At 73.2% G+C, this 53,628-nt stretch carries 63 protein-coding genes and 2 riboswitches (2 of these 65 cut by a window edge); of the genes, 37 read left to right on the top strand and 26 right to left on the bottom strand.

Annotated elements, in window-relative coordinates; translation table 11 throughout:
* Positions 1–853, bottom strand: partial view of a DegT/DnrJ/EryC1/StrS family aminotransferase gene (locus HNR61_RS37305; RefSeq protein ID WP_312898291.1) — the 5' portion only. The gene continues 293 nt to the left of window position 1, outside the view; only the first 853 of its 1,146 coding nucleotides appear in the window; its start codon is at positions 851–853; the stop codon falls past the left edge of the window.
* Positions 854–1,048: 195 nt separating this feature from the next.
* Between HNR61_RS37305 and HNR61_RS37300 the strand changes: the two genes are divergently transcribed.
* The 4 genes from HNR61_RS37300 (at position 1,049) to HNR61_RS37285 (ending at position 5,008) form a co-directional block, all read left to right on the top strand.
* Entirely contained in the window at positions 1,049–2,275 is a 1,227-nt protein-coding gene (locus HNR61_RS37300; RefSeq protein WP_182847838.1) for a hypothetical protein, read from the top strand.
* Positions 2,276–2,467: 192 nt separating this feature from the next.
* On the top strand, positions 2,468–3,106 hold the full coding sequence (locus HNR61_RS37295) for a hypothetical protein (protein WP_182847837.1): 639 nt from the start codon (positions 2,468–2,470) through the stop codon (positions 3,104–3,106).
* A 49-nt stretch (positions 3,107–3,155) separates the two neighbouring features.
* Positions 3,156–3,755 (top strand): DUF6891 domain-containing protein, encoded by a 600-nt coding sequence (locus tag HNR61_RS37290; RefSeq protein ID WP_182847836.1) that lies wholly within the window; start codon positions 3,156–3,158, stop codon positions 3,753–3,755.
* 125 nt (positions 3,756–3,880) lie between these two features.
* Complete coding sequence (locus HNR61_RS37285; RefSeq protein WP_246444621.1) at positions 3,881–5,008, top strand: epoxide hydrolase family protein; 1,128 nt, start codon at positions 3,881–3,883, stop codon at positions 5,006–5,008.
* Positions 5,009–5,174: 166 nt separating this feature from the next.
* Here HNR61_RS37285 and HNR61_RS37280 read toward each other — a convergent pair whose 3' ends face one another.
* Positions 5,175–6,119, bottom strand: a complete 945-nt coding sequence (locus tag HNR61_RS37280) for an AraC-like ligand-binding domain-containing protein (protein ID WP_182847834.1) — start codon at positions 6,117–6,119, stop codon at positions 5,175–5,177.
* Between the two features lie 213 nt (positions 6,120–6,332).
* Here HNR61_RS37280 and HNR61_RS37275 point away from each other — a divergent pair, with 213 nt between their 5' ends.
* Entirely contained in the window at positions 6,333–7,022 is a 690-nt protein-coding gene (locus HNR61_RS37275; protein WP_182847833.1) for a dioxygenase family protein, read from the top strand.
* Positions 7,023–7,092: 70 nt separating this feature from the next.
* Here HNR61_RS37275 and HNR61_RS37270 read toward each other — a convergent pair whose 3' ends face one another.
* Positions 7,093–8,046 (bottom strand): helix-turn-helix transcriptional regulator, encoded by a 954-nt coding sequence (locus tag HNR61_RS37270; RefSeq protein ID WP_376770298.1) that lies wholly within the window; start codon positions 8,044–8,046, stop codon positions 7,093–7,095.
* A gap of 67 nt (positions 8,047–8,113) precedes the next feature.
* On the opposite strand from HNR61_RS37270, the gene HNR61_RS37265 reads away from it, so the two are divergent.
* The 5 genes from HNR61_RS37265 to HNR61_RS49585 all read left to right on the top strand — a co-directional run bounded on the left by HNR61_RS37265 (position 8,114) and on the right by HNR61_RS49585 (position 10,320).
* Positions 8,114–8,698: a DinB family protein gene (locus HNR61_RS37265; RefSeq protein ID WP_182847831.1), complete on the top strand. Its 585-nt coding sequence runs from the start codon at positions 8,114–8,116 to the stop codon at positions 8,696–8,698.
* 1 nt (position 8,699) lies between these two features.
* The gene (locus tag HNR61_RS37260; RefSeq protein WP_182847830.1) at positions 8,700–9,137 is read left to right on the top strand and encodes a VOC family protein; all 438 of its coding nucleotides are present in this window, start codon (positions 8,700–8,702) and stop codon (positions 9,135–9,137) included.
* 201 nt (positions 9,138–9,338) lie between these two features.
* Positions 9,339–9,602: a hypothetical protein gene (locus HNR61_RS37255; protein ID WP_182847829.1), complete on the top strand. Its 264-nt coding sequence runs from the start codon at positions 9,339–9,341 to the stop codon at positions 9,600–9,602.
* Positions 9,603–9,625: 23 nt separating this feature from the next.
* Complete coding sequence (locus HNR61_RS49590; RefSeq protein WP_220510254.1) at positions 9,626–9,943, top strand: hypothetical protein; 318 nt, start codon at positions 9,626–9,628, stop codon at positions 9,941–9,943.
* Complete coding sequence (locus HNR61_RS49585; protein WP_312898290.1) at positions 9,877–10,320, top strand: HAMP domain-containing protein; 444 nt, start codon at positions 9,877–9,879, stop codon at positions 10,318–10,320. Before HNR61_RS49590 ends, HNR61_RS49585 begins: the two co-directional genes overlap by 67 nt.
* Before the next feature lie 367 nt (positions 10,321–10,687).
* Here the strand turns inward: HNR61_RS49585 and HNR61_RS37245 are convergent, their stop codons facing one another.
* Complete coding sequence (locus HNR61_RS37245) at positions 10,688–11,335, bottom strand: winged helix-turn-helix transcriptional regulator (RefSeq protein WP_182847828.1); 648 nt, start codon at positions 11,333–11,335, stop codon at positions 10,688–10,690.
* Between the two features lie 91 nt (positions 11,336–11,426).
* On the opposite strand from HNR61_RS37245, the gene HNR61_RS37240 reads away from it, so the two are divergent.
* From HNR61_RS37240 to HNR61_RS37230, 3 genes are all read left to right on the top strand, one after another.
* A complete protein-coding gene (locus tag HNR61_RS37240) occupies positions 11,427–11,807 on the top strand; it encodes a nuclear transport factor 2 family protein (RefSeq protein ID WP_182847827.1) in 381 nt (126 codons plus the stop codon).
* 115 nt (positions 11,808–11,922) lie between these two features.
* Positions 11,923–13,488 carry an SMI1/KNR4 family protein gene (locus HNR61_RS37235; protein ID WP_182847826.1) on the top strand — a complete coding sequence of 522 codons (1,566 nt, stop codon included), beginning with the start codon at positions 11,923–11,925 and terminating at the stop codon, positions 13,486–13,488.
* 274 nt (positions 13,489–13,762) lie between these two features.
* The gene (locus tag HNR61_RS37230; RefSeq protein WP_182847825.1) at positions 13,763–14,296 is read left to right on the top strand and encodes a hypothetical protein; all 534 of its coding nucleotides are present in this window, start codon (positions 13,763–13,765) and stop codon (positions 14,294–14,296) included.
* A gap of 46 nt (positions 14,297–14,342) precedes the next feature.
* Here HNR61_RS37230 and HNR61_RS37225 read toward each other — a convergent pair whose 3' ends face one another.
* Together HNR61_RS37225 and HNR61_RS37220 are read right to left on the bottom strand one after the other, a co-directional pair.
* Positions 14,343–15,059, bottom strand: a complete 717-nt coding sequence (locus HNR61_RS37225) for a dienelactone hydrolase family protein (protein ID WP_182847824.1) — start codon at positions 15,057–15,059, stop codon at positions 14,343–14,345.
* Positions 15,060–15,193: 134 nt separating this feature from the next.
* Entirely contained in the window at positions 15,194–15,907 is a 714-nt protein-coding gene (locus HNR61_RS37220) for a helix-turn-helix transcriptional regulator (protein ID WP_220510253.1), read from the bottom strand.
* Between the two features lie 116 nt (positions 15,908–16,023).
* On the opposite strand from HNR61_RS37220, the gene HNR61_RS37215 reads away from it, so the two are divergent.
* From HNR61_RS37215 to HNR61_RS37195, 5 genes are all read left to right on the top strand, one after another.
* Complete coding sequence (locus tag HNR61_RS37215; protein WP_182847823.1) at positions 16,024–16,524, top strand: DUF2231 domain-containing protein; 501 nt, start codon at positions 16,024–16,026, stop codon at positions 16,522–16,524.
* A gap of 90 nt (positions 16,525–16,614) precedes the next feature.
* Positions 16,615–17,022, top strand: a complete 408-nt coding sequence (locus HNR61_RS37210; RefSeq protein ID WP_182847822.1) for a hypothetical protein — start codon at positions 16,615–16,617, stop codon at positions 17,020–17,022.
* A 136-nt stretch (positions 17,023–17,158) separates the two neighbouring features.
* Positions 17,159–17,701 carry a GTP cyclohydrolase I FolE gene (folE, locus tag HNR61_RS37205; protein ID WP_182847935.1) on the top strand — a complete coding sequence of 181 codons (543 nt, stop codon included), beginning with the start codon at positions 17,159–17,161 and terminating at the stop codon, positions 17,699–17,701.
* A 12-nt stretch (positions 17,702–17,713) separates the two neighbouring features.
* Positions 17,714–18,085, top strand: a complete 372-nt coding sequence (locus HNR61_RS37200) for an ArsC/Spx/MgsR family protein (protein ID WP_182847821.1) — start codon at positions 17,714–17,716, stop codon at positions 18,083–18,085.
* A gap of 74 nt (positions 18,086–18,159) precedes the next feature.
* Complete coding sequence (locus HNR61_RS37195) at positions 18,160–18,525, top strand: helix-turn-helix domain-containing protein (RefSeq protein ID WP_182847820.1); 366 nt, start codon at positions 18,160–18,162, stop codon at positions 18,523–18,525.
* Positions 18,526–18,528: 3 nt separating this feature from the next.
* Here HNR61_RS37195 and HNR61_RS37190 read toward each other — a convergent pair whose 3' ends face one another.
* The 3 genes from HNR61_RS37190 to HNR61_RS37180 all read right to left on the bottom strand — a co-directional run bounded on the left by HNR61_RS37190 (position 18,529) and on the right by HNR61_RS37180 (position 20,388).
* On the bottom strand, positions 18,529–19,131 hold the full coding sequence (locus HNR61_RS37190; protein WP_182847819.1) for a ClpP family protease: 603 nt from the start codon (positions 19,129–19,131) through the stop codon (positions 18,529–18,531).
* Positions 19,128–19,757, bottom strand: a complete 630-nt coding sequence (locus HNR61_RS37185; RefSeq protein ID WP_182847818.1) for a ClpP family protease — start codon at positions 19,755–19,757, stop codon at positions 19,128–19,130. Before HNR61_RS37185 ends, HNR61_RS37190 begins: the two co-directional genes overlap by 4 nt.
* A gap of 82 nt (positions 19,758–19,839) precedes the next feature.
* Positions 19,840–20,388 carry a GNAT family N-acetyltransferase gene (locus HNR61_RS37180; RefSeq protein WP_182847817.1) on the bottom strand — a complete coding sequence of 183 codons (549 nt, stop codon included), beginning with the start codon at positions 20,386–20,388 and terminating at the stop codon, positions 19,840–19,842.
* A 195-nt stretch (positions 20,389–20,583) separates the two neighbouring features.
* Between HNR61_RS37180 and HNR61_RS37175 the strand changes: the two genes are divergently transcribed.
* Positions 20,584–20,982, top strand: coding sequence for a DUF3592 domain-containing protein (locus HNR61_RS37175; RefSeq protein ID WP_182847816.1), 399 nt, complete (start codon positions 20,584–20,586; stop codon positions 20,980–20,982).
* Between the two features lie 27 nt (positions 20,983–21,009).
* Here HNR61_RS37175 and HNR61_RS37170 read toward each other — a convergent pair whose 3' ends face one another.
* Together HNR61_RS37170 and HNR61_RS37165 are read right to left on the bottom strand one after the other, a co-directional pair.
* Positions 21,010–21,399 carry a hypothetical protein gene (locus tag HNR61_RS37170; protein WP_182847815.1) on the bottom strand — a complete coding sequence of 130 codons (390 nt, stop codon included), beginning with the start codon at positions 21,397–21,399 and terminating at the stop codon, positions 21,010–21,012.
* Positions 21,400–21,407: 8 nt separating this feature from the next.
* Complete coding sequence (locus HNR61_RS37165) at positions 21,408–21,797, bottom strand: hypothetical protein (protein WP_182847814.1); 390 nt, start codon at positions 21,795–21,797, stop codon at positions 21,408–21,410.
* Between the two features lie 110 nt (positions 21,798–21,907).
* Between HNR61_RS37165 and HNR61_RS37160 the strand changes: the two genes are divergently transcribed.
* Positions 21,908–22,324, top strand: coding sequence for an NUDIX hydrolase (locus HNR61_RS37160; protein ID WP_182847813.1), 417 nt, complete (start codon positions 21,908–21,910; stop codon positions 22,322–22,324).
* Between the two features lie 4 nt (positions 22,325–22,328).
* On the opposite strand, the gene HNR61_RS37155 is transcribed toward HNR61_RS37160, so the two are convergent.
* Positions 22,329–22,754, bottom strand: a complete 426-nt coding sequence (locus HNR61_RS37155) for an ATP-binding protein (protein WP_182847812.1) — start codon at positions 22,752–22,754, stop codon at positions 22,329–22,331.
* 128 nt (positions 22,755–22,882) lie between these two features.
* Here HNR61_RS37155 and HNR61_RS37150 point away from each other — a divergent pair, with 128 nt between their 5' ends.
* Both HNR61_RS37150 and HNR61_RS37145 read left to right on the top strand, forming a co-directional pair.
* The gene (locus HNR61_RS37150; RefSeq protein ID WP_182847811.1) at positions 22,883–23,698 is read left to right on the top strand and encodes a helix-turn-helix domain-containing protein; all 816 of its coding nucleotides are present in this window, start codon (positions 22,883–22,885) and stop codon (positions 23,696–23,698) included.
* Complete coding sequence (locus tag HNR61_RS37145) at positions 23,698–23,889, top strand: DUF397 domain-containing protein (protein WP_182847810.1); 192 nt, start codon at positions 23,698–23,700, stop codon at positions 23,887–23,889. The genes HNR61_RS37150 and HNR61_RS37145 overlap by 1 nt, the downstream gene beginning before the upstream one ends.
* Positions 23,890–24,560: 671 nt before the next feature.
* Here the strand turns inward: HNR61_RS37145 and HNR61_RS37140 are convergent.
* The 3 genes from HNR61_RS37140 to HNR61_RS37130 all read right to left on the bottom strand — a co-directional run bounded on the left by HNR61_RS37140 (position 24,561) and on the right by HNR61_RS37130 (position 27,615).
* Positions 24,561–24,848 (bottom strand): Lrp/AsnC family transcriptional regulator, encoded by a 288-nt coding sequence (locus HNR61_RS37140; protein WP_067833912.1) that lies wholly within the window; start codon positions 24,846–24,848, stop codon positions 24,561–24,563.
* Between the two features lie 125 nt (positions 24,849–24,973).
* Entirely contained in the window at positions 24,974–25,723 is a 750-nt protein-coding gene (locus tag HNR61_RS37135; protein ID WP_067833915.1) for a rhomboid family intramembrane serine protease, read from the bottom strand.
* A 110-nt stretch (positions 25,724–25,833) separates the two neighbouring features.
* Positions 25,834–27,615 (bottom strand): DEDD exonuclease domain-containing protein, encoded by a 1,782-nt coding sequence (locus HNR61_RS37130; protein ID WP_182847809.1) that lies wholly within the window; start codon positions 27,613–27,615, stop codon positions 25,834–25,836.
* A 265-nt stretch (positions 27,616–27,880) separates the two neighbouring features.
* On the opposite strand from HNR61_RS37130, the gene HNR61_RS37125 reads away from it, so the two are divergent.
* From HNR61_RS37125 to HNR61_RS37100, 6 genes are all read left to right on the top strand, one after another.
* Positions 27,881–29,182: an NYN domain-containing protein gene (locus HNR61_RS37125; RefSeq protein WP_182847808.1), complete on the top strand. Its 1,302-nt coding sequence runs from the start codon at positions 27,881–27,883 to the stop codon at positions 29,180–29,182.
* 218 nt (positions 29,183–29,400) lie between these two features.
* Complete coding sequence (locus tag HNR61_RS37120) at positions 29,401–30,396, top strand: C40 family peptidase (RefSeq protein WP_312898288.1); 996 nt, start codon at positions 29,401–29,403, stop codon at positions 30,394–30,396.
* A 450-nt stretch (positions 30,397–30,846) separates the two neighbouring features.
* Positions 30,847–31,046: riboswitch (cyclic di-AMP (ydaO/yuaA leader) on the top strand.
* Positions 31,047–31,092: 46 nt separating this feature from the next.
* Positions 31,093–31,599, top strand: coding sequence for a C40 family peptidase (locus HNR61_RS37115; RefSeq protein ID WP_182847807.1), 507 nt, complete (start codon positions 31,093–31,095; stop codon positions 31,597–31,599).
* Positions 31,600–31,733: 134 nt separating this feature from the next.
* Positions 31,734–31,874: riboswitch (cyclic di-AMP (ydaO/yuaA leader) on the top strand.
* Between the two features lie 10 nt (positions 31,875–31,884).
* Complete coding sequence (locus tag HNR61_RS37110; protein WP_312898287.1) at positions 31,885–32,679, top strand: CHAP domain-containing protein; 795 nt, start codon at positions 31,885–31,887, stop codon at positions 32,677–32,679.
* 103 nt (positions 32,680–32,782) lie between these two features.
* The gene (locus HNR61_RS37105; RefSeq protein ID WP_182847806.1) at positions 32,783–34,054 is read left to right on the top strand and encodes a gluzincin family metallopeptidase; all 1,272 of its coding nucleotides are present in this window, start codon (positions 32,783–32,785) and stop codon (positions 34,052–34,054) included.
* The gene (locus HNR61_RS37100; protein WP_182847805.1) at positions 34,051–35,400 is read left to right on the top strand and encodes a M48 family metallopeptidase; all 1,350 of its coding nucleotides are present in this window, start codon (positions 34,051–34,053) and stop codon (positions 35,398–35,400) included. The genes HNR61_RS37105 and HNR61_RS37100 overlap by 4 nt, the downstream gene beginning before the upstream one ends.
* Before the next feature lie 34 nt (positions 35,401–35,434).
* Here the strand turns inward: HNR61_RS37100 and HNR61_RS37095 are convergent, their stop codons facing one another.
* The 4 genes from HNR61_RS37095 to ctaC form a co-directional block, all read right to left on the bottom strand.
* On the bottom strand, positions 35,435–36,667 hold the full coding sequence (locus HNR61_RS37095; protein ID WP_312898286.1) for a L,D-transpeptidase: 1,233 nt from the start codon (positions 36,665–36,667) through the stop codon (positions 35,435–35,437).
* A 134-nt stretch (positions 36,668–36,801) separates the two neighbouring features.
* Positions 36,802–37,212 carry a cytochrome c oxidase subunit 4 gene (locus tag HNR61_RS37090; RefSeq protein ID WP_182847804.1) on the bottom strand — a complete coding sequence of 137 codons (411 nt, stop codon included), beginning with the start codon at positions 37,210–37,212 and terminating at the stop codon, positions 36,802–36,804.
* A 3-nt stretch (positions 37,213–37,215) separates the two neighbouring features.
* Positions 37,216–38,934, bottom strand: a complete 1,719-nt coding sequence (ctaD, locus tag HNR61_RS37085; RefSeq protein WP_446678442.1) for an aa3-type cytochrome oxidase subunit I — start codon at positions 38,932–38,934, stop codon at positions 37,216–37,218.
* Entirely contained in the window at positions 38,931–39,722 is a 792-nt protein-coding gene (gene ctaC, locus HNR61_RS37080) for an aa3-type cytochrome oxidase subunit II (protein ID WP_312898285.1), read from the bottom strand. Before ctaC ends, ctaD begins: the two co-directional genes overlap by 4 nt.
* 166 nt (positions 39,723–39,888) lie before the next feature.
* Here ctaC and HNR61_RS37075 point away from each other — a divergent pair, with 166 nt between their 5' ends.
* A complete protein-coding gene (locus HNR61_RS37075) occupies positions 39,889–41,046 on the top strand; it encodes a cysteine desulfurase family protein (protein WP_182847803.1) in 1,158 nt (385 codons plus the stop codon).
* 70 nt (positions 41,047–41,116) lie between these two features.
* The gene (locus tag HNR61_RS37070; RefSeq protein WP_182847802.1) at positions 41,117–41,428 is read left to right on the top strand and encodes a sulfurtransferase TusA family protein; all 312 of its coding nucleotides are present in this window, start codon (positions 41,117–41,119) and stop codon (positions 41,426–41,428) included.
* Positions 41,429–41,494: 66 nt separating this feature from the next.
* On the opposite strand, the gene HNR61_RS37065 is transcribed toward HNR61_RS37070, so the two are convergent.
* Entirely contained in the window at positions 41,495–42,481 is a 987-nt protein-coding gene (locus tag HNR61_RS37065; RefSeq protein WP_182847801.1) for a carbohydrate kinase family protein, read from the bottom strand.
* Positions 42,482–42,700: 219 nt separating this feature from the next.
* Positions 42,701–43,063 (bottom strand): HesB/IscA family protein, encoded by a 363-nt coding sequence (locus HNR61_RS37060; protein ID WP_067830654.1) that lies wholly within the window; start codon positions 43,061–43,063, stop codon positions 42,701–42,703.
* A 229-nt stretch (positions 43,064–43,292) separates the two neighbouring features.
* Here HNR61_RS37060 and nadA point away from each other — a divergent pair, with 229 nt between their 5' ends.
* Positions 43,293–44,483 (top strand): quinolinate synthase NadA, encoded by a 1,191-nt coding sequence (gene nadA, locus HNR61_RS37055; protein WP_182847800.1) that lies wholly within the window; start codon positions 43,293–43,295, stop codon positions 44,481–44,483.
* Between the two features lie 32 nt (positions 44,484–44,515).
* On the opposite strand, the gene pspAB is transcribed toward nadA, so the two are convergent.
* From pspAB to HNR61_RS37035, 4 genes are all read right to left on the bottom strand, one after another.
* The gene (gene pspAB / locus HNR61_RS37050; RefSeq protein WP_182847799.1) at positions 44,516–45,121 is read right to left on the bottom strand and encodes a PspA-associated protein PspAB; all 606 of its coding nucleotides are present in this window, start codon (positions 45,119–45,121) and stop codon (positions 44,516–44,518) included.
* Between the two features lie 5 nt (positions 45,122–45,126).
* Positions 45,127–46,059: a M48 family metalloprotease gene (locus tag HNR61_RS37045; protein ID WP_182847798.1), complete on the bottom strand. Its 933-nt coding sequence runs from the start codon at positions 46,057–46,059 to the stop codon at positions 45,127–45,129.
* Positions 46,060–46,140: 81 nt separating this feature from the next.
* Positions 46,141–46,419, bottom strand: a complete 279-nt coding sequence (pspAA, locus tag HNR61_RS37040) for a PspA-associated protein PspAA (RefSeq protein ID WP_182847797.1) — start codon at positions 46,417–46,419, stop codon at positions 46,141–46,143.
* Positions 46,416–47,240, bottom strand: a complete 825-nt coding sequence (locus tag HNR61_RS37035; RefSeq protein ID WP_182847796.1) for a PspA/IM30 family protein — start codon at positions 47,238–47,240, stop codon at positions 46,416–46,418. The genes pspAA and HNR61_RS37035 overlap by 4 nt, the downstream gene beginning before the upstream one ends.
* 149 nt (positions 47,241–47,389) lie before the next feature.
* Between HNR61_RS37035 and HNR61_RS37030 the strand changes: the two genes are divergently transcribed.
* Entirely contained in the window at positions 47,390–47,965 is a 576-nt protein-coding gene (locus HNR61_RS37030) for a DUF3043 domain-containing protein (protein WP_312898284.1), read from the top strand.
* 61 nt (positions 47,966–48,026) lie between these two features.
* Complete coding sequence (locus HNR61_RS37025; protein WP_182847794.1) at positions 48,027–49,028, top strand: aldo/keto reductase family protein; 1,002 nt, start codon at positions 48,027–48,029, stop codon at positions 49,026–49,028.
* Positions 49,029–49,101: 73 nt separating this feature from the next.
* Here HNR61_RS37025 and HNR61_RS37020 read toward each other — a convergent pair whose 3' ends face one another.
* Positions 49,102–49,299 (bottom strand): YegP family protein, encoded by a 198-nt coding sequence (locus HNR61_RS37020; RefSeq protein WP_067830635.1) that lies wholly within the window; start codon positions 49,297–49,299, stop codon positions 49,102–49,104.
* An 80-nt stretch (positions 49,300–49,379) separates the two neighbouring features.
* Here HNR61_RS37020 and HNR61_RS37015 point away from each other — a divergent pair, with 80 nt between their 5' ends.
* The 4 genes from HNR61_RS37015 to lpdA all read left to right on the top strand — a co-directional run.
* Positions 49,380–50,294 (top strand): bifunctional adenosylcobinamide kinase/adenosylcobinamide-phosphate guanylyltransferase, encoded by a 915-nt coding sequence (locus tag HNR61_RS37015; RefSeq protein WP_312898283.1) that lies wholly within the window; start codon positions 49,380–49,382, stop codon positions 50,292–50,294.
* A complete protein-coding gene (locus HNR61_RS37010) occupies positions 50,291–51,028 on the top strand; it encodes an adenosylcobinamide-GDP ribazoletransferase (protein WP_312898282.1) in 738 nt (245 codons plus the stop codon). Before HNR61_RS37015 ends, HNR61_RS37010 begins: the two co-directional genes overlap by 4 nt.
* A gap of 328 nt (positions 51,029–51,356) precedes the next feature.
* Positions 51,357–52,892: a leucyl aminopeptidase gene (locus tag HNR61_RS37005; RefSeq protein ID WP_182847792.1), complete on the top strand. Its 1,536-nt coding sequence runs from the start codon at positions 51,357–51,359 to the stop codon at positions 52,890–52,892.
* 161 nt (positions 52,893–53,053) lie between these two features.
* On the top strand, positions 53,054–53,628 hold the start of the coding sequence (lpdA, locus tag HNR61_RS37000; protein ID WP_182847791.1) for a dihydrolipoyl dehydrogenase. Its footprint extends 814 nt past the window's final position; 575 of the gene's 1,389 nt are visible here — the first part of the coding sequence; its start codon is at positions 53,054–53,056; its stop codon lies beyond the right edge, outside the window.

Below are 53,628 nucleotides of genomic sequence, written 5' to 3'. Positions count from 1 at the left end.
GGACGGTGAGGGGGAACATCCACCACGCGTGCCCGCGGGGGTCGGGCAGGCCGAGGCCCGGCAGGCCGGCGAGCGCCGCGAGGAGCCGCGCGGCGCGTTCCCTCCGGCGGGCCACCACACCGGCGACCTTCCCGACCTGGGCGCGGGCCACCGCCGCCGCCAGCTCGGTCATCCGGTAGTTGAGGCCGAACGCCAGGTGGACGCGGCCGAGGGCGCGGTCCCAGCCCTTGTCCATGAACAGCCGCATGCGCCGGGCCAGTTCGGGGTCGGCGGTCATCGCCAGCCCGCCGTCCCCGGCGGTGATGTGCTTGTACTGCTGGAGGCTGAGGCAGGCGACGTCGCCGTGGCGTCCCAGCGGCCCGCCGTCCGGGGCGGTGCCCAGCCAGGCCTGCGCGCAGTCCTCGACCAGCGCCAGGCCGTGCCGGTCGGCGACCGCGCGCAGCGCCGCCGTGTCGGCCGGGGCGCCGAACAGGTGCACCGCGATGATCGCCCTGGTGCGCGGGGTGATCGCCGCCTCCACCGCGGCCGGGTCCAGGTTGCCGGTGGCGGGATCCACGTCCGCGAAGACAGGGACGGCGTTTTGCGCGAGGATCGGCGCGACGGTTCCGAAGTCGGAGATGGGAGTGGTGATGACCTCGTCGCCGGGCTCGGGCCCGACGGCGGCGACCGCCAGGTGCAGCGCGGCGGTGCCGGAGGAGCACGCCACGACCTCGCGGCCGTACAGCGCGCCCACCTCGGCCTCCAGGGCGCGCGTCTCGGTGCCGAAGGTGCCGCACAGCACGGCCGAGTCGAGCACGCGCAGCACCGCCGCGCGTTCTTCGGCGCCGATCGTGCGGCCCCGGGGTTCGAGCACTCCGGGCAGCGGATCCCGGCGAACCGGCGGTCGGGACACGGGCCACCCCCACGATCACAAATTAAGGTCTTGACCGAAATCTAGAATCCTGACGTCTTCACGTCAAGGGTGTCCTCCCCGTTCGTCACGCGCCAGCAAGACTTGGGTAGGATCACCGATTGAGGGCCTGACCCAAACTGGAAAGAGCGAGGTGCCGTGTCCGTCACCATCGGGATCGTGGGGCCGGAGGACCTGGTCCACCGGGTCGTCGCGGTCGGGAGCGAGAGCGGGTCCGCCGTGCTCGCGGCGCTGCCCTACCAGCACGAGAGCGAGACGGTCGCGATCGTCGAGGAGGCCCAGGAACGCGTCGACGCGTTCCTGTTCACCGGCGTCGTCCCCTACACCGCCGCCACGGCGGCCGGCGTGCTCGCCCGGCCCGCCATGTACATCTCCTACGACGGCGCCACCCTGCTGCGCGCCCTGGTCGAGCTGCTGCGGCTGGGACACGACGTCACCCGCACCTCGATCGACACGCTGCGGCGCGCCGAGGTCATGGAGACCCTCACCGAGGCCAAGCTGCCCACCGACCACGTGCACGTGCTGCCCTACCGGCCCGGCCTGACCTCCGACGACATCGTGGCCTTCCACCGCTCGGCCCGGGAGAGGCACGACACCCGGGTGGCGATCACCTGCCTGGGCTCGGCGTTCCACACGCTGGAGACCGAGATGCAGGCGGTGCGGCTGGCGCCGTCGCGCTACTCGATCCGTTCGGCCCTCCAGACGCTGGTGCTGACCACCAGCGGCCGACACGCCGGCGACGCCCAGGTCGCGCTGGGGCTGATCGAGCTGCCCGAGCCCGACGACCGGCTCGCCGACGACCTGGTCACCCTCGGCGGGAGCCTGGCGTCCCTGCCCGACGGGCGCCACCTGCTGGTCACCACCCGGGGGCTGCTCGAACAGGCCACCGAGCGGTTCACCCGCATGCCGCTGCTGGACCTGCTGGCGGCCCGCCACCCGACCGCGCACATCGGCTTCGGGCTGGGCCGCACCGCCGCCGAGGCCGAGTCGCTCGCCCGCCGCGCCATCAACCGCGCGGCCTCCGTCGGAGCGGTGGCCGGCGTGGTCTCCATGGCCGACGACGTCGACATCGTGATCGAGCCCGACGGCGAGGGGCGGCCCGCCGAGCGCGGCCCGGAGAGCCTGCCGCTCCTCGCCCGCCGGGTCGGCCTCAACCCGCAGACGCTGCTGCGCCTGCGGGAGCTGGTCGCCGCGCTGCCCGACGGCATGACCACCCACGACGTCGCCGAGCATCTGGTGGTCCAGCAGCGCACCGCCCGCCGCGTCCTCAAACGCCTCGAACGCGCGGGCGTGGCCGCCCCCATCGGCAGCCAGCAGCAGGGCCGCACCGGCCGCCCGCCCACCATCTACCGCCTCCACCTGTAGGGCGGCCGCCCCCCTGGCCCGATCGTGGCCGCCTTCACCAGGTGACCCCAGGCGTGCCGCCGACGGTCGACCCGCGGGTCCCGTCGACGCCGGCCCGACAGGCGCTCCCCCTTCGCCGGCTCTCGCGGCGCGGTCGACAGACGGCCCCGGAGCACGCTGTGATGGCCCCGTCCACCACGGGAAGGAACCACCATGCGCCCCGGACCCGAACCCCCTCCCGAGTGGCGGGGGCTGGTCAACGCCGTGCTGTACACGCTGCTCTTCGCCGACCTGCGCGACCGCGGGCTCGCCGACCGCTGCGTCCGGGGCCTGCTGACCGAACCGCTGCTGGACCTCTCCCCCGAGCAGGAGTACGCGCTGCTCAGCGACGCCCTCGCCTCCGGCGGGAGGCTGACCGATCCCGAGACGTCGATCCCGCAGCCGCACTCCGAGGAAGAGATCCGCGCGTTCCTGGGGGACGTCCTGCGCCGCATGGACGAGGCGCGCCCGTGGCCGGTCCCGCCGTTCCGGAGCGTCCCGCCGTGGCCCCCGGAGCAGATCGCGGCCGCCGCGCGCATCGGACGCGTCCCCATGAGCGAATTCGACGTGACGGACCGGATCCGCAGGTCGTTCCAGCGGAGGACACTCGACGGCCGCGAGCGCTCCACCCTCACCCTGGCGCTCTCCTCGGGCACGGAGGTCACCCTCATCACCCCCTGGCGAAGGAGCGGGGACGTCACCGTCCTGGTGCGCGACGGCGAGCAGATCCCCGAAGCCCGCCACGAGTTCCAGGAGGCGACGGGCCTCCCCCTCGACCGCCCGCCCCGCGGCCGGGGCTTCCGCTTCCGATGACCGCGCGTGCCGCGGGGCGTGTCGGGGGGGGCGTGGCAGGATCTGCGGCGTGATCGATGAGGACATGCTCGAAGAAGTGCAGGAAGTCGTCTGGACCGAGGTCGCGCGGGGTGAGGCCGACTTCGATGAGGTGGTGGAGGCCGCCGTCGACTATCTCGCCGGGCAGGCCGACGAGGAGACGTTGCGCGCCGTCGCCCGCGAGGCGGCGATGGCCGGGTTCGCCGCCCATGCCGAGGCGCAGCGGTCCTGGGGTGACGGGCCGCTGGACACCGACCGCCTCGACGCCGCCTTCCGGGAGCTGGACGCGGCGGGCATCGTCGCCCGTGCCGGCTTCACCTGCTGCCAGACCTGCGGCTTCGCCGAGATCGGCGGGGAGGCCCCCGAGGGGGAGAGCCCGCGCGGCTTCACCTTCTGCCATCAGCAGGACGTCGAGTCCGCCCTGCACGGCGGGGGCCTCTATCTCGCGTTCGGCTCTTTCAGCAAGGACATCGCTCCCGAGGAGATCGCCACCGAGGTCGTGCGGGTCCTTGTTCGCCACGGTTTCGCGCCCGAGTGGAACGGCGAGGTCGGCCGGCGCGTCTTCCTTCCGATGACCTGGCGCGTCCGCCGGGACGACCACCCTGGTCGCGAGGAACCGGCGGACGCCTAGGCGCATCACCCGTCGCGACCGGAATCCATGATCCCCATTAGTGGAATGGATCGTTCTGTTCCGCTATGATGGAGGAAGGGCGACGGGGACCTTCCGGACCCCACTGCCGACCGAGGGGAAACACCATGACCGCTGACGCCGTCCGGCCGTTCCGCATCGACGTCTCCGCCGCCGACCTGGACGACCTGCGCGACCGGCTGCGCCGGACCCGATGGGGCACCCAGATCGGCGGGCAGGGCTGGAGCCGGGGCGTCCCGGTGGACTACCTGAGGGAGCTGGCCGCCTACTGGGCCGACGGCTACGACTGGCGCAAGGCCGAGGCCGAGCTGAACGCCCTGCCGCAGTTCGTCACCGAGGTCGACGGCCAGCCGATCCACTTCGCGCACGTCCGCTCGGACAACCCCGACGCCACGCCGCTGCTGCTGATCCACGACTGGCCCGCCTCGTTCGCGGCCTTCGCCCAGGTGGTCGAGCCGCTGACCGGCGACTTCCACCTGGTGATCACCGACACCCCCGGCGTCGCCTTCTCCGGGCCGCTGACCTCCCCGGGCTGGAACACCGGCAGGATCGCCGGCGCGTTCGTCGAGCTGATGACCCGGCTCGGCTACGACCGCTACGGCGTCCAGGGCAACGGCGGCGGCGCCTGGATCGCCGCCGAGATGGGCCGCCAGGCCCCCGACCGGACCATCGGCGTCCACCTCAACGGCCTGATCACCTTCCCCTCCGACGACCCGGCCGACTTCGCCGGCCTCACCGAGGTCGAGCAGGGACGGCTGGCCCGGCTCCAGGAGTTCCGCGACGACAAGATGGGCTTCAACCACATCCAGTCCACGCGTCCCGACACCCTGGCGCACGGGCTGCACGACTCCCCCGCCGGGCAGCTCGCCTGGATCGTGGAGAAGTTCAAGGAGTGGACCGACCAGGCCGCCGAGCTGCCCGAGGACGCCGTGGACCGCGACCGGTTGCTGACCAACGTCAGCCTCTACTGGTTCACCGGGACCGCCGGTTCCTCGGCCCAGCTCTACTACGAGATGGCCCACGACCCCACCGCCTACGCCCCCAAGCCGCGCGGGACCGTTCCCACCGGCGTGATCGCGACCGCCACCACCGACGTCGCCATCCGCCGCTTCGCCGACCGCGACCACAACGTCGTGCACTGGACCGAGACCGAGCGGGGCGGCAACTTCCTGGCCATGGAGCAGCCCCAGGTCTTCGCCGACGACGTGCGCGCCTTCTTCGGCTCCCTCCGCTGACCCCCGGGCCGGGGGGGGGGGGGGGGGGGGGCCGGCGGGCCCCCCCCCCCCCCCCCCCCCCCCCCCGGGGGGCCCCCCCGCGGGGGCCGCCGTACTGCGGCCCCCCCCGCGCCCCCCGGGGGGGGGGGGCCGGGGGGGGGGGCCCCCCCACGGCCCCGGCGGCGCCTCAGCGCAGGAGGTCCCGGTAGGCGCTGGGGCTCACTCCGTACGCGGCGCGGAACGCGCGGCTGAAGGAGGAGGCGTCGGCGAACCCCCAGCGCGCCGCGATCGCGCCGATCCGCCGGTCGGCGGCGCGCGGGTCGCGCAGCTCGCGGCGGCACCGCTCCAGGCGCCGGGTCCGCACGTACCGCGCCACGGTGTCGCCGCGCACCTGGAAGATCCGGTAGAGCTGGCGCACCGACAGGTGGTGGGCGCGGGCGATCGTCTCGGGTGACAGCGCGGGATCGGCCAGCCGCCGCTCGATCCACTCCTGGATGTCGCGCAGCAGGGCGGCCTCGACGGGCGGCGGGGGCGCGGCGCGGCCGAGCCGTTCGCACAGCGCGCCGGTCAGCAGCTCGGCGATCGCCTCGCCCAGGTGGTGGGCGTGCGGGCCGTCGGCGGCGTCCCCGTCGGCGGCCAGCGCCGACAGCAGCGACGCCACCAGCCGCCCGCTGCGGGTCTGGTCGGTCAGCAGCGTGCCCGCCATCTCCCAGACCCGGTGCGGGGGCAGCGCGACCGCCCCGTGCGGGACGAGGGCGGTGAAGATGTGGTGCGCCCGGAAGTCGATCTCGACGGGCCGGGTCAGGTCGTACAGCACCAGGTCGCCGGGCCCGGCCAGGGCCTCGCGGCCGTTCTGCCGCAGCAGGCAGGAGCCGCGCAGCACCAGGCCGAGCTTGTAGCACTCGCGGGTGTCGCGGTCGACCTGCCGCGCGCTGCGCCGCACCCGGTGCGCCGGGGCGCGCACGTCCCCGGTCAGGACCGGGCCCAGCTCGCGGGCGGCCAGCAGGGCGGCGAACCCGGGCCGGTCGGGCGGGTCCAGCCGCAGCGGCCCGAACGCCGCCGAGACCGTCCGCCGCCAGTGGTCGGCCTGGTCGTCGAGGGGATGGTGGACGGTGGTGACGAGCGTGGCCATCGCGCTCCTTCGCGCAGCGGGGACAGGACGGGCCGGACGCATCCCCGCCAGGCTGACGGGCGCGGCGGGGCGGGTCAATGAGCGAGTCGGAACGACAGACCGCGCCGCTTTCGGCAGGGGATGCCAACCCGTCGGCAGCCAGCGCCAAGACCCGGCCCCGGGCCCCGGGATACACATGTCGCGACGCTCTCCCCCCGCCAAGAAGGAGCCCCCATGTCGGACGACCCCCAGAAGGACGACCCCCGGAAGGACGACTCCCGGAAGGACGACCCCCAGAAGGACGACTCCCGGAAGGACGGGCGCGGCCTCAGCCGCAAGGACTTCATCGTGGGCGCCGGTCTCGGCGCGCTGGCCGTGCCGGCCGTGCTGGGCGCCGCCGCGCCCTCCGGGGCGCGGCAGCGCACGCTGACGCCGACCCCCAGCTGCGACGACGGCGACGACCCCACGCCGCCGCAGACCGAAGGCCCCTACTTCAAGCGCAACTCCCCGCAGCGGGCCTCGCTGCTGGAGCCGGGGATGACCGGCACCCGCCTGACGGTGACGGGCCTGGTGTACTCGATGTCGTGCCGCCCGGTGGCCCGCGCGCTGCTGGACTTCTGGCAGGCCGACACCTACGGCCGCTACGACAACACCGGCTACCGGCTGCGCGGCCACCAGTACACCGACGCGGCGGGCCGCTTCACGCTGACGACCATCGTGCCGGGCCTGTACCCGGGCCGGACCCGGCACATCCACGTCAAGGTGCAGGCGCCCTACCAGCCGGTGCTGACCACGCAGCTGTACTTCCCGAACGAGCCCCGCAACCAGACCGACCCGATCTTCCACCCGGACCTGGTCATGAACGTCCAGAACGGCCCCACCGGCCGGTCCGCCACGTTCGACTTCATCCTGCGCCTCCCCTGACCCCGCCCCGGCGCGGGCCCGCGCCGCTCCTCCTTCGGCCCGGGCCCGCGCCGTTCTCCGGGGCGGGGGTTCAGCCGGTCCCGGTCATCGCCGCGAGGCGGAGGGCGAGCCCGGCGGCGGCCTCCCGCAGCTCCGGCGGCTCCAGCACCTGCGCCTCGAAGCCCAGCCGGGCCACGCGCACGGCGAGCCAGTCCAGATCGTCCCCGCCGACGACGAGCACGCACCAGCCGTCGCGGTCGTCCTCGACGCGCCCCACCTGGGGCGGCACCAGCTCCCGCACCCGTTCGGGCGGGGCGTGCAGCCGGATCCGGGCGAGGTGGCGGTAGGGCGCCTCGGTCACCGACCGCCGCACGTAGGCGACCGGGTCCGGATGCTCCCTGGCCCGGAAGCGCCAGGTGGTGGCGGTCGCCTCGCGCATCCGGTCCAGCCGGAAGGTGCGCCAGTCGTCGCGGTCGACGTCCCAGGCCATCAGGTACCAGCGGCGCCCGGTGGCGACCATCCGCACCGGCTCGACGGTGCGCTCGCGTTCCGCGCCGTCGCGGCCGGTGTACCGGAACCGCACCCGCACCGCGTCGCGGCAGGCCCGCGCGAGCGTCGTCAGCAGCTCCGCGTCGACCTGGACGCCGGGGTCGACGAGGATCTCGGTGGCGCCGTGCACCGCCCGCACCTCGGCGCGCAGCCGGGGCGGCATCACCTGGTCGAGCTTGGCCAGCGCCCGCAGCGCCGCCTGGCCCGCGCCGACGACCGTACCGCCCGCCGCCAGCCGCAGGGACACCGCCGTCGCGGTCGCCTCCTCGTCGTCCAGGAGCAGCGGCGGCAGCCGGGTGCCCGCGCCCAGCCGGTAGCCGCCGCCGACGCCCGCCGTCGCGTGGACGGGGTACCCGAGCGCGCGCAGCCGCTCCACGTCGCGGCGCACCGAACGGTCGGTGACGCCCAGCTCGGCGGCGAGCTCGGCGGCGGTCCAGGACGGCCGCCGCTGTAGCAGCGACAGCAGCCGCAGCACCCGCTCGGTCGTCGCCTCCACGGTCACGCGCCCATCGTCGCACAGATCACGGAACGTTCCTGTCCGTTACAGGCGGCAGGCTGGGGCCATGACCGACCAGACCTGGAACGCCCTGCTCCGGGACCAGCTGACCTGGCACTGGACCGGGCAACTGCGCGACCGCCTCGACGGGCTCACCGACGAGGAGTACTTCTGGGAGCCGGCGCCCGGCTGCTGGAGCGTGCGTCCGCGCGGCGCCGGCACCGCGCCGGTGCGGGCCGGGTCCGGCGCGATGACCATCGACTTCGCGCTGCCGGTGCCCGACCCGCCGCCGCTCACGACGATCGCCTGGCGGCTCGGGCACGTGATCGTCGGCGTGCTCGCGGTGCGCAACGCCGCGCACTTCGGCCGCGAGCCCACCGACTACGGGGCGTTCGGGTACGCCGCGACCGCCGCCGGGGCGCTGGCCCAGCTCGACGAGGAGTACGCCACGTGGCTGGCCGGGGTCGAAGCCCTCGGCGAGGCGGGCCTCGCCCGCCCGTGCGGGGAGGCGGAGGGACCGTACGCCGATCGCCCGCTGGCCGCGTTGGTGCTTCACATCAACCGCGAACTGATCCACCATCTGGCGGAGGTGTGCCTGCTTCGCGACCTCTACCTGCACACCCACCGGCGGACCCGACGGGAGACGAGCTGAGATGGCCCGTGACGTACAGATCACTTTCGACTGCGCCGACCCGGCCAAGCTGGCGGCGTTCTGGGCCGAGGCCCTCGGCTACCGGCTCCAGGACCCGCCCGGGGACTTCGCGTCGTGGGAGGAGGCGCTGGAGGCGGCGGGGGTGCCGCCCGAGCGCCGCAACGACGCCTCGGCGCTGAGGGATCCCGACGGATCCGGGCCGCGGCTGTTCTTCCAGCGGGTGCCCGAGGGCAAGCGGGCCAAGAACCGCGTGCACCTCGACGTGCGGGCCGCTCCCGACCTTGAGGGGGAGGCGCGGATGAAGGCGCTGGAGGAGGAGGCCGAGCGGCTCGTCTCCCACGGCGCCACCCGGATCGAACGCCACGAGCCCGATCCCCCGCTCGGCGCCGGCCACATCGTGATGGCCGACCCCGAGGGCAACGAGTTCTGCCTCGACTGACCGGCCGCGCGGCGGGACGGTGACGCCGGAGGCCGATGTCCGCGTTTCGTGACATCACTGGACACGTGTCGTCCGGTGTCTGGATGATGTCGCGGTGATCGGCAGATTCGCCCGCCTCGGGTCCCGTCCGGGCCTCCCGGCCTCGTTGGGGGGCTGTGGCCCACGGGGCTGCTGGCGCGCCTGACCGTCGGGTTCACGGCGATGGCGCTGGTGTCGTCGCCGGCCACCTCCGCCGTCGCCTACCAGCTCATCCAACGCACCCAGGACGCCCGGCTCTTCGAGGCGAGGGCCACGCCGAACCGGCTCGTCCCCCGAACCGTGCCGGCGGAGGACGGGGACCTCACCGCGCGGATCGAGGCGGTCCTGACCAGGTGCGGTCCCGGCGACCGCCGGACCGGGTACGCCTTCCACTCCCCGCCCGGCGCGCCGCTCCCGATCCGGGGGAGGACCGGAACCACCGCCTGAAGGTCTATGGGACCGACTCCTTCGTGCGGGCCGCCGAGCGGGGAACGGCCTTCCGGCGGATGGGCCTGGACGGCACCCCCATCCTGGTGATCGGCGCACGGGTCTACTCCGCCGGGAAGCCGGCCCGGCCCACGCCGATCATCGCGTTCGTCACGGTGAGCCTGAACGAGGAGGCCGCCGACCTGCGGTCGCTGGCCTCCGGCGTGGCCGTCGCCGACGCGGCGGTGCTCCTGGTGGCGTTCGTCCTGGCGCTGGCCGCGGCGTCCTGCTGCCGGTGCGGCGGCTGGGCCACGCGGCCGAGCGGCTCGGGCGGGGGCGGCTGGACGCCCGGGTCACCGTGACCGGCCGGGACGAGCTGGCCGACCGCGAGCATCCGCCCAACACCCTGTACCTCGTCCGCGAAGGCAGGCTGGTCCCGGTGCGGCGGCCCGGGGTGGAGGACGATCGGCTCCTGGTGTTCCGCCAGCTCCGGTCGGGCCCCACCGAGGAGGAGAGGAACCGGGGCATGACCTCGGCGGTCCCCGAGGCCCTGAAGGTCGGCTTCGACGAGGCCGGGGTCCGGGTCGACGCCTCCGGCGAGCGCCCCCTCCCCCGTCCCGCCCTCGCCCAGCTGGCCTGCACGGTGACCACCCTGCCCGGGGTGAAGGGGATCGAGGTGGCCGACGGGACTCCGGACCCGCCGGCCTACACCTGCGCCGACTTCCCCGACCTGCGGTGACGCCGGGCGCCCGCCCCCGGAGCGGTCAGCCCGATCGTCGCAGGGCGTCGACGTACCGGTGGGCTCCCGCGCGGCGTCGCGCCACAGGGCGAGCGTGGCCGCGCGGTCGCCCCGGGCCGGGAAGGCGATCCACTCCCGCATCGTCCGCCCGCCCATGACGACCTCCTCGGCGGCTCCCGCGGCGACGAGCTCGCCCGCCCGGTCGCGCGGGAGCTTCACGATGAGCTGCCCGTGACTTCCCAGGAAGGCGAAGACCTTGCCGCCGACCCGGAGCCCGGGACCACGGAACATCGTCCCCGCCTCGACGTCCGGGTCGTCCCCGAGGTCGTCGGCGATCCGGTCGAGGAGGTCGCGGTCGCGCGGCCGGTCAGCCATGGGCCCCTCCCCCGGGCAGGACGCGTTCGAGCGCCGCGGTGGAGCCGTCCACGGCGAGCCCTTCGGCCATGGCCGCCCGCACGGTCAGTTGCCCGGTGAACAGCGCGACGAGCACCTCGGGCGGCGCGGTGACCGTGGCGTCGGGCCGGCGCCGGGTCGAGCACGGGCGCACGTCGATGTCGCCGCGTTCGGCGATGATGTCGCAGCCGTCGTGCGAGTCGCCCAGGCGCACGACGACGCCCGGCTCGCCGGGCGCGCCGTCGCGGCACAGGTGGCGCAGCGGCAGCGCGAACCAGTGCACCCGGAACGCGTCGCCCTCCGGCGGTTCGAGCATCAGCGGCGCGCCCCAGCGGACCAGCTCGCGGACGACGCCGCCGAGGTCGCGGCCGCGGTCGGTGAGGTCGATCAGCGTGGCGGCGATCGGGGGCGGCTCGTCGTGGCGGGCGACCAGGGCGGCCGACTCCATCTCGCGCAGGCGCTCCGCGAGCAGGTTGCTGGCGATGCCGGGCAGCCCGCGCCGCAGGTCGGAGAACCGGCAGGGCCCCTGGGTCAGCAGTTCGCGGACGATCAGCAGCGTCCAGCGGTCGCCGACCAGGTCCAGGGCGCGCGCCATCGAGCAGTACTGGCGGTAGGAGCGCATACCGCCCACCCTACCAGGGCGGTTGTCAAACTCAATCGGGTGGTTTACTTTCTCAACCAGCCCAGGGAGGGCGACGCGAGAGGAGATCGACGTGACCGTGGTCAGCGACAGCGCACCACCTGTGATCCGGGACTACTACCGGGTGCTCACGGGCGGGATCGAGAGCTACGCGGACGGCCGGGAGCTGCTGCCCCTGCTGGCCGACGACCTCGACTTCGAGGGCCCCATCGCCGGACGCGTGACCGGGTCCGCCCCCTTCAAGGAGGGGGTCCGGGGGTTCGTCGCCAACGTCGGCGGGATCGAGCTGGTCCAGGAGGTCCACGGCCCCGGCGGCACGGCCGTCCTGTACGACGCCCACCTGCCGAGGGGAACCGTCAGGATGGCGGAGTTCCTGGAGATCGCCGACGGCAGGATCCGGCGGCTCCGCCTCCAGTACGACCCGGCCGACTACCTCGCCAAGGGCGGCGGCTGACCCCGCCGAAGCGCCCGGCCGCGTCCGGCCCGGCAGCGCGCTCCGCCCCCGGGCCATGGCCCGGCCTGATCTTCCGCCTCCGCGATGTCGGAGGAGTGGGGTAGAACCGGTCGGCATGGATGATCAACGGAAGGACGCCGTGGCCCGGGCACTGCGGAGCATCGCCGCGCGCATCGGGGCGGAGGCGCCGGAGGGGTGGCTGCGAGGCCGGGTGCGCGCCGAGTGCGGGGCCGCCTCCGTACTGCACCATGGCACGGGGTACGTCATGGCCGACGGCGGCCGCCGCGACCTGGGCGTCCCCCTCGGCGGGCTGCGAAAGGCGTACGGGCTCGGCGGCGGGTCCGCGGAGGACCTGACGGTCGAGATGGTCGTCGAGCCCTCGGGACGGTTCGAGGCGCTGACCAGCCGGGCGATCACGCGCATGCGCCACCCCGACCAGGAGTGGTTCCTCCACGTCCTCCGTCCGGGGACCCTGCCCCGCGAGCCCGGCGCCGACCAGGACCCGCCGTCCGACCCGACGCCCGCGGGTGACCCGGAGGAGGCCGTCCGGCTGTTCCGGGAGTATCTGGGAAAGCGCGCGGACATCCTCGGGCAGGAGGAGGTCCTGCCCCCTCCGCTGGACGCGGCCGAACGGGCCGCGCTGCTGGAGGACTTCCACTGCGAACTGCCTCCCGACCTGGTCGCGCTGTACGGCGAGGCCGACGGCGACCACGAGATCGGGCTCTTTCACGGGCATCCGTGGTTCGGCCTGGAGTCCACGACGACCCATGTCCATCACCATCGCGAGTGGAAGTGGACGGACAACCCGTTGTGGGCGATGTCCGGCGAAGCGCGGCCGCCCGGGGTCATACGGCGACGGCTGGGCAGCCCGAGCTGGATCCCGTTCGCGACCAGCACGGGCGGCGACTACCTGGCGGTCGACATGGACCCGGGGCCTGCGGGCCGTCCCGGTCAGGTCATCCGCGTCGGGATCCACTACGACGGCGCGCCGGTCTACGTCGCCGACTCGGTCACGGCGATGCTGCGCCGTCTCGTGGCCGCGCTCGACCGGGGCGACTACCACGAAGAGGACGGATACCTGGATCTGGACGCCGGGCTCCCGGGCCACCTGGGTCCCGGCAAGTCCTCCTGGCGGGGCATCGCCCCGCTCCCGGGGAAGAGACTGCGCAGGCTCCACTCCCTCGCCGTCGACAAGGTCAAGGATCTCGATCTGGAGGCCGTCCGCACGGCGCCGTACCTGCGGTCGGTGGCGCTGTTCGGCGAGGGCCCCGTCGACCTGCGCCCGTTGCGCGAAACCCCGCTGGAGGCGCTGCAACTCCACCTGGACTCGGTGGACCTGGAACAGCTCGCCGGGCATCCGACCCTGCGCGTGCTGAGTCTCGCCACGAGGGATCCCGTCGATCTCAGCGTGCTGCGGACGTTCCCGCGGCTGGAGGGGCTCGAACTGCCGGAGGCCGCCGTCCGGGGGATCGGCGCGATCGGCGAGCTGGACGGGTTGCTCTCCCTCACGCTCTCCTTCGAGCAGTGGCGGGAGCTCGACGAGGTCCCGCCGCTGGCCGCGGCCGGGCTGGGCGGCGACCCCACGCTGGCGCAGGTGGACGAGTGGGCGGCCCGGTTCACCCCCGACGAACGGCTCGGCGGTTACGAGTACCACGTGGGACGGGTCCAGCCGGACCGCTGACGCCCCGGACGCGCGACGGCGCCCCACGGCCGCCCTGGACGGTCCCGGCCGCCACCGTCGGCACCCCGGACGAAGCAGCGCCCACCGCCCCCGCGGCATGGGCCTCTCCCCCGCGCCCTCCCGCGATCGGACCACTCGGCGGTGGCGAGCACTGCGCGGGAGGGTTCCGGCCGGGGTGGGGCGCGTCCCCGGAGGCGGGGCCGTGCCGCCGGCTCATCGACGGGTGCCCGGTGCGTTAGGGTGCGGGTTCGCCCGTTCAAGATCAGGAGGTTTCATGGCGTATCCGTTCGATCCGGAGCAGCCGCTGCCCGACCCGTTGACCCCGGACGCGGCGGCCCGCGTCCGCGACGAGCGCCGGGAGCTGCTGCCGGTCTGGATCGAGGCGAGCCGCGAGCTGGTCGTCCACCTGGGCATGCTGTCGCGCTGGGACCCGCCCGAGACGCTCCTCGAAAACCCGAGCCACGGCCTCACGCACATGCGCACGATCTGCTCCTCCGAGGATCTGTCCCTCTACGAGGCGGTCGGTTACGAACCCTTCGACCTGCTGCTGACCGCCTACTGCGCCGAGTACATGTTCAGCGACGTCGGCGGCGGATGGGTGCTCGACGAGGATCCGGCATCGCCCACCTTCGCCCGTTTCCTCATGGGCGGGTACGACGCGAACCGTCCGGACGCGACCGTGGACGTCCACGCCGCCGTGACCGCGTTCCTGAACGAGCCCGAGGGCCGCGACCTGGAAACGCTGCTGGAGTCGTTGCAGGAGGCCATGGGCGCCCCGGTGGGCGTCCACGACACCTCCTACCCCTGACGGGCGCGCCGCCCGGAACGGGTCCCGGGCGGCGCGGGCGGCGGTGTCAGCCCAGGTGCCGGGCGAGGAACCGCGACGCGCTGCCGGCCTCGAAGGCGGGCACGTCCCCGTGACCGCCGGGGTTGGCGTGCAGCGTCTTCTCCTTCGAGGCCAGGGCGTCGAACAGCGCCAGGGCCTCTGCGCGCGGCACCAGCGCGTCGTCCCACTGCACCAGGAACCGCACGGGGACGGTGACCCCGGCGGCGGCCCCGGCCGGGGTCGCCGCCGTCCCGCTCAGGCCCAGCACCGCCGCGCGGATCCGGGGCTCGGCGGCGACCAGCGGAACGCCGAGGGCGCAGCCCAGCGACAGGCCCCAGTACCCCACCGGGCCCATGTCCCCGAGAGCGTCCAGGACCGACCGCCATTCCGGGACGATCTGGGCGGCCAGCAGCGTGTGGAGCTCGGCCAGCAGCGGGGCCGGGTCGCCCGCGCCCCCCATGCGGGCCCGCATCTCGGTGATGATCCGTTCGTGTTCGGCGGACCTGGGCCGGTCGCCGTGGGCGGGGGCGTCGATGGCCGCCGCCGCGAACCCGCACCCGGCCGCCAGCCGGAGGGCGCGTGCCACGACGCCGGGAGCCCGCCGGTGCTGCCCGCCGCCGTGCCCGATGAGGACCAGGGCGCGGGGTTCGGCGTCCTCCGGCGCCCACAGCACGCCGGGGATCCCGCCGAGGATGAAGAAACGTTCGGTGACGCCGTCGGACGACGTCTGAGAGGTGAAGCGCATGCGCGTTCCAGGCCTTTCGGAATGCCTTGCGGGCGCTCCCTAGGCCATGCGGGGGAGGGAGGCCCGAGCTGTCACAGCGTTGATGGGTCTCACCTCCTTCGGTCGCGACGCGGCGCACGGCGACGCCGAAAATATCACGGCAGGTCCCGTTCGCTGGCGGGCGCGCCCAGCTCGACGCAGCACGCGCCGGGGCGGGGGGCCAGGGTCGCGGTGACGGTGGCGGCGTCCAGCCCCTCCAGGAACGCCGCCAGGAAGGCGTGGTTGATCCCGCAGACCAGGTCGGGGTCCTGGGCGGCCATCGGATGGAACGGGCAGTTGGCCAGCCGGACCAGCGCGGGGCCGTGCCGGTCGGGTTCGAACCCGTGCCGTTCCAGCATCTGGCTCGCGCAGGTCAGCGCCCGCTCGACGCCCAGGCGTCCGGGCTTGAGCCGGTCCCGCTCGGCCCGTCCGAGCCGCCGGCCGCGTTCGGCGGCCACGCGCAGCGCGGCCTCGACGCCGCCCTCGTCGGGCCGCTGCTCCCGGACGGCCGCCAGCAGGATCTCGGCGAGCAGGCCGTGCTCGCGCTGCGGGATGCTGAGCTGCACCTGCCGGTCGGAGGGCCGGTAGACCTTGGGGGCGCGCCCCACCCGCCGCAGCCCGCCCGGCTGGGCGTACTCGGCCACCAGCAGCCCGACGGCGACCAGCTTGTCCAGGTGGAAGGCCGCCAGCTTGCGGGAGATCCCCACGCTCTGCGCGGCCTGGTCGCGCGTCACCGGCTCGGCCGAGCGGCGGATGAACTCGTACATGTCGCGGCGCAGCTGGTCGCTGAGCGCCGCCACCGCCTGCAAGGCGGACGCGTCCTGGGTCACGCTCCAAGATTACACCCGCTGATACTGGCAAAAAAGACTTTGACACGATCTCCGTGCAGGTCATTGACCACCCTCAATAATAAGACTAAAACTTGTTGGTGAATTGGAGGTGGGCAGTGACCGATCCACAACGAGCCAAGCGGCCTGTCACGGCGCTGGCCGGCCCCTACGGGCATCCGCTGCATCCGATCCTGGTGACCGTGCCGATCGGGACCTGGGTGGCCAGCCTGGTCTTCGACCTGGCCTCGCACGTCGTCGGCGAGCCCGCCTTCCTGGTCCGCGCCTCGCTCTGGCTGATCGCCCTCGGCGTGGTCGGAGCGCTGGCGGCGGCGGTGTTCGGGTTCCTGGACTACTGGGCGATCCCGCCCGGCACGCCCGCGTTCCGCACCGCGCGGGTCCACCTGGTGCTGAACCTGGCCGTCACCGCCGCCTACGGGGTCTCCTGGGCGTGGCGGGCCGGTCTCGCCTCCGCGCCGGTCGGGGCCGGGCAGATCGCCCTGTCGGCGGTCAGCCTGGCGGCGCTGGCGGTCTCCGGCTTCCTGGGAGGCAAGCTGGCCTACCGCTACGGCGTCCGGGTCGCCGACGAGACCACCCAGGCCGAGGGCTTCCGCCCCTGAACGGGCGCCGCCAGCCGACGCGGTCACGGCGGCCCCTCCGACCTCACGAACCGACAAGCTCCGACCCGCCCGGAAAGGCAGGACGACACCATGGCCGTCGCCGCACTCGTCACCTGGCTGCTCACCGCACTCGGCGGTTTCTCCATGCTGGGCCTGTGGATCAGGCGCGGAGGGCTGCGCGACCGGGGGGCGGGCCGCACCCGCTTCCCGGCGCCGGTGGTCTTCGGGCACATGCTGCTCGCCGCGGCCGGCCTGGTCGCCTGGATCCTCCACCTGGCCACCGGCACCACCGCACTGGCCTGGACCGCGCTGGCCGTCCTGCTGCCGGTCGCGCTGCTGGGCTTCGTCATGCTCGCCCGCTGGATCCCGGCCCACCGCGCCCGCGCCACGACCGACGTGCCCGAACGGGCCATCCCCCTGCCCCTCGTGGTCGGTCACGGCCTGCTGGCCGTCGTCACCCTCGCCCTGGTCCTGGTCGCCACCCTGAACGGCGGCTGACGTGCTGCGACCCGACACGGGGTCCGAGACGGGACCCGGCGCCGGCCGGCTCGGCGGCACCGCGCTCGGCTGCCGCCCGCCCGGCAGGGGCGCGCTCGGCAACAGCGCGCCCGACGGGGACGCGCGCACCGGCGGCATGGACCTGGCCGCGGCCGAACAGGCCGCCCGGCGGTTCCTGCACGCGCTGGGCGTCCCGACCGACGGTGAGAGCCTGCGCGACACCCCGGCCCGCATGGCCCGCGCCTACGCCGAGCTGTTCACCCCCCGCCCGTTCGAGCTGACCACCTTCCCCAACGACGAGGGCTACGACGAACTCGTCCTGGTCCGCGCGATCCCGATGCGGTCGGTGTGCGAACACCACCTGCTGCCCTTCACCGGCATCGCCCACGTCGGCTACCTGCCGGGCCCGCGCATCGTCGGCCTGTCCAAGCTCGCCCGCGTCGTGGAGCACTTCGCCGGCCGTCCCCAGGTCCAGGAACGCCTCACCCGGCAGGTCGCCGACCTGCTGCACCACGAGCTGGACCCCCGGGGCGTCGGCGTCGTCATCCAGGCCGACCACACCTGCATGACCCTGCGCGGCGCGCAGGCCACCGGCGCCCGCACCACCACCTCCACCCTGCTCGGCGCGCTACGCGAGGACGCCCGCGCCCGCGCCGAGTTCCTCTCCCTCACCGCCTGAGGACGGAACGCCATGGAAATCTGGATCGACCCCGACTGCTCCAAGTGCCGCGTCGCCCTGGAGACCCTGGACGCCCACGACGCCACCTACACCGTCCGCCGCTACCTGGAAGATCCCCCCACCGAGGAGGAGATCCGCCGGGTGCTGGCCAGGCTCGGGCTGGAACCCTGGGACATCACCCGCACCGGCGATCCGGCCGCCGCCGGGCCCGGCATCGCCCGCTGGCCCCGCGACGCGCGGAACCGCGACCGCTGGATCACCGCCCTGGCCCGGCACCCGGCCCTGCTCCAGCGGCCGATCATCACCGCCGACGACGGCCGCGCGGTGGTCGGCCGCACCGCGCAGGCCCTCTCCTCGGTCATCACCCCCGCCGGACCCGCCTGAGGACCGCCCCGGCGCCGTTCCGCGATGAGCGGAACGCGTGGTGCCCGTTCGCGCCGCCGGGTTACGGTGTGCGCATGGCCGAGATCACCCGACCGCCCGCGCCCGCCGACGAGACGCCGCACGGGCCGGGCGCGCCGCGCCGTCCGGCGGAGCCGCTGTGGCGCGACGCGCTCGGCCGGTGCCTGCGGCGCCTGCGCGTCGAACGCGGCGAGATCCTGGTGGAGACCGCCCGCCGCGCCGGGATCTCCCCGCAGTACCTCTCCGAGATCGAACGCGGCGTCAAGGAGCCGTCCAGCGAGATGATCGCCGCGGTCGCCGGAGCCCTGGACCTGACGCTCGCCGACCTCACGTTCGAGGTCGCCAGGAGCCTCCTGGCCGCGACCGCCGCGACCGCTCCGGCGGGCCCGACCTGCCAGGTCGCCTACGCGCTGGCCGCGTAGCCGCTAGGCGGGGAGCGGCTGCCGCTCCTCCAGCACGTGGTCGACGAGGCCGTAGTCCAGCGCCGTCCGCGCGGTGAAGACCCGGTCGCGGTCGGTGTCGGCGCGCAGCGTCGCGGTGTCCTGCCCGGTGTGCCGGGACAGGATGCGCTCGATGTCCGCGCGGACGCGGACGACCTCGTCCGCCTGGAGGATGAGGTCCGGGATCGCGCCGCGCCCCTGCCCGATCGGCTGGTGCAGGACGACGCGGGTGTGGGGCAGCGCGGCGCGCTTCCCGGGAGCGCCCGCGGCGAGGAGCACCGCGCCGACCGCGACGGCCTGCCCCACGCACGTCGTCGCCACCTGCGGGCGGATGTAGCGCAGCGTGTCGTACACCGCGAGCATCGCGCTCGGGTCTCCGCCCTCGCAGTTGATGTAGAGCTGGATGTCGCGCTCGGGGCTGTCGGCCTCCAGGTAGAGCAACTGCGCGACCAGGGCGTTGGCGACGCCCGCGTCGATGGCGGTGCCGAGATAGATGATCCGCTCGGTCAGCAGGTGCGAGTAGACGTCCATGATCCGTTCACCGCGGGGGTGCTGCGCGATGACGTTCGGGATCGTGTAGGTGCTCATCGGGTGGCTCCTCCGGACGGGGCGCCGAGCCCCACGGGACGGTGACGGGCCGGCACGAGTTCGTCGTAGGCGCTGACGATCGCGTCGACGAACCCGTACCCGACGGCTTCCTGCGCCGTGTACCAGCGGTCGTGCAGCGAGTCCTCGAAGACGCGCTCGAAGGGCTGGCCGGTGTCCTCGGCGATGAGCCCGAGCACCGTGTCGCGGGTGTGGCGCAGGTCGTTGGCCTGGAGTTCGATGTCGACGGCGGCGCCGGCGATCCCGGCGGAGCCCTGGTGCATCAGCACGCGGGCGTGCGGCATCGCGCGGCGCTTGCCGGGGGTCCCCGACGACAGCAGGAACTGCCCGGCGCTGTAGGCGATGCCGAGCGCCACCGTGGCCACGTCGCACGGGATCAGCCGCATGACGTCGCGGATCGCGAGCATCGACGGCACCGACCCGCCGGGGGAATGGATCCACAGCGCGATGTCGGCCGAGGGGTCCTCCCCCGCCAGGGTGATCAGCTGGGCCGCCAGCAGCGTGCCGTTGTCGTCGTCGAGCGCGCCGTCCAGCACGAGAACGCGCTGCGCGTACAGCTCGCGCCGCATACGCTCGTCGAACAAAGGGATCTTGTGTTCCTCGCTCATGCCCTTCACTCTGCGGCAGCGCGCGCACCGGTCACAGTCCGATCCGCCCACGGCGGATCCGCTCTGAGCAGCGCGGTTCGGGTCAGACCCTGGGGAGGGACGGGTCGGGCGTCCAGGGTTCGGGGGCGGTGACGGCCCAGCGTTCGTGGTCCCGCCACTCCCCGTCGATGTAGAGGTAGGCGGGCGAGAGCCCTTCGTAGTGGAAGCCCAGCCGCTGGACCAGGGCCAGGGACGCCTTGTTCGCCGGCTGGATGTTGGCCTCCAGCCGGTGGAGCCGCAGGTCGTCGAAGGCGTGCCGCAGGGCGAGGGTGAGCCCCTCGGTCATGTACCCCCGCCCCGCCGAGGGGGCGAAGGCCGCGTAGCCGAGGGACGCGCCCTGGTAGCGGCCCCGGATGATCGAGTTGATGTTGACCATGCCGGCGGCCTCGCCGGTCTCGCGGACGCGGACCAGGAGGCCCCGGTTGGTGCCGTCGTCGAAGCGGCGCATCCAGCTCCGGAAGTCCTCCGCGTTCGCGGGCAACTGCACCCAGGGCAGGTGCAGCCCGATGCTGGCCCGCGCGAGCGAGCAGAACTCGTCCTGGCCGGAAAGGGTGAGCGGGCACAGTTCGACCCGCGAGGGCATCGTGGACATGGACCCACGCTAGGGCCTGCCGGCTTCGACGCCGCGATCCCGGCACAACGGAGGAAAGAAGACGGCATGCGGAACCACACCCTCGGGTGAAGGCGTCCCAGAGATGACGCGGGGGGTGCTGTGGACGGACGGCGGCAACGGGCACGTACGGTCCGCGGGCCGCACGGGGCGTGGGTTCCGGGGCTGGGCACGCTCGTGATCGCCTTGATCACCGGGCTGGCGGCGGCCTTCGCGGTCGCGGCCACCCTCGACGCGGTCCAGCGCGACCGCGAGGCCGTCGAGGCTGACGGCACCGTCGTCAAACGGTGGAAGAAGCACAAGACCCGCTACGCGGACGTGGTCTTCACGACCGCGGCCGGAACACGGGTCCGGGCCTCGCTCTCGAAGGGCGACTGGACGTCGTTGCCGAAGGTCGGTGCCAGGGTCCGGGTGCGGTATCTGCCCACCGATCCCGCCGACGGCGTGACCGATGCCAGGCAGGGTCGCATCAGTCGGTACAGGATGCCCATCCTGCACTGGGCCGTCGTCGTGGCCTTCGCGATCGCGTCCGGCTGGAGCCAGCGCCAGTCGGTAAAGGACAGAAGGCGCGACTGACCGGCGGCCCCGGACGCGCGCTCCGGGTCAGTCGTCCTCGCCCGCCAGGACCCGCCGCACCTCCTCGGCCAGGTAGGAGGCGTCGTCTGGCCAGGAGGCCGCGACGCGTTCCAGGAGTTCGCGGTGGGCTTCCAGGTGGTCGCCGTGGGCGAGGTCGAAGGCGGCCTGTGTCTGGAACTGCACCTCGGGCCGGTGGAGGGCCCGCAGAAGGTGCGCGGTGGCCTCGGGCGACTGGGAGTGCCCGATGGCCGAGAGCATCCGGACGCGCAACTGGAGCGGCTGGTCGGCGTCGTCGACATAGGCGGCGGCCAGCGCGAGGAGACGGGGGTGGGGAGAGCCCTCGGTGCGGAGGAAGGCGGAGCTGACGGCGAAGGTCGCCGCCTCGACGATCGCGGCGTTGGTGGTCTGCTCCAGCACGTCCGCGATCAGGTCGCACCCTGCTCCCCGGCGAGGTTCATCATCGCGTTGAGGGCGCTGGCGTGGTTCGCGCCCGCACCCATGTGCGGGCTCATGTCCGCGGGCGAGGGCGGCTGCCGGAGGAGTTCGCGAGCGGCCTGGAGGACCTCGGCACGGTGCTCGCCGTACATCGGTTCTCCCCCGAACCGGCTGTCCGCGTCCGCCTGCTGGTAGGTGTCCAGCGCGATGCCGACCGCGGCCTGGTCGCCGCTCCGCAGGAGGGTGAGGAACGGGCCGAGCGGCCCCGACCAGGGTCCCCCGTCGGCGTGAAGAGCCTCGCAGGCGAGGCGCAGCCGGACGCCGGAGAAACGCGGGTGCGTCCAGCAGGAGGAGCCGTACACGCGGACGGATCCTGCCACTGCGCCTCATCGCGCGCAGCCGAGTTCCGTCCCGGCGAGGAGACCCTCGCCCGCGTCACCGCGGAGTACGGCACGGCCGGGCGGCTGATGGCCCGTGTTACGTTCCGGCCATGACTCCCCCCTTGGTCTGGCCCGTCTCCGTCAAGGGTGTCGCCGTCGGCGACGGCGACCGCGTGGTTCTGCTGAGGAACGAACGCGACGAGTGGGAACTGCCCGGGGGCCGCCTGGAACGCGGCGACCTCACCCCCGAGGCGACCGTCGAACGGGAGATCTCCGAGGAGACCGGCTGGACGGTCGAGGCGGGACCGCTGCTGGACGTCTGGATCTACCAGCCGTTCCCCGGGACACGGCCCGAGGCCCGCATCGTGATCGTCACCTACGGGTGCGCGGTCCTGACCCCCGGCCTGGCGCCACGGCTCAGCCACGAGCACAAGCAGATCGGGCTGTTCACCGCCGACGAGGTTCCCGGGCTGCCCATGCCCGACGGTTACAAGGCCTCGGTCGCCGCGTGGTTCCGGCGGCGGTGAACCGTCAGCCGGGCAGGTCGAGGAGGGCGTAGACGGTCTTGCCGCCGCCCGGCTCGCGGCGTTGCCCCCAGTGCCGGGACAGCGCCGCGACGATGTGCAGGCCCCGCCCGCTTTCGAGAAGGCCGCCGTCAGGGGCGGTGGGGACCGCGTCCTCAGAACTCTCGTCGAAGACCTCGACGTAGAGGACGACGCGCCACGCCATCAGCCGGAACCCCATCAGGTGCCGGGGTTTGGCCTTCACCGCGTTGGTCAGCAGCTCGGAGATGACCAGCGTCGCGTCGTCCACGACGGAGGTGAGCCCCCACTTGTTGAGATGCGCCTCGGCCAGGTCGCGCAACAGCCCGACCGAGGAGGGCGTGGCGAGAACGGCCCGTTCCAGGACCTCGTCGGCCATGAAGCGGGGGGAGGGGTGGTACTCGGGTGTGCACATGGGCTCGTCCTCGGCGTAGGGCGGTCGTCGCGCATCGTGTCGTTCCGCTCCCACAGCGTGGCCCCCGGATCTACGCTGAGGAACACAATCGACTGCCAACTCGCGGAATGGCAAAAGGACGGCCCCCCATGTCCCGACCGCCCAACCCGATCGACGGCACGAAGAGCGTCTACGCGACGTTCGCGTACGTGTTGCGCTGGTGGCGCGAGTCCCGTGGCCTGTCACAGGACGCCTTGGCCAAAGAGCTCTACATGGCCCGGTCCACGATCCAGGCGTACGAGGCGCAGGAGTACGAACCCGACGACGAGTTCGCCGAGAAGCTGGACAAGTACTTCGGCACGGGAAAGCTCTTCTACTACCTCTGGTACCACTCACAGCGCGAATACCTGCTCCAGAAGTGGGACGCCTACCTCAAACTGGAGCCCCAGTGCCTCCAGTTTCGCTCCTTCCACCCCAACGCTGTTCCCGGCCTGTTCCAGACCGAGGATTACATGCGCGCATCCTTCACTGCGGGCAACCTGCCCGAAGCCGAGATCGAGAAGGGCGTTGAGACGCGGTTGCGCCGTCAGGAGCTTCTGTGTCGCCCGGAGCCGCCCTTGTTCTGGGTGGTCATAGACGAGGCCGTACTTCTCCGTCCGGTAGGAGGCGCGGCAGCGATGAGGGCTCAGCTCGCCCACCTCCTCGAAGTCATGGATCTTCCCCATGTCGCTCTTCAGGTGGTGCCGTTGTCCGCTGGCGCCTACCTGGGGCAGGACGGCTACTTCGTCATGCTGCATCTGCCGGAGCGCACAGTGGTTTATGAGGAAACCGGAACCGACGGACGTCTCTTCTACGATCCGAAGGTTGTGCACGAGCGGCACGTTAGACATGATCGGATCCGTCTCAAGGCGTTGCCCGAGGAGGCGACCCGGGACTTGATCTCAGGGATCATGAAGGGCGTGTAATGAGCGGTCCCCTTGAATGGCGGAAGGCCAAGCGCAGCAGCGACCAGGGCGGGGAGTGCGTCGAGCTAACCACCAACGCCACCAACGTGACCTACGTTCGCGACTCCAAGGATCAGGAAGGGCCAAGACTCACGCTGTCGCGTCCCGCCCTCGCCAAACTCATCCACAGCATCAAGGGGTACGACCGCTAGGTCATGCGTCAAAGCCTCGCCCAAGGCCCTTACCTAACAGCCCACACCCACGACCGGAGGCGCGAAAGGCAGGGGTGTAGGGGCGGAGCCCCACGAGGGGTGTGGGGGACGGCGTCCCCTGCCGGGGTGTGGGGCAGAGTCCTGCCGGGGGTGTAGGGGCGGAGCCCCACGAAGGGGTGTGGGGCAGAGCTCTGCCGGGGTCGTAGGGGCGGAACCCTGCCGAGGTTGCCGGGGCGGAGCCCCTGCCGGGGTGTAGGGCGGAGCCCCTACCGGGGGTGTGGGGCAAAGCCACCGTCGGGGCGTGAGGGCGAAGGCCCTGCCGGGGCGTGAGGGCGGAGTCCCCTGCCGGGGTTGCCGGGGCAGCGTCGGCGTCGGGGTTGTAGGGGCGGAGCCCCTGCCGGGGTGTGGGGCAGAGCCCTGCCGGGGGTGTGGGGGCGGAGCCACCGCCGGGGGTCCAAGGGGGCGGGCCCCCTTGCCAGGGTTCGCAGCACGACGGGAAGCGGAGCCCTGGCGGAGTCTTCCCGGCGTGCGCGGGCCCGATGTGGGGGTTTGGGGGGACGGTCCCCCCAAGGCCAACACAGCCGCTTTCGCCGCAGAACCGCACAGACCCCCAGCAATATCGAGGGTCTACACCTGACCGGAAACCCCAGCCCCAACCCCAGCCCGAACCCTCAGTCCGAGTCCGGCAGCCCCAGCGAGAACGCCGCGTCCAGGTCGTGCCGCGAGTAGGTGCGGAACGCCATGTGGGTCTCGGTCTCCCGCACGCCCGGGATCTTGTTGAGCCGGCCGGGGATGACGTCGTTCAGCTCGTCGTGGCGGCGGACGCGGACCATCGCCAGCAGGTCGAACTCACCGGTGATCGAGTAGACCTCGCTGACCCCGTCCAGCGCGGCGATCTTCTCGGCCACCTCGTGGATGCGCGCGACGTCGGCCTTGACGAACACGATCGCAGTGACCACTGCACCCTCCCCAGCTCGGCGAACGCTCAGACTCTACCCACGCCCCAACGAGACGATCTCCACCCGCACCTCACCCGGACCCCGCCAGGACCCCACCCACGCCTCACCCGTGCCCCGCCCACGCCTCATCCGCGATCCAGCGCGACGATCCGGCGAGCCGGTCCGGCGTGCCGGGCCAGCAGGGCGAACAAGGCCCCGGCCACGAAGCCGTAGATGTGCGCCACGTAGGCGACGTTGCTCTCGGTGTCCCCCAGCGACAGCCACTGGATCACGAAGTAGCCGCCCAGCACCACCCACACCGGGAGCCGGATCACGATCACCGGGGGCAGCAGGCTGACGATCCGGCCGCGCGGGTTGAGGACCAGGTAGGCGCCGAGCACCCCGAAGATCGCGCCGGAGGCGCCGATCAGCGGGGTTCCCGAGTCGGGGTAGGTGTAGGCGAAGCCGTACACGGCGGCCAGGCCGAACAGCAGGTAGGCCAGCAGGTAGCGCCAGCGGCCGAGCCGGTCCTCCAGGCCCATGCCGACCGCGAACAGCACCACGAGGTTGCCCAGCAGGTGCAGCACGCCCGAGTGCAGGAACATCGACTCGAACGCCGACACCCACGGCAGCTTGTCGAAGGCCGCCTCGCCGCAGCGGTGGGCGATCTCGGGGGGGATCGGGTGCTGGCGTCCGGTGGTCAGTTCGCGCGGGACCGCGCCGTGTTCGAGGATGAACTCGTTGGCCCGGCACTGGCGGACGCCGCCGTCGCCGTACCAGGTGGCGAAGTTGGCCATGGGGGTCAGCAGGAAGACCACGACGTTGGCCGCCACCAGCAGGTACGTCACCCAGGGCACGCGCCGCGCGGGCTGGCTGTCGTACAGGGGTATCGCCATGCGCGAGCGTCCTCACCATTCGATCATCCGGCCGCCGACCACCGACCGGCAGACCGCCCACCACCGCCCACCGGTCACGGACCAACGGGCCGTTCGCCGGTTTCGTCCCCTCACCTTAGTGGCCGCGAGACCCCCCGGTCCTCCGGCTCCACGGCGTCGCGGGCGCGTTCGAGGGCGTGGTCGAGCCACCGCCGCAGGCCCTCGGCCCCGTGGACGGGGCAGGTCCAGTCGCCGTCGATCTCGACCAGCCGCACGCCGGGGGTGTCCAGCCAGCGCAGCACGCACTCCATCTCCTCGGCCCCGGCCCCGGCGGTGACGGCCCCGGCGGGGATCGCGCCGGGCGGGCCGCCGGGCAGCACGGTCTCGGCGGTGGCGATCAGCGCGTCCACGTAGGGGCGGGGGTGGGCGCGCGGCGGGACGGTGCCGGCGGCGGCGAGCCGGCCGTACCGGACGACCGACAGCTCCCAGCCGCCGCCGGGCGCGGGCCGGGCCGCCACCAGCTGCGGCAGGCGCGCCAGCGCGGTGAGGCGCTGGCCGCGCGCCGCCGCCCGCACGAACGCCGCCAGCCGGTCGCGCTGGGCGGCGGCCTCCTCGTAGCGGAGTTCGGCGGAGAGCCGGTCGATGCGGGTCCGCGCGGCGGCGACCACGGGCCGGGCGTCGCCCTCGATCACCCGCCGGGCGGCGGCGGTGTGCGCGTCGTAGTGCTCGGGGGTCTCCCGGCCCTCGCAGGGGGCGCCGCAGCGGCCCAGGTCGGCCAGGGCGCAGGTGCGGGCCTTCCCCTTGTCGATCAGTGTGAGGGTGAGGCGCTGGGTGCACTGGCGCAGCGGGACGGCCTCGTGCAGCGCGGCCCGCGCCTCCTCGGCCTGGCGCCGCGACGACAGCGGCCCCAGGTAGCTCGCGCCGTCGTCGCGGCACTCGTGGACGATCGACAGCCGGGGGAACGGCTCGACGGTCAGTTTCAGCCAGACGGCCCGTTCGGGGAACTTGGAGCGCCGGTTGTAGCGGGGCTTGTGCTGGGCGATCAGCCGCAGCTCCCGCACCTCGGCCTCCAGGCCGGTCGCGCAGACGACGGTGCGGACGCGTTCGGCGAGCCCGACCATCTCGCGGGCCCGCCAGCGCGTCTCGGAGCCGGTGAAGTAGCTGCGCACCCGCGACCGCAGGTCGCCGCTCTTGCCGACGTACAGCACCTCGCCGTCGGCGTTCTCGAACAGGTACACGCCGGGCGCGCTGGGCACGTCGTCGGCCAGGTACCGCTTGCGGCGCTGCTCGGGGGTCGGGGCCTTGGCGAACGACCGCAGCTCCTCCAGGGAGGAGACGCCGAACGAGCCGAGCCGTTCGATCAGCCCGTGCAGCACGTCCACGGTCGCCCGCGCGTCGGCCAGGGCGCGGTGGTTGGGCTGGACGGGGGTGCGGAAGTGGCGGGCGAGGGTCTCCAGCTTGCAGTTGGGCACCTCGTCGCGGGTGAGGGTGCGGCGCGCCAGGTCGACGGTGTCGACGACCGGGAAGTCCGGCCACTCGTAGCCGTGCTCGGCGCAGGCGGCCTTGAGGAACCCGACGTCGAAGCGCGCGTTGTGGGCCACCAGCACGCAGCCGTGCGCGAACTCCAGGAACGCCGGCAGCACCTGCCCGATGCGCGGCGCGGCCGTCACCATCTGCTGGGTGATGCCGGTCAGCGCGGTGATGAACGGCGGGATCGGCCCGCCGGGGTCCACCAGGGTGGCCAGGTCGCCGAGCTCGACGCCGCCGCGCACCTTCACCGCGCCGATCTCGGTGATCGCCGCGTCCTTCGGGGACGCCCCGGTCGTCTCCAGGTCCACCACCACGAAGGTCACGTCGGCGAGGGGGGTGCCGAGATCGTCGAGGGTCCCCTGAACGGGATGCGCGGCCGTCATGTCGGTGACGTTATGCCACCCCACCGACAGTGGGCGGGGTCTCCGCGGGACCGGCGCCGGGGAGGCGCCGGACCTCCGCCGAGCCCGCCACCGCCGGGGCCGGTGCCGCTACGCTGGGGGGATTCTGGGGCCGGTTTCACCCTCCACGGCGGGTCGGGTGGACGTTCCCGCTGGTTAGGGCTTCGGCCGTCCGGGAAGAGATCAGCGCACCGGCGGCCACGAGGGAAGGAGCGGCGACATCGACGGCGCAGAGGCGGCGGAGCGGGTGCCGCGCCCGCTCCCCGAGGCGGTCCGCCAGCACGTGCTGGAGGCGGCCGCGGCGCTGCTCGGTGCGTTGCCGCCGGACGAGGTCCCGGCTCCGCTGCGCCGGTTCGCCCGGTTCGAGCGGCGCAAGCGCGCCAAGCTCGCCGGGCCGCACATCGCGGCGCTGCTGGAGAAGGACGAGGATTTCCGCCGTCGGGTCGCCGAGGCGCTGCGCGAGTCGCAGCCGGACCTGGTGGAGCAGGTGGAGGCCGGGCGGGTCCCGCCGGCCGCCGAGCCGGTCGCGGTGGCCGCCATCGCCTATCTGCTGCGTCCGGAGGGCTGGTCGGACCTGGTGGAGTCGGCCCGCGCCGAGCTGGAACGCTCCGCCTCCGCCTCGGAGGAGGAGGCCGCCGAGCGGAGGATCGCCGCGCTGCGCCAGGAGCTGGCCGACGCGCAGGCGGCCCGTTCCGCCGAGACCGACAAGCTGCGCGCCGAGCTGCGCGAGCTGAAGGCCGAGAACGCCGAGCTGCGCCGCAAGCTGCACGAGGCGCGCACCAGGGCCAAGGCCGCCCAGGCGCACGCCGACGCGATGGCCGCCGACACCGAGCGCGAGCTGACCGCCGCCCGCGAGGCCAAGGCCGCCGCCGAGAAGGAGCTGCGCAAGGTCCGGGCGAAGCTGGAGCAGGCCGAGAACAACGCCGAGGCCGCCCGCCGCGCCGCCCGCGAGGGCCGCAACATCGACGACGTGCGGCTGCGGATGCTGCTGGACACCCTGGTGGACGCCGCCCAGGGGGTGCGGCGCGAGCTGGCGCTGCCCACCACGATCGGCCGTCCCGCCGACGCGGTGGGCGGGGCCGAGCCGGGCGGCGCCCCGCACCGGGCGCTGCCGGGCCGGGCCCTGTCGGACGACGACCCCCAGCTGCTGGACCGGCTGCTGACGTTGCCGCAGGTCCATCTGGTGGTGGACGGCTACAACGTCACCAAGACCGGCTATGGGGAGCTTCCGCTGGCCGACCAGCGCCGCCGGCTGCTGGCGGGGCTGGGCGGGCTGGCCGCGCAGACCCGCGCGGAGGTGACGGTGGTGTTCGACGGCGCGGAGCTGGACGCGCCGGTGGCCACCATGGCGCCGCGCGGGGTGCGGGTGCGGTTCAGCCTGCCGGGGCAGACCGCCGACGAGATGATCGGGGAGCTGGTGCGGGCCGAGCCGCCCGGCCGGGCCGTGGTGGTGGTCTCCAGCGACCGCGAGGTGGCCGACGCGGCACGGCGGGCCGGGGCCAGGCCCGCGCCCTCCACGCTGCTGCTGCGGCGGCTGGGGCGCTCCTGACCGTGACGCCCGGCCCACCCGGGCCCGGCGGCGTGTGGCGTTCGCCATACCGCGGCCTCCCTGACCTCCGTGGCTCCCGCGAACTGTGATGATCCGGTCACCTTGAGTGGACAAAGTGAGCTTAAGGTCAGCGAATACCATCGTTTCAGTTGTGGCGCATGATCGCCCTCGCTAGTGTCGTCCGCTGACATCGTTGGACGAGAGGGGCGAACCGGACTGTGGCCAAGGACTTCAAGGCCGGCGCCCCGCGCTGGATGGCGGCGGTTGCCTGCCTGACCGTGACGGCGACGCTGACGACTCCCGTCGCGGTCGCGCACGCAGCTCCCAAGCCCAGCGCGGCGGAAGCAGAGAAGAAACTCGAGAAGCTCAACGAGAAGGTCGAGGACCTGGTCGAGAAGTACAACCAGGTTTCCGAGGACCTCAAGAAGGCCAAGCGCAAGCTCGCCGAGGCCAAGAAGGCCGGTGCCAGCGAGCTGAAGGCCTTCGACCGGCAGCGCGCCCGGATCGCCGAGATGGCGAACAACGCCTACAAGAAGGGCGACACGGGCGACGTGGCGGGCTTCGTCGGCACCGGCGACCCGCAGGCCGTGCTGGACCAGACGGCGGTCTTCACCCACCTGCAGCGCAACCGCAGCGACGACCTCGGCCAGTTCCTGGAGACCGCGCAGCGGCTGCGCCGCGAGCAGGCCCAGGCGCAGGCCGCCTACGACGAGGTCAAGAAGAAGGCCGACGAGCTCAAGAAGCAGAAGGCCGAGGTCGAGAAGAACGTCGCCGCGCAGAAGAAGCTGCTGCGCAAGCTGGGCCTGAAGGAGGAGAAGCCCCGCTCCGGTGGCGGCGGCTCCTACAACGGCCCGGCCAGCGGCTCGGCCCGCGCGGCGCTCAACTTCGCCTACGCCCAGCTCGGCAAGCCCTACGTGTGGGGCGGCACCGGCCCGGGCGGCTACGACTGCTCGGGTCTGACCATGAAGGCCTGGGCGGCCGCGGGCGTCAACATCACCCGCACCACCAACTCCCAGTGGGCCGCGACCCGGCACATCGACAAGAGCCAGTTGCGGCCCGGTGACCTGGTGTTCTTCCGCAACCTGGGGCACGTCGGCATGTTCGTCGGCGGCGGCAAGATGATCCACGCGCCGCGTACCGGCAAGAACGTCGAAGTGGTCGACATCACATCCGGCTACTACGCGCAGACCTACTACGGCGCGAGCCGCCCGTAACGCCGCATCCCCTGTCGGCACGGGCTTTTGCTCACAACGGACCAGGCTTGACCTGGTCCGTTGTCATTTTTGCCGGGCATTTGCCATCACGTGGACCTTTGATACCTTGTGGGCACCTGAGGCACCTTCCAGGTGTCTCTCCCCGCACGTCGTCCCCCAGACGACGGACAACCCCCGGACGGCACGTCCCACGTGTCGCCACCCGCCCGGCGTCGTCCAGACGTCGCGGCCGTCTCCCAGGGAGACCTTCGGCCGGCCCGGCCGCACCGTGCGCACGCGAACCGGCGTGCATGGCGCTGAGAGCGCGCCACGGCGGACCATGAGGGCCCAGGCCACCGGCGGTTCACCGGTCCGCATGACCGGCCGCCCTGCCCATGACAACCAAGCCGCGCGTTCACGCGGGACGACAGGGTCCCGTGCCTCCGGCTGGCTTCACCACGCCTTTCGAACGCGTCGGCAACGCCGAATCCGCCTGTGCGCGGAACCGGGGACCCACTTGGGTCACGGTCCCGGACATCGCTTCCGGAACCGCCTCGACCCCGGGGTGAATCGGCGCGGCCTCCCGATCACGCATCGGCCCGCCTCGCCGTAGGGCGACTTCCAAGCCCGAACCCGTCAGCTAACCCGGTAGGCGTCTGGAAGAAGGAGCAACCCCTGCCCAGCAACGCTGCCAGCAGCATTTCCCGCCGGACCCGCATGGCGGGCGGCCTCGTGGCCGCCACCGCCGTCCTGACCCCCGCGATCGCCGTCGCCGGGACCTCCTCGGCCAGCGCCGCCACCCCCGTGGCCAAGGTCGTGCAGCAGGCCAAGACGAAGTCCTGGGCCGAGCGCCAGAAGCTCGCCCAGAAGGCCCTGCGCGCCGCCGCCTCCAAGAAGGGCAAGCCCTACCGCTGGGGCGCCTCGGGCCCCAACGCCTTCGACTGCTCCGGACTGGTGCAGTGGTCCTACAAGAAGGCCGGGGTCGCCCTGCCCCGCGTGACCGGATCGCAGTACTCCGCCGTCAAGAACAAGATCTCCTGGAAGAACCTCGCCCCCGGCGACCTGGTCTTCTTCAACGGCAAGCGGCACGTGGGCCTGGTCTACAAGAAGACCGGCAACACCCTCCACATGATCCACTCCCCGCACAGCGGGAGCTCGGTGAAGGTCGTCAAGCTGGACGGCTACCGCAAGCGGACCTTCGCCGGCGCCGTCCGTCCCTACTGACGGCGCCTCCTCACACCACGGGCGTGACCGCCGACCCCGTCTCCCATCCTCCCGGCGGTCACGCCCCTTCCCCCCTCCTTCTCCTCATCGAGGAGCCACCCGTAGTCACGGGCGCGCACGCGCCCACCGCCGAGTTCGCCGTTGCGCCCTGTCCGGGCGCGCGAAGCCGGGGACCCAATCTCCCCTGGGGTGAATCGGCCGCCACGACGCGGCCGTAGGGCAGCTTCCACGCCCGAACCCGTCAGCTAACCCGGTAGGCGGTATGGAAGCCAAGGAGTCACCTTCGTGTCAGGCAAGCACCGCAAGCCCAGCCCGCTCGGGATCGCCGTCCGCACCGGCGGCACCCTCGCCGTCGGCGCCGCCGTGATCGGCACCGCCGCCGCCACCGCCTCCGCCTCGGTCCCGATGCCGGGCAAGGACGCCCCCCGCAGCGGCGCGCTGGCCGCCATCGCCGCCGCCAAGCCCGCCGCCCAGCCGGTCGTCAAGGCCGCCGCCGCCCCGCCGCAGCAGCCCCAGCAGCGGGTCCAGCAGCCGGCCCAGAAGCCCGCGCAGCAGGCCAAGCCCGCCCAGAAGCCCCAGCAGGCCAAGAAGCGGCCCACCGCCGCCGACGCGATCAAGATCGCCGAGTCCCAGGTCGGGATCAAGGAGAACGGCGCGGGCGAGACCAAGTTCCAGGACTGGTACAAGAAGACCGAGCGCGCCAAGGAGACCGTCAAGCGCGACGGCGGCTCCCTGGACGGCTACACCGACGCCCAGTGGTGCGCCATGTTCGTCTCCTGGGTCGGCGACCAGCTCGGGTTCACCGACCAGATGGGCGCCGACGCCTGGACGATCGCGCACGCCAACTGGTTCAAGGACCGGGACCGCTGGGGCACCGAGGCCAAGCCCGGCGCGGTCGTGTTCTTCTCCTGGAAGGGCGGCAAGAGCATCAACGACATCGTGCACGTCGGCATGGTCATCAAGGACAACGGCGACGGCACCGTCAAGACCGTCGAGGGCAACACCGGCAACGCCGTCCAGATCAAGACGCGCAACAAGAGCCAGATCGTCGGCTACGGCTACCCCGACTACGCCAAGTAAGCCGTGTTCCAAGAGCCCTGGCCCGCGGCGCTCGCCCCGGGGCTCGCGCGGTGGTCGAGGCCGCTTGGAAACGCTCTCCGTCCCCGTGCATAGGATCGCCCCCATGACGGACGGTCCCCGCCGGGCGGAGCCCGCACGGCCCCGGCGCCGCCGAGTGATCGTCTCGGTGGCGGCCGGGGCCGTCGGCTGCCTGGCCGCCGGGCTCGCCGCCACGCTGGCCCCCGCCTCCCCCGGGACGCAGCGCGCCACAGAGCGCGCGCCGCGCCCGGTCTCCGCCGCCGGGTTCGACCGCGGGGCCGCCGGCACCGTGCTGGCCAACCGTGCCCGCGCCGTGCGCGAGCGCGACCGCACCGCGTTCCTGGCCACCGTCGCCACCGCCCCGGCCGCGTTCCAGCGCGAGCAGGGGACGCTGTTCGACAACCTCCTCCGGCTGCCCCTCCAGGACTGGCGGGAACGGCTGGCCGACGCCCCCGCCGAGTCCGGGCCCGGCGCGGTGACCGTGCGGATCGACCTGCGCTACCGGCTGCGCGGCCACGACCCCGGGCCGGTCGCCCGGACGCGGTACCTGGCGTTCGCGCCCCGCGACGGCGGCTGGGTGATCAGGGGGCCGGGGCGGCCCGGCCCCGGCGCCGCCCCCGCGCAGGCCGAGGTCTGGGACGACCGGCCGGTGCGGGTCGTGCGCGGCCGGTCCAGCCTGGTGGTCGGGGACGCCGCCGGGCTGGAGGAGATCGCGCGCCGGCTGGACGCGGCCGTGCCCGCCGTCTCCCGCGTGGTCGGCGACGGCTGGCCGCGCCGCGCCGTCGCGCTCGCCCCCGCCGACCCGGAGCGCGCCGCCGCCCTGGTGGGCGGCGGCCGGGACCTCGCCTCGATCGCCGCCCTGGCCGTCGCCGCGGGCGGCGCCGGCGACCGGATCGTCATCTCCCCCGCCGCCTTCCCCCGCCTGAACGGGCTGGGCCGCTCGGTCGTGCTCACCCACGAGCTGACCCATGTGGCCACCGGCGGCGCCCGCGACGGCCGCACCCCGCTGTGGCTGATCGAGGGGCTGGCCGACTACGTGGGCTACCGGGACGCGAAGGTCGCGGTGCGCGACGCCGCCGGGGAGCTGCGCCGCGAGGTCGCCGCGGGGCGGCTCCCGGACGCGCTGCCGGGGCCGGCGGCGTTCGACGGCGGCTCCGGGCGGCTGTCGCAGGCCTACCAGGAGGCCTGGCTGGCCTGCCGGATGATCGCGCAGCGGTACGGTGAGGCGACGCTGGTCCGGCTCTACCGGGCCGCCGGACGCGCCTCCGAGGACGCCGCGCTGCGCGCGGTGCTGGGCGTGGACCGGGCGCGTCTCACCGCCCTGTGGCGCGCCTACCTGCGAAGGGAACTGCGTTGACGGTCCACACCCCACCGGCGGCACCCCTCCCACCGGCGGCGGACGCCCGCCGTCCCCGCGTCGCGGCGGCGGTCACCGCCGGGGTCCTGCTGGCCGCCGTCGCCGTGATCCTGGCGGTCACCACGCCCTGGGACCCGCTGTCCGGGCGCGTTCCCGGCGGGCGGACCGTCCCGGACCCGGCGCTGGACTTCTCCGCCGCCGAGCTGGCCCGCGCCCGCGCGTTCGACGCCAAGCTCAACCCGATCGCCTACACCCGCCTGGCCGTGAGCCTGCTGGCCGTCCTGGCGCTGGGCCTGACCCCGCTCGGCGCGCGGTTCCTGGGCTGGGTGACCGCCCGGGTGCGGCGGTGGCCGCTGCGGGTCGCGCTGGCCGCCGTGGTCCTCACCACCGTGCTGCGGCTGGTAAGCCTGCCGTTCGGGATCCGGGGCGAGACGGTGCTGCGCCGCTACGGCCTGTCCACCCAGACCTGGGGCTCCTGGCTGGGCGACCAGGCCCGGTCGCTGGCCGTGACGTGGGTGGTGTGGTCGCTGGCGCTGCTGCTGCTCTACGCGCTGCTGCGGCGCTTTCCGCGCTACTGGTGGACGGGCGCGGCCGTGGGCGCGTTCCTGCTGGTGGTCGGCGGGTCGTTCGTGTACCCGGTGGTGGTGGAGCCGGTGTTCAACAAGTTCCACTCGCTGCCCGCCGGGCGGCTGCGGTCGGACCTGCTGGCGATGGCCGACCGCGACGGGGTCCCGGTGGAGGACGTCCTGGTCGCCGACGCGTCCCGGCGGACCACCTCGCTCAACGCCTACGTGTCCGGGTTCGGCTCGACCCGCCGGATCGTGGTGTACGACACGCTGCTGAAGTCCCCGCCCGCGCGGATCGAGTCGATCGTCGCCCACGAGCTCGGCCACGCCAAGCACCGGGACGTCCTGCACGGCACCCTGATCGGGGGGCTGGGCGTCGCCGGGGCGGTGTGCCTGCTGTCCCTGCTGCTGTCCTCGCCCCGCCTGGCCCGGCGGTCCGGGACGCCGGAGGGCGCGGCGGCGGCCGACGCCCGCTCGGTGGCGCTGGTGCTGGCGCTGGTGACGGTCGCCATGCAGCTCGGCGGGCCCGTGCAGAACTTCGTCAGCAGGCGCGTGGAGGCCCGCGCCGACGCCCACGCGCTGGACCTGACCCGCGATCCGGCGACGTTCGTGTCGATGCAGCACGAGCTGTCGGCGCGCAACCTGTCCGATCCCCGCCCCGACGGCCTGGAGCGCCTGCTGTGGTCCTCGCACCCGCCGGGCCCGGAACGGATCGCCATGGCCCGCGACTGGGCGAGACTGCACGGCGTCCCGGTGCCACCGCCCCTGAACCGCCCCTGAGCCGCCCTGAGGGCCGCTGGGGGGCGTCCGGGGCTCAGGTGAGCGGCACGGGGGTGGTGCCCTCAGGCCCGATCTTCAGGGACCGCTTGAGGGCGCTGCCCTTGGCCCAGTCGTCCCAGTCGAGCTGCCAGTAGCCCCAGCCGTTCTCCGGCTCCAGCTCCCGGATCGTCCCGGTGACCTTGAAGGGGTCGCCCCGGTAGGAGAAGTCGTAGAACCAGCGCGCGTCGGCCGGGCTGGCGTTGACGCAGCCGTGGCTGACGTTGGAGTTGCCCTGCGACCCCACCGACCAGGGCGCGCTGTGCACGTACTCGCCGCTGTTGGAGATCCGCACGGCCGAGTAGACGACCTGGCGGTAGTAGTCCGGGCAGCCGGGAGGACACCCCACCGTGGAGGAGTCCATGACGACCGGGTTCTCCTTGTCCATGGTCAGGTGCTCGCCGTTGGTGGTGACGTACTTGAGCCGCCCGCCCTTGCCCATGCTGATCGGCATCCGCCGTACGACCCTGCCGTTCTTGCGGACGACCATCTCGTGGGTGTTCTCGCTGGCCTTGGTGATGTGCTCGTCGCCGATGCGGAACCGCACCGTCTGGTTCCGCCCGCCCCAGGTGCCCTTGGAGGTCCGCACCCCGGCCAGGTGGGCGGTGAACGAGGCGTCGGTGTGCCGCGGCCAGTGCTTCCTGGTCCGGAACACGACGGTCTGGTTGCCGAACCAGTGCCAGGCCCCCTCGACCGGCTTGGCCGACCGCACCTCCAGGGCCCGTTCCACGGCCGCCCGGTCGGCGATCTCCCGGTCGAACCGCAGCACGATCGGGATGCCGACGCCGACGGTCTCCCTGTCGTAGGGCGCCTCGATCGTCGTGGCGACGACCTGGTCGGCCTTGGCGGTGCGGAACCGGCTGGTGGCGGTCCGCGTCCTGCCGTCGCGGCCCAGCGCGGTCGCCATCACCGCGTACCGGGTGTCGGGCTGCAACGTCCACGTCGCGCGCCACTCGGTCCGGTCGGCGTTCAGCGACCCCTCGACGGGGTCGCCCTTGGTCGTGACGGTGACGTTCTCGAGCGTGCCGTTGCGGGCCCGCACCGTCACGGGGCTGTCGGGCCGCAGGTCGTCGCTGTCGTGCGGGGGCGCGACCTCCAGCCGGACGGAGTTGTCGGCCATCTCCGCGTCGCTGCCGGTGCAGCCCGCGGCGCCGGCCGCCATGGCCGCCGCGAGCAGCAGGGCGGCGGGCAGCCGCCCGCGGTCCGTCGCTTCCGATCCCCCGCCGCGCACCGTCAACCCCCCGGGCCGTCACCGTGTGAAATGACCTGACTCCATGGCGTGAACACCATGGTCGTCGCCCATTATGAAGGGGGCCGGCGCCCGCGTGAACGCGGGACACCGGCCCCCTGGGGATCCTTTGCCGATCAGTGGCTGAAGTGGCCCCGGTAGTACTCGAAGACCAGACCGATCACGGACATCAGCATCGCGGCGCTGCCCGCGAGCACCAGCCACCAGCCGAACACCACGCCGAGCGTGATGGCGGCGGCCGACAGGCCCACGAACAGCGGCCACCAGCTGTGCGGGCTGAAGAAGCCCAGCTCGCCGGCCGCCTGCGCGATGTCGCCCTCGGGGTCGTCCTCGTACAGCGGGCCGCCGTTGGCGGCTTCCAGGCGGCGGATCGTGAAGTGGATGTAGAACCCGATCAGACCCGCCAGGCCGACGGCCAGGGCCATCGCCGTGGTGCCGGTCCAGTCCTTGGACCACAGCCAGTACACGACGTCGGTGGCGAGGAAGAACAGCGCGCACCCGTAGAACATGAACGCCTGAACGCGCATCGGCTAGTCCCCCTTGAGCTTCTGTTCGTCCGAGGCGCCCGACCCGACCGCGGCGGCGCGGGCGTCGGCCGCCGAGATCTCGCCCTTGGCGCCCACGTGCGGGTGGTGCAGGTCGAACGCCGGGCGCTCGGAGCGGATCTTGGGGATCGAGTTGAAGTTGTGCCGCGGCGGCGGGCACGAGGTGGCCCACTCCAGCGAGCCGCCGTAGCCCCACGGGTCGTCGACCTCGACCTTCTTGCCCTTCTTGTACGTGATGTACACGTTGTAGAAGAACGGCAGGAGCGAGCAGCCGAGGAGGAACGAGAAGACCGTGGAGATCTGGTTCATGCCGACGAACTCGTCGGGGTAGTCGGCGTACCGGCGCGGCATGCCGGCGGCGCCCAGCCAGTGCTGCACCAGGAAGGTGCCGTGGAAGCCGATGAACAGCAGCCAGAAGTGGATCTTGCCGAGGCGGTCGTTCAGCATCTTGCCGGTGAACTTCGGCCACCAGAAGTAGAAGCCCGCGAACATCGCGAACACCACGGTGCCGAACACGACGTAGTGGAAGTGCGCCACCACGAAGTAGGAGTCCGACAGCTGGAAGTCCATGGGCGGCGAGGCCAGGATGACGCCGGTCAGGCCACCGAACAGGAAGGTGACCAGGAAGCCCAGCGACCACAGCATCGGCGACTCGAACGTCAGTTGCCCTCGCCAGATGGTTCCCACCCAGTTGAAGAACTTCACCCCCGTGGGCACGGCGATGAGGAACGTCATGAACGAGAAGAACGGCAGCAGCACCTGGCCGGTGACGAACATGTGGTGCGCCCACACGGTGATCGACAGACCGGCGATGGTGATGGTCGCGAAGACCAGGCCGATGTAGCCGAAGATCGGCTTGCGCGAGAAGACCGGGAAGATCTCGGTCACGATGCCGAAGAACGGCAGCGCGATGATGTACACCTCGGGGTGGCCGAAGAACCAGAACAGGTGCTGCCACAGCAGCGCGCCGCCGTGCGCGGCGTCGAAGACGTGGGCGCCCAGCTTGCGGTCGGCCTCCAGGGCCAGCAGGGCGGCGGCCAGCACCGGGAAGGCCAGCAGCACCAGGATCGAGGTGAGCAGGATGTTCCAGGTGAAGATCGGCATCCGGAACATGGTCATGCCCGGCGCGCGCATGCACAGGATCGTGGTGATGAAGTTGACCGCGCCCATGATCGTGCCGAAGCCCGACATGCCGAGGCCCATGACCCACAGGTCACCGCCGATGCCCGGGGAGCGCACCGCGTCCGACAGCGGGGCGTAGGCGAACCACCCGAAGCTGGCGGCGCCGTTCGGGGTGAGGAAGCCCGACAGCGCGATCAGGCTCCCGAACAGGAACAGCCAGTAGGCCAGCATGTTCATGCGCGGGAACGCCACGTCGGGGGCGCCGATCTGCAGCGGCATGATGACGTTGGCGAAGCCCGCGAACAGCGGCGTCGCGAACATCAGCAGCATCACGGTGCCGTGCATGGTGAACAACTGGTTGAACTGCTCGTTGCTCATCACCTGCATGCCGGGCTTGTACAGCTCGGCACGCATCAGCAGCGCCATGACGCCGCCGATGAGGAACATGAAGAAAGAGGTGATCAGGTAGAGATAGCCGATCACCTTGTGGTCGGTCGAGGACATCCAGCTGGCGATGAGACGCCCCTTGGAGGTCCGCGACGCGGTGACCGGCGCGCTCGGAGCGTGACTGATCGCGGTCACTTGGCGCCTCCCGCGGCCTTGGCCTTGGCGTCGTCAAGGAACGTCTGGTACTGCTCGGGCGTCACGACCCGGAGCTGGAACAGCATCCGGCTGTGGTCGACGCCGCAGAGCTCGGCGCAGCGGCCCTCGTACGTTCCCGTCTTCTTCGCCGTGAACTCGAACTCGTTCGTGTAGCCGGGCATGACGTCCTTCTTGTAGAGGAGCGCCGGCACCCAGAACGAGTGGATGACGTCGTTGGCGTGCAGCCGCACGCGCACCTTCTTGCCCGCCGGGATGGTCATGACCGGCTTGGCCCCCGTGGGGGCGTTCGGAGCCACCGGGACACCGACGACCGACGCGACGGTCGAGGCGTTCTTCTCCGGCCCCGACTTGTAGTCGAACTGCCAGCTCCACTGGAAGCCGATCACATCGACGGTGACATCCGGCTTGTCGGTGAGCTTCTCGACGTAGGCCTCGTCGCGGGCGGTGAAGAAGAACAGCACACCGATGATCACGAACGGCACGGCCGTGTAGAGGATCTCGATGGGCATGTTGTAGCGCACCTGCGGCGGCAGGTCGTCGGAGCGCTTGCGGTGGAACAGCACCGCCCAGAGGATCAGTCCCCAGACGACGGCACCGACGGCGAACGCAGCGATCCAGGAGCCCTGCCAGAGCTTCAGCATGCGCTCGGCCTGGTCACTGATCGGCTCGGGCATGCCCAGGCGGGACATCTCGCCGCTGCACGCGGTGGCGGTCAGCGCCAGCAGGCCCAGCGCGCCGGCGCTTTTCAATGCGCGGCGACTGCGCACAGGCGTACGCCGCTCCCTAGAGCGGGTCGGACTCACGGAATGCCTTCCCCACGGATGAGAGCCCAGGGAACTCCCGGGCAGAGAGATCAGTTGTTACACGTTTGGGGGACACATTAGCGCGAGGGTCCCGGCACCCCCGTCCTGGGTACCCGGTTAGTGTTCTGGCGTGGCCAACTTCTCCGCCCCCGGCGTCTACCTCGACGCCGCCTCCACCGAGCCGCCGCATCCCGCGGCGCGGGCGGCGCTGCTGTCCGCGCTGGACGCCGGCTGGGCCGACCCCGCGCGGCTGTACGGCGCGGCGCGCGGCTCCCGGATGATGCTGGACCAGGCCCGCGCCCGGGTGGCCGGGGTGCTGGGGGTCCGGCCCGACGAGGTGGCGTTCACCTCCTCGGGCACCCAGGCGGTCCAGCTGGGGATGCTCGGCTCCCTGCAGGCCCGTCGGCGTGTCGGCGGCCACCTGGTGGTGGGCGCGGTGGAGCACTCCAGCGTGCTGCACACCGCCCAGCAGCACGAGCGCGACGGCGGCCGGGTCACCGTCGTGGGCGTGGACCGCGCCGGGCGGGTGGACCCGGCGGAGTTCGCGGCGGCGCTGCGGCCCGACACGGCGCTGGCCTGCCTCCAGTCGGCCAACCACGAGGTCGGGACGGTCCAGCCGGTCGCCGAGGTCGCCGAGGCGTGCCGGGCGGCGCGGGTGCCGCTGCTGGTGGACGCCGCGCAGTCGGTGGGGCGGGCCGACGTCCCCGAGGGCTGGTCGGTGCTGACGGCCAGCGCCCACAAGTGGGGCGGCCCGCCCGGGGTGGGCGTGCTGGTGGTCCGCAAGGGCGTGCGCTGGCGGTCGCCGCTGCCCGAGGACGAACGCGAGGGCCGCCGCGTGCCGGGCTTCGAGAACGTGCCGGGCGCGGTCGCCGCCGCGGCGGCGCTGGAGGCGTTCCGGTCGGAGATGGCCGCCGACGCGCCCCGCCTGTCGGCGCTGGTGGACCGGATCCGGGAGACGGTGCCGCGGACGGTCGCCGACGTGGAGGTGGTCGGGGACCCGGTGCGGCGGCTGCCGCACCTGGTCACGTTCTCCTGCCTGTACGTGCCGGGCGAGGCGCTGCTGACCGAGCTGGACCGGCTGGGTTTCGCGGTCTCGTCCGGAAGCTCCTGCACGGCCGATACGCTGCGTCCCAGTCACGTCTTGGAGGCGATGGGGGTGATTACCCATGGGAACGTCCGGGTATCGCTGCCGCGTGGCGCGAAGTCGGACGACGTGGACCGGTTCCTGGCCGTGCTCCCCGACGCCGTCGCCCGGCTGCGCCGGGCCGCCGGGGTGACCGCCCGGTGACCATCCCCGCCCCGAGCACCCCCGCCCCGAACACCCCGTCGGACAGCAGAACAGGGAGGCGGACGCGCCCATGAGGTTCCGAGGCCGTGCGCGTCGCGAGGACGCCCGTCAGGCACCGGCCGAGCAGCCGGCGCCGCAGCCCGCGGGTCCGCCGCCGTTCCTGGTGATCGACGCGCTGGGCCGCAAGTGCCCGATCCCGATCATCATGCTGGCCGAGCGGATCCGCGAGGTGCCGGTCAACGAGGTCGTGTCCGTGTGGGCCGACGACGTGGCCGCCCGCACCGACATCCCGGCCTGGTGCCGGATGAAGTCCCAGGAGTTCGTCTGGGAGGAGACCCTCCCCCAGGGCGGCTGGGGCTTCCACATCCGCCGCATGTACTGACGCCCGCGCCGACGGCGAAGGCCGCGTCCCCGCGGGGACGCGGCCTTCGCCGCGCGGTGTCGCGGATCAGGGGTTGGCGCAGCCGAGGTGCGGGGCGACCTCGTCGGCGGCGTCCTGGCCGTAGGCGGCGGCGAAGCGGTCCAGGAACCGGCGGCGGCCCAGCTTGTACTCCTGCGGGCCGGCGGTCTCCAGCACGTGGGCGGCGATCAGGTTGCCGACCTGGGCCGAGCGCTCCAGCGACAGGCCCCAGGCGGTCGCGGTGAGGAACCCGGCGCGGAACGCGTCGCCGCCGCCGGTCGGGTCCACGACCTTCTCCACCGGGACGGCCGGGACGTGCAGGCCCTCCTGGCCCCGGCGGTCGATGACCACGCCCTTGGCGCCCAGCGTGGTGACGCGGATGCCGACCCGGTCGAGGATCTCGGCGTCGCTCCAGCCGGTCTTCTGCTCGCAGAGGGCCTTCTCGTACTCGTTGGTGAACAGGTAGGCCGCGCCGTCGACGAGGCTGCGCACGTCCTCGCCGTCCATGCGGGCCAGCTGCTGGGAGGGGTCGGCGGCGAACGGGATGCCCCGGGTGCGGCACTCCTCGCTGTGCCGCACCATCGCCAGGGGGTCGTTGGGGCTGACCAGCACCAGGTCAAGGCCGCCCACGCGGTCGGCGACCGGGCCGAGCTCGATCTCGCGGGCCTCGCTCATCGCGCCGGCGTAGAAGCTGGCGATCTGGTTCTGGTCCTGGTCGGTGGTGCACAGGAAGCGGGCGGTGTGCCGCAGCTCCGACACGTGCACCGAGGCGGTGTCCACCTTGTGGCGCTCCAGCCAGGACCGGTAGTCGGCGAAGTCGTCGCCGACCGCGCCGACCAGGATGGACTCCTTGCCGAGACTGCCCATGCCGAAGCAGATGTTGGCGGCGATGCCGCCGCGCCGCACCTCCAGCTCGTCGACCAGGAACGACAGCGACACGCGGTCGAGCTGGTCGGGCATGAGCTGGTCGGTGAACCGTCCGGGGAAGGTCATCAGGTGGTCGGTCGCGATGGAACCGGTCACGGCGATGCGCACGGCGTCGCTCTCCTCTGGTGTCGTCCGGCTGTATGTCCGGCTGTGGTTCGACCCCGGCAGGGGGCGGGCGGGCAAAGCCTACTTGCCATGGCACCACGGGACACCGCGCACGCGCACCCCCCGGCGGGGTAAGGGGCACAGGAAAAGAGCGGCCCGGACAGATCGTCCGGGCCGCTCGAAGGCTCCGGCGGACCCGAGGGTCCGCGTCCGCCCGCCAGTCTAGTTGAAGGAGTCGCCGCAGGCGCAGGAGCCCGAGGCGTTCGGGTTGTCGATCGTGAAGCCCTGCTTCTCGATCGTGTCCACGAAGTCGATCGTGGCGCCCTGCAGGTAGGGGGCGCTCATCCGGTCCACCCGGACACTGAGGCCGCCGAAGTCCTGCACCTGGTCGCCGTCCATCTCCCGCTCGTCGAAGAACAGCTGGTAGATCAGACCGGAGCAGCCGCCGGGCTGCACGGCGACACGCAGCGCGAGGTCGTCACGCCCCTCCTGCTCGAGCAGGCCGCGGGCCTTCTCGGCGGCGGCGTCGGTCAGGACGACGCCCTGCTGCGTGGTCTCCTGCGTGGTCTCGCCTGAAACCGTCATGTGTTCAGCTCCCGGGTCACTTGCTGCGCCGCCTGCGGCGGCTGTCTGTCGCGTTGCACGGAGACGGCGTGCGCCTCTTCCCGTGGACAACGTACCTCGCGTGCGGCTCATTCCGCTTCCCGGGAGGCTTTCGCGATCCGGACCCCCGGCGGACGGGAGCACCCGCCGGGTGTGCGATGATTAGTCGTCAAAGCGACGATAAGTCCCCCGTCGCAGGAGGGAGACTCCCGTGACCGTCACCCCTGAGCGCACCACCGGGCCGGTTCCCGGCGCCCCGGCGCGCGACCTGCCGCTGCTGCTGCTCGGCGCCGGTTCCGACCCCGCCAGCGAGCGCGGCGTGGACTGCCCCGGCGAGCTGCCGCCCGCCTCGGACCCGGACCTGGTGGAGCGGGCCCGCGCCGCCAAGGCCGCGCTCGGCGACCGGGTGTTCGTGCTGGGCCACCACTACCAGCGCGACGAGGTCATCCAGTTCGCGGACGTGACCGGCGACTCGTTCAAGCTGGCCCAGCAGGCGGCGGCCCGGCCCGAGGCGCCCTACATCGTGTTCTGCGGCGTGCACTTCATGGCCGAGTCCGCCGACATCCTCACCGCCGACCACCAGCAGGTCGTGCTGCCCGACCTGGCGGCGGGCTGCTCGATGGCGGACATGGCGACGTTCGACCAGGTCGAGGAGTGCTGGGAGGTCCTGGAGGACGCCGGGATCGCCGACGACGTGGTGCCCGTCACGTACATGAACTCCTCGGCCGACATCAAGGCGTTCGTGGGCCGTCACGGCGGTGTGGTGTGCACCTCCTCCAACGCCAAGCGGGCACTGGACTGGGCCTACTCCAGGGGCAAGAAGGTGCTGTTCCTGCCCGACCAGCACCTGGGCCGCAACACGGCCGTGCTGGAGATGGGCTTCTCCCTGGACGACTGCGTGGTCTACAGCCCGCACCGGCCCGAGGGCGGGCTGTCGCAGCAACAGCTGCGGGACGCGAAGATGATCCTGTGGAAGGGGCACTGCTCGGTCCACGGCCGCTTCACCAAGGAGTCGGTGGACGACGTGCGGGCCCGCGTTCCCGGCGTCAACGTGCTGGTCCACCCCGAGTGCCGGCACGAGGTCGTCACCAACGCCGACCTGATCGGCTCCACCGAGTTCATCATCAGGACGCTGGAGGCGGCCCCGGCCGGGTCGTCGTGGGCGATCGGCACCGAGCTGAACCTGGTCAAGCGGCTGGCGAACGCGCACCCGGACAAGAACGTGATGTTCCTGGACAAGGCCGTGTGCTTCTGCTCGACGATGAACCGCATCGACCTGCCGCACCTGGTCTGGTCGCTGGAGTCGCTGGTCCGCGGCGAGGTCGCGAACGTGATCCGGGTGGACGAGGAGACGGCCCACTACGCGCGCGTGGCGCTGGACCAGATGCTGGCCCTCCCCTAGCCGGGGAACGCCGGGACCTCGCGCCCCCGTCCTCAGTCGAGGGCGGGGGCGTCCCACAGGGGGAACCAGCGGCCGGTGTCGGTCTCGACGGGCAGCTCACCGGCGACGGCCTCGCGCGCCGCGGCCTCCACGGCGTTGTTGCGGCGGCGCTCCCGGCGCCCGCCGGGGCGGGGCGCGAACGGGTAGAACGTGCCCCGCGACGGCAGGTGGACCAGGGAGAGGCACTGCCGGTCCCGCCGGCGGAACCCGACCGCCGCGTACAGCAGGTACGCGCCGAACCCGGCCTGCTCCAGCGTGGACCGCACCAGGTACAGGTCGGCCACCAGCCGGGCGAAGTCCTCGGGCGGGCGGCGCAGCCGCGTCCAGGCGTGCCCGTAGGGGCTCTCGGTCACCTCGGTGTCCGGGCCGCCGCCCAGCAGCCGGTCCAGCTCCCGCCGCGTCCCGGCGAACGCTCCGAACGCGCCGCCCTCGACGAGCCGGTAGCAGACCGCCCCGGCGCCGGTCGGGACGAACCCGGTCCCGGCGGTCAGCGCGGGCAGCGCGGAGACCAGGCGGTGGAGGCCTTCGGCGGCGGGGCGCGGCGGGTCCGGCCGGCCGGGGAAGGCGCGGCCGAGAAGGCCGGGCAGGGGCGGGCGCATCCGGGTCACCGCCCGCCCGCCGCCAGCCGGCGGGAGATCAACGTGAGCCGGGCGACGCGCCGCGCCAGCGTGGGATGGCTGGACAACAGCCCGGCCGCGTCCCGGCGGCGGCCCCGCACCGGGACCACGCACAGGCCGCTGACCGGGCGCAGCGCCCGCCGGTCGGCGGCGTCCGCGTCCCGCACCTCGTCGTCGAGCCTGCCGAGGGCGGCCGCCAGATCGGTGGGGCGGCCGGTCAGCAGCGTTCCGGTGGCGTCGGCGCACAGCTCGCGGTGCCGCGACAGCGCCATGCTCGTGACCAGCCCGGCGGCGTACAGCGCGGCGGCGGCCACGGCGAGCGGGAGCAGCGGCACCGCCAGCGCCGTCCCGAACGGGCCCAGCGGTCCCCGCGGCCGCAGCAGCCCCGTCCAGAACCCCAGGAACAGGTCCGCGCACAGGCAGGGGAAGACCGCGATCCCGGCGATCAGCACGTCCCGGTTGCGGATGTGCGCGATCTCGTGGCCGAGGACGGCGTTCAGCCCGGCCGGGCCGAGGGCGTCGCGCAGGCCGTCGGTGACGCAGATGATCGCCGAACCCGGACCGGACCCGGCGGCGAACGCGTTGGGCACCGGGGTCGCGGCCACCGCCACCCGGGGTTTGGGCAGCCCGGCGGAGACGCACAGGCGGTCGACGAGCGCGTGCAGCTCCGGTTCGGCGGCGGCGGTCACCTCGCGGGCCCCCGTCGCCCACAGCACGAAGCGGTCGGCCCAGCGGCACTGGACCACCGCCGACGCGACGGCGGCGGCGACGGCGGCCAGCCCCCACAGGGGGCCGCCCACCAGGAAGAAGGGCAGCACGGCGGCGGCGTAGACACCGGCCACCAGCGCCATCGTGAAGAACATGCGGCGGTACAGCGCCGCGTCCGGCTCGAAGTGCCGGTCGGTGAACGGCGACCCCATCGGTCCCCCTGCGGTCCGTCTCTCCCAGGACGGTAGGACGCGCAGGGGAACGCGGTGGTGCCCCGCGTCACACTTTCCGCGTCAGTCGGGGATCAGCCCGCTGTCGCCGAGCATCTGCCGGACCTCGTCGATGTCGGCGTCCGCGGGCGGCAGGATCAGCTCCGACGGCTCCAGGCTGTCGGGCGGCAGCTCCTTGCCGACCTTGCGGACGTCGTCCAGCAGCGCGTGCAGCGCCTTGCGGAAGGTCGCCTCGTCGCCGCTCTCGATCGCCGCCTCCAGGGCGTCGTCGAGCGCGTTGAGCGCGGCCAGGTCGGCCGGGGCCACGTCGAACTGGCCCTCGCTCATGATCCGGACGATCACTGGTGGCCCCCCGGCTGCTGCGGGTAGCCCTGCTGCGGGTGCGCCTGCGGGTAACCCTGCTGGTCCTGCTGGTAGCCGGGCTGGGACTGCGCCTGCGGCTGGGACTGCTGGGCGCCGGGGTTGAGCTCCTTGGGCGCGGGGCCCTGGCCGAGCTCGGCCTTCATCCGCTCCAGCTCCAGGTCCACGCCGCCGGTGGCGCCCATGCGGTCCAGCTCGGCCTGGATGTGGTCCTTGGGCCCGGAGTAGTCCTCCAGGGCCCCGGAGGCCAGCAGCTCGTCGATGGCCCCGGCGCGGGCCTTCATGTTCTCGGTCTTCTCCTCGGCGCGCTGGATCGCCAGGCCGACGTCGCCCATCTCCTCGGAGATGCCGGTGAACGCCTCGTTGATCTTCGTCTGCGCCTCGGCGGCGGTGTAGGTGGCCTTGATGGTCTCCTTGCGGGTGCGGAAGGAGTCGACCTTGGCCTGCAGGCGCTGGGAGGCCAGCGTCAGCTTCTCCTCCTCGCCCTGCAACTGCTCGTACTGCGCCCGCAGGTCGACGAGCTGGGCCTCCAGCACCGACTTGGACTGCAACGCCTCGCGCGCCAGGTCCTCCCGGCCCACCTGCAACGCCTTGCGGGCCTGCTCGGTGCGCTTGTCCTGCTCGCGCTCCAGGCCGTTGATCTGCAGTTCCAGGCGCTTGCGCGAGGTCGCGACGTCGGCGACGCCCCGGCGGACCTTCTGCAGCATCTCAAGCTGACGCTGGTAGGAGTAGTCAAGGGTCTCGCGCGGATCTTCCATCCTGTCCAGGGTCTTGTTCGCCTTGGACTTAAAGATCATCGACATTCGCTTCATCACGCTCATCGCGCGGCGCCGGTCCCTTCGTGTGCGCTCAGTACAGAAACTGGGCTCTATGACCACTGCTGGGGTTCATATCACCCTACGCTGTAACGCGCGAGGCAGCCACGATGTTCGCAGCCGGTAGGCTGAACCTCGTGTTCCGACGTCGTACCCAGGAAGCCCCCGAAAATCCTCCTCAGGTAGTAAAGCCGGGAGGAAAGGGGCGCCCCACGCCCAAGCGTTCCGAGGCTGAGAAGCGCCGCCGACAGCCCATCACCGCGCCCAACACGCGCAAGGAGGCCTATCGGAAGCTGCGCGAGAAGCAGGCCGCCGAACGCGCCAAGCAGCGCGAGGGGATGTTGCGAGGGGACGACAAGTACCTCCTCAAGCGCGACCGCGGTCCCGTGCGCCGGATGGCCCGTGACTACGTGGACTCCCGCCGCACCATCGGCTCGTACCTGATGTACATCATGTTCGCGGTGGTGGTGCTGAGCCTGACACCGGTGGCGATCGCCCGGCTGATCGGCCTGCTGGTGCCGCCGGTGCTGCTGGCCGCGGTCTTCATCGAGGGCTTCTGGATCAGCCGCGGGGTCAAGCGGCTGGCCGCCGAGCGCTTCCCGGACGAGGACGCCAAGGGCGTCGGGCTGTACGCGGCGATGCGCGCGATGCAGATCCGCCGGCTGCGGATGCCCGCCCCGCAGGTGAAGCTGGGCGAGAAGGACAAGATCTGATCGACGGGGTCCGGTCCGCGGGGTTGATCGGCTTCGCGGATCGGCGGCTAGGGTCGGCGGCATGGAGTTCCGACGACTGGGCCGCAGCGGCCTGAAGATCAGTGAGATCGCCTACGGGAACTGGCTCACCCACGGTTCGCAGGTCGAGGAGGACGCCGCCCGCGACTGCGTGGCGGCGGCGCTCGACGAGGGGATCACCACCTTCGACACCGCCGACGTGTACGCGGGCACCCGCGCCGAGGAGGTGCTGGGCCGGGCCCTGAAGGGGCAGCGGCGCGAGGGTCTGGAGATCTTCACCAAGGTCTACTGGCCCACCGGCCCCGGCCCCAACGACCGGGGCCTGTCGCGCAAGCACATCATGGAGTCGCTGCACGGCTCGCTGCGCCGCCTGCAGACCGACTACGTGGACCTGTACCAGGCGCACCGCTTCGACTACGAGACGCCGCTGGAGGAGACCCTGCGGGCGTTCGACGACCTGGTGCGGCAGGGCAAGGTGCTGTACGTCGGGGTGTCGGAGTGGCGGGCCGAGGAGATCGAGCGCGCTCTCAAGATCGCCGACGAGATGGGCTTCGACCGGATCGTCTCCAGCCAGCCGCAGTACTCGATGCTGTGGCGGGTCATCGAGGAGGAGGTCGTCCCGCTCTGCGAGCGCGAGGGCGTGGGCCAGATCGTCTGGTCGCCCATCGCCCAGGGGGTGCTGACCGGCAAGTACCAGCCGGGGCGGCCGCTGCCGGAGGGGTCGCGCGCCACCGACGGCAAGGGCGGCGCGGACATGATCCGCCGGTTCCTGGACGACGACCTGCTGACCCGCGTGCAGAACCTGCGGCCGATCGCCGACGAGCTGGGCCTGACCATGGCGCAGCTCGCGATCGCCTGGACCCTGCAGAACCCGAACGTGTCCGCCGCGATCGTCGGGGCGTCCCGCCCCGAGCAGGTCCGCGACAACGTGAAGGCCGCCGGGGTGACGCTGGAGGCCGAGGTGCTCAAGCGCATCGACGACGTGCTGGGCGACGTCGTGATCCGCGACCCGGCCCTGACCGTCAGCCCGTCCGAGCGCCCCTGAGGCGGGCGGTCCCGCGGCGCGGGCCCGGCCGGGGAGGCCGGGCCCGCGCCGTCACCGCGGGGTCACCGCGGGGTCACCGCGGGTCGGCCAGGCTCATCGTGTAGACGACCTTGTCGCCGTCCAGCAGCGACACCTGCGCGACGCCCTCCTCGCGCAGCGCGCGCCACTTCTCGCCGACCCACGTCTCGGCGTCGGCCTGGGTGGTGAACGTCTCATCCGACGTGCCCACCGTCTGCCCGTCGGCCCGTTCCAGCCGCCAGCTCCACGCCATCCCGACCTCCCTCGTCGCGGCGAGCCTACGCGCCGCCGCCCCTAAGCTCTCCGATCATTATGGAACTGGAGCTCCGTGGAGTGGCGGGACCGGACGGCTGGCCCGCCGAGGGCTGCGGCTGCGCCTCCTGCAACCGGCTGCGCGCCGCCGGGATCCGGCACGCGCCCGCCCGCGTCCTGGTGGACGGCGTCCCGCCGGCGGCGCACCCGCGGGGCCGGGCGGTCCCCGGCGGCCACGACGTGGCGGGCCGCCTCCTGGTGGCGGGCGGGCCGGGCCAGTGCCCCGAGCCCGCGCCCGGCGCGGTCTACGAGACCGTCCTGCTCGATCTGGTCGGCGCCCCCGGGCACCTGGGGCGGCTGCGCCGGGCGGGGGCGGTGACGGACCGGACCGAGATCCACGCCCTGTACGTCGACCACCGCGTGCCCTCCCCCGCCGAGCTGGAACGCCGGACGGGTTTCTGGTCGCGCCCGCCGGGCGGCCCCTGGCGCACCGTCCTGCTGGGCGGGTCGCGTTCGGGCAAGTCGGCCGAGGCCGAGCTGCGGCTGATGGGCCACCCCGACGTCACCTACGTGGCGACCGGCCCGGACCGCCCCGATGACGCCGAGTGGACGGCCCGCGTGGAGGCGCACCGCCGGCGGCGCCCGGACTGGTGGCGGACGGTGGAGACCGTCGACCTGCCGCCGCTGCTGGAGTCGGCGAGGGGCGCGCTGCTGATCGACGGGATCGGCACCTGGCTGGCCGCCGTGATGGACGAGACCGGCGCGTGGGAGGACCCCGCGGCCGTCGCGCCGCGCCTGGACGCCCTGGTCGCCGCCTGGCGCGCCACCTCCGCCCAGGTGATCGCCGTCAGCGACGAGGTGGGGCTCTCGCTGGTGTCGGCCCACCGGGCGGGACGCGCGTTCGCCGACGCCCTCGGCCGCCTCAACCAGCGGCTCGTCGCCGAGTCCGAGGAGGCGGCACTGGTCGTGGCGGGCCGCGTGGTGGAGCTCGCGTGACCGGCTGGCTGGACGGCTTGCGCCTGGCCGTCCCGCTGCTGACGGTCGTCCGGCTGCGCACGGGCCCGGTGGACCGCGCGACCGGCCGCCGCGCGATGCTGCTGGCCCCCGCGACCGGCCTGGTCGTCGGCGGGGCCGCCGCCCTGGTCCTGCTGGCGGGCGGCGCCGCGGGCCTGTCGCCCCTGCTCGGCGCCGCGCTGGCGGTCGCCGCGTCCGCGGCCCTGACCCGCGCCCTGCACCTGGACGGCCTGGCCGACCTGGCCGACGGCCTGGGCAGCGGCCGGCCCGCCGCCGAGGCCCTGGCGATCATGAAGCGTTCCGACATCGGCCCGTTCGGCGTCGTGACGCTCCTGCTGACCCTGCTGGTCCAGGTCGCGGCCCTGGCCTCGGCCCCGAACGCCCCCGTGGCCGCCCTGGTCGCCGCCGTGACGGGCCGCCTGGCCCTGCCCTGGGCGTGCCGGACGGGCGTTCCCGCCGCCCGTCCGGGCGGGCTCGGCGCCCTGGTCGCCGGAACCGTCCCCACTCGCGCGGCGGTCCTGGTCACGGCGGTCGTCATCGCCGCCGCCGTCGCGGCGGGACCGTTCGCGGTGGCGGCGGTGGCCGCCGGCCTGGCGGCGGCGCTGCTGACGCTGCGCCGCGCGGTGCGGCGACTCGGCGGGGTCACCGGCGACGTGCTGGGCGCGCTGGTGGAGATCGCCACGACGGCCGCCCTGGTCGTCCTGGCCGCCGCCTGATCCCCGGACGTCCCCGGCGAGGGCGCGGCGGACGGTCCGGACCGGCGGCGGCCAAGCCGCGGGCCACGGCGACACGCACCTCGCGGGACGGGTCCGCGGCGTTGTCCGTCCTGGTCACACCTATAACCTGCCAAGCGAGTCGGAATAGTCGGACAAAGGCGGGGACACGCCACCCGCGAATCCGGGAAATCGGCTCCGACCAGCGCCGACGCGCCGCCCGGCCGCCGTTCCGCCGCCCCGGGCCCATGCGGCGGACGCCGGGTGCTCCGGCCCCGCCGGAATCCGGACGTCCACCCGGCCGCGCGCCGGCCTGCGGCGGGGCAAGGCAATGCTTGATCCAAAAGGGCGAAACCGGTCACCAGGAGGACTAACATCGGACTACGTGACGACCATCAGTCTTGACAGCGCAGCCCCGAACACCCTCGATGTCGACGCGATCGTGATCGGCGTCGCCCCCGCGGACTCCGGCGTCACGCCGGCCGCCGGCGCGGAGGGTCTCGACCAGGCCCTCGACGGCCGGCTCGCGGCGGCGCTGAAGTCGCTGGGCGCCACCGGCAAGGCCGGTGAGGTCACCAAGCTCCCGACGCTGGGCGCGGTCCCCGCCCCCGTCGTGGTCGCCGTCGGGCTGGGCGAGGACGTCGACGCCGAGGCGCTGCGCCGCGCCGCCGGGGCGGGCCTGCGGGCCCTGGCCGGCTCCGCCCGGGTCGCCGTGGCGCTGCCCGCCGCCTCCGTCGCCGAGGCCGAGGCCGTCGCGCTCGGCGCGCTGCTGGGCAACTACGCGTTCACCGCCTACCGGACCGACGACCGGCCGGACCCGGTGGGAGAGATCATCCTGACGGGCGTGCGGACCGCCGACGGCGCCGTCGCGGCCGCCCGCGCCGAGACCGTCGCGCAGGCCGTCGCCCTGGTCCGCGACCTGGTCAACACCCCGCCGTCGGACCTGTCCCCCGAGGACTTCGCCGACACCGCCGCGCGCGTCGCCGCCGACACCGGCCTGGACGTCGAGATCCTGGACGAGAAGGCGCTGGTCGAGGGCGGCTACGGCGGCATCGTCGGCGTCGGCCAGGGCTCGGCCAACCCGCCCCGCCTGGTCCGCCTCGCCTACACCCACCCCGAGGCGACCCGGACCCTGGCGCTGGTCGGCAAGGGCATCACCTTCGACTCCGGCGGCCTGTCCCTCAAGCCCGCCGACGCCATGGACTGGATGAAGTCCGACATGGGCGGCGCGGGCGCGGTGCTGGGCGCGATGTCGGCCATCGCCAAGCTCGGCCCCAAGGTCAACGTCGTCGGCTACCTGGCGCTCGCCGAGAACATGCCCTCGGGCACCGCGCAGCGTCCCTCCGACGTGATCCGCATCTACGGCGGCAGGACCGTCGAGGTCCTCAACACCGACGCCGAGGGCCGCCTGGTCATGGCCGACGCGCTGGTGCGCTCCGGCGAGGACGCCCCCGACGTCCTGGTGGACGTCGCCACCCTGACCGGCGCCCAGCTCGTCGCCCTCGGCACCCGCACCGCCGGCGTCATGGCCAACGACGACGCGCTGCGCGAGCGCGTGGTCGCCGCCGCCGACGAGGCGGGCGAGCCGTCCTGGGGCATGCCGCTCCCGGCCGAGCTGCGCAAGGGCCTGGACTCCTCGGTCGCCGACATCGCCAACATCAGCGGCGACCGCTGGGGCGGCATGCTGACCGCGGGCGTGTTCCTCCAGGAGTTCGTGCCGGACGGCGTGCGGTGGGCGCACCTGGACATCGCCGGGCCCTCGTTCAACAAGGGCGAGCCCTACGGCTACACCCCCAAGGGCGGCACCGGCGCCGCGACCCGCACCCTGGTCCGGCTGGCCGAGGAGCTGGCCGCCGGGAACCTGTGACCGGTCTCCCTTCCGTCCGGCGGAACGCTGTGACGCGGGCCCGGTGTCGCCGGACCTGACAAGCGAATAGATTTCTCTTGGCGACGGGGCCGGGGCGCAGCCGCCCGGGCCCCCCGCCGGGGCTCGACTTCAGAGCGCGGATTCCGGAAAGGGAGCGTCCAGTGGCCAACGGCACCTTCGACATCGTCGTCCTGGGTGGTGGCAGCGGCGGTTACGCGTGCGCGCTGCGCGCCGCGGAACTCGGCAAGACCGTCGCCCTCGTCGAGCGCGACGCCCTGGGCGGCACCTGCCTGAACCGCGGATGCATCCCCACCAAGGCGCTGCTGCACGCCGCCGAGGTCGCCGACCAGACGCGGGAGGCCGCCAGGTTCGGGATCAGGGCGTCGTTCGAGGGGATCGACGTCGCGGGCGTGCACGCCTACAAGGACCGGATCGTGTCCACCACGGTCAAGGGCCTCACCGGGCTGATCAAATCCAAGGGCATCGAGATCGTCGAGGGTGAGGGCCGGCTCACCGGGCCCACCACCGTCCGCGTGACCGCCGCCGACGGCACCGCCCGCGACCTGGAGGGCGGGCACATCGTGCTGGCCACCGGCTCCTCCCCGCGGTCCCTGCCCGGCCTGGAGATCGACGGCGAACGCGTCATCTCCAGCGACCACGCCCTCACGCTGGACCGCGTCCCCGCGTCGGTCGTCATCCTGGGCGGCGGCGTCATCGGCGTCGAGTTCGCCAGCGT

Origin of the sequence: Actinomadura kijaniata, assembly GCF_014138665.1 — a bacterium.
In the GTDB taxonomy this organism is placed as follows: domain Bacteria; phylum Actinomycetota; class Actinomycetes; order Streptosporangiales; family Streptosporangiaceae; genus Spirillospora; species Spirillospora kijaniata.
Note: the sequence above shows the minus strand (reverse complement) of the source record. Positions and strands in the feature narration are given on the sequence as shown.

Coding starts and splice junctions, on each gene's coding strand:
- HNR61_RS37285 (WP_246444621.1), top strand. CDS start 3,881: ATGACCGCTGACGCCGTCCGGCCGTTCCGCATCGACGTCTCCGCCGCC.
- HNR61_RS37200 (WP_182847821.1), top strand. CDS start 17,714: ATGGAAATCTGGATCGACCCCGACTGCTCCAAGTGCCGCGTCGCCCTG.
- HNR61_RS37210 (WP_182847822.1), top strand. CDS start 16,615: ATGGCCGTCGCCGCACTCGTCACCTGGCTGCTCACCGCACTCGGCGGT.
- HNR61_RS37275 (WP_182847833.1), top strand. CDS start 6,333: ATGTCGGACGACCCCCAGAAGGACGACCCCCGGAAGGACGACTCCCGG.
- pspAB (WP_182847799.1), bottom strand. CDS start 45,121: ATGCGCCCGCCCCTGCCCGGCCTTCTCGGCCGCGCCTTCCCCGGCCGG.
- HNR61_RS37180 (WP_182847817.1), bottom strand. CDS start 20,388: ATGTCCACGATGCCCTCGCGGGTCGAACTGTGCCCGCTCACCCTTTCC.
- HNR61_RS37190 (WP_182847819.1), bottom strand. CDS start 19,131: ATGAGCACCTACACGATCCCGAACGTCATCGCGCAGCACCCCCGCGGT.
- HNR61_RS37135 (WP_067833915.1), bottom strand. CDS start 25,723: ATGGCGATACCCCTGTACGACAGCCAGCCCGCGCGGCGCGTGCCCTGG.
- HNR61_RS37145 (WP_182847810.1), top strand. CDS start 23,698: ATGAGCGGTCCCCTTGAATGGCGGAAGGCCAAGCGCAGCAGCGACCAG.
- HNR61_RS37045 (WP_182847798.1), bottom strand. CDS start 46,059: ATGGGGTCGCCGTTCACCGACCGGCACTTCGAGCCGGACGCGGCGCTG.
- HNR61_RS37160 (WP_182847813.1), top strand. CDS start 21,908: ATGACTCCCCCCTTGGTCTGGCCCGTCTCCGTCAAGGGTGTCGCCGTC.
- HNR61_RS37090 (WP_182847804.1), bottom strand. CDS start 37,212: ATGCGCGTTCAGGCGTTCATGTTCTACGGGTGCGCGCTGTTCTTCCTC.
- HNR61_RS37060 (WP_067830654.1), bottom strand. CDS start 43,063: ATGACGGTTTCAGGCGAGACCACGCAGGAGACCACGCAGCAGGGCGTC.
- HNR61_RS37005 (WP_182847792.1), top strand. CDS start 51,357: ATGCTTGATCCAAAAGGGCGAAACCGGTCACCAGGAGGACTAACATCG.
- HNR61_RS37225 (WP_182847824.1), bottom strand. CDS start 15,059: ATGCGCTTCACCTCTCAGACGTCGTCCGACGGCGTCACCGAACGTTTC.
- HNR61_RS37185 (WP_182847818.1), bottom strand. CDS start 19,757: ATGAGCGAGGAACACAAGATCCCTTTGTTCGACGAGCGTATGCGGCGC.
- HNR61_RS37195 (WP_182847820.1), top strand. CDS start 18,160: ATGGCCGAGATCACCCGACCGCCCGCGCCCGCCGACGAGACGCCGCAC.
- HNR61_RS37155 (WP_182847812.1), bottom strand. CDS start 22,754: ATGTGCACACCCGAGTACCACCCCTCCCCCCGCTTCATGGCCGACGAG.
- HNR61_RS37230 (WP_182847825.1), top strand. CDS start 13,763: ATGGCGTATCCGTTCGATCCGGAGCAGCCGCTGCCCGACCCGTTGACC.
- HNR61_RS37280 (WP_182847834.1), bottom strand. CDS start 6,119: ATGGCCACGCTCGTCACCACCGTCCACCATCCCCTCGACGACCAGGCC.
- HNR61_RS37260 (WP_182847830.1), top strand. CDS start 8,700: ATGGCCCGTGACGTACAGATCACTTTCGACTGCGCCGACCCGGCCAAG.
- HNR61_RS37025 (WP_182847794.1), top strand. CDS start 48,027: ATGGAGTTCCGACGACTGGGCCGCAGCGGCCTGAAGATCAGTGAGATC.
- HNR61_RS37295 (WP_182847837.1), top strand. CDS start 2,468: ATGCGCCCCGGACCCGAACCCCCTCCCGAGTGGCGGGGGCTGGTCAAC.
- HNR61_RS37265 (WP_182847831.1), top strand. CDS start 8,114: ATGACCGACCAGACCTGGAACGCCCTGCTCCGGGACCAGCTGACCTGG.
- HNR61_RS37035 (WP_182847796.1), bottom strand. CDS start 47,240: ATGTCGATGATCTTTAAGTCCAAGGCGAACAAGACCCTGGACAGGATG.
- HNR61_RS37255 (WP_182847829.1), top strand. CDS start 9,339: ATGGCGCTGGTGTCGTCGCCGGCCACCTCCGCCGTCGCCTACCAGCTC.
- HNR61_RS37105 (WP_182847806.1), top strand. CDS start 32,783: ATGACGGACGGTCCCCGCCGGGCGGAGCCCGCACGGCCCCGGCGCCGC.
- HNR61_RS37020 (WP_067830635.1), bottom strand. CDS start 49,299: ATGGCGTGGAGCTGGCGGCTGGAACGGGCCGACGGGCAGACGGTGGGC.
- HNR61_RS37150 (WP_182847811.1), top strand. CDS start 22,883: ATGTCCCGACCGCCCAACCCGATCGACGGCACGAAGAGCGTCTACGCG.
- HNR61_RS37130 (WP_182847809.1), bottom strand. CDS start 27,615: ATGACGGCCGCGCATCCCGTTCAGGGGACCCTCGACGATCTCGGCACC.
- HNR61_RS37235 (WP_182847826.1), top strand. CDS start 11,923: ATGGATGATCAACGGAAGGACGCCGTGGCCCGGGCACTGCGGAGCATC.
- folE (WP_182847935.1), top strand. CDS start 17,159: ATGGACCTGGCCGCGGCCGAACAGGCCGCCCGGCGGTTCCTGCACGCG.
- HNR61_RS37070 (WP_182847802.1), top strand. CDS start 41,117: ATGAGGTTCCGAGGCCGTGCGCGTCGCGAGGACGCCCGTCAGGCACCG.
- HNR61_RS37245 (WP_182847828.1), bottom strand. CDS start 11,335: ATGCGCTCCTACCGCCAGTACTGCTCGATGGCGCGCGCCCTGGACCTG.
- HNR61_RS37115 (WP_182847807.1), top strand. CDS start 31,093: ATGGCGGGCGGCCTCGTGGCCGCCACCGCCGTCCTGACCCCCGCGATC.